Source organism: Salegentibacter haimaensis (assembly GCF_054121495.1).
This window is the reverse complement of record NZ_JBSYGH010000008.1, coordinates 116,543-158,471: the sequence shown is the minus strand read 5'-3', so window position 1 is coordinate 158,471 and position 41,929 is coordinate 116,543. Positions and strand designations below refer to the sequence as shown.

Annotated in this window: 39 protein-coding genes (1 of these 39 only partly in view); 25 read left to right on the top strand and 14 right to left on the bottom strand. The window is 41.2% G+C overall.

Features of this window, described 5'->3' with window-relative positions; translation table 11 throughout:
* Positions 1–142: 142 nt before the first annotated feature.
* Positions 143–445 (top strand): hypothetical protein, encoded by a 303-nt coding sequence (locus ACW6QP_RS09610; protein ID WP_457910658.1) that lies wholly within the window; start codon positions 143–145, stop codon positions 443–445.
* A gap of 280 nt (positions 446–725) precedes the next feature.
* Here the strand turns inward: ACW6QP_RS09610 and ACW6QP_RS09605 are convergent, their stop codons facing one another.
* Positions 726–1,271 carry a hypothetical protein gene (locus tag ACW6QP_RS09605; protein WP_457910657.1) on the bottom strand — a complete coding sequence of 182 codons (546 nt, stop codon included), beginning with the start codon at positions 1,269–1,271 and terminating at the stop codon, positions 726–728.
* A gap of 584 nt (positions 1,272–1,855) precedes the next feature.
* Here ACW6QP_RS09605 and ACW6QP_RS09600 point away from each other — a divergent pair.
* Positions 1,856–3,076 carry a hypothetical protein gene (locus ACW6QP_RS09600; protein WP_457910656.1) on the top strand — a complete coding sequence of 407 codons (1,221 nt, stop codon included), beginning with the start codon at positions 1,856–1,858 and terminating at the stop codon, positions 3,074–3,076.
* Positions 3,077–3,272: 196 nt separating this feature from the next.
* Here ACW6QP_RS09600 and ACW6QP_RS09595 read toward each other — a convergent pair whose 3' ends face one another.
* Positions 3,273–4,841 (bottom strand): AbgT family transporter, encoded by a 1,569-nt coding sequence (locus ACW6QP_RS09595; protein WP_457910655.1) that lies wholly within the window; start codon positions 4,839–4,841, stop codon positions 3,273–3,275.
* Between the two features lie 162 nt (positions 4,842–5,003).
* Positions 5,004–5,498 carry a DUF4494 domain-containing protein gene (locus ACW6QP_RS09590; RefSeq protein ID WP_457910654.1) on the bottom strand — a complete coding sequence of 165 codons (495 nt, stop codon included), beginning with the start codon at positions 5,496–5,498 and terminating at the stop codon, positions 5,004–5,006.
* Between the two features lie 267 nt (positions 5,499–5,765).
* Between ACW6QP_RS09590 and ACW6QP_RS09585 the strand changes: the two genes are divergently transcribed.
* On the top strand, positions 5,766–5,999 hold the full coding sequence (locus tag ACW6QP_RS09585) for a cation-transporting P-type ATPase (protein WP_457910653.1): 234 nt from the start codon (positions 5,766–5,768) through the stop codon (positions 5,997–5,999).
* 184 nt (positions 6,000–6,183) lie between these two features.
* Here the strand turns inward: ACW6QP_RS09585 and katG are convergent, their stop codons facing one another.
* Positions 6,184–8,433, bottom strand: a complete 2,250-nt coding sequence (katG, locus tag ACW6QP_RS09580) for a catalase/peroxidase HPI (RefSeq protein ID WP_457910652.1) — start codon at positions 8,431–8,433, stop codon at positions 6,184–6,186.
* Positions 8,434–8,737: 304 nt separating this feature from the next.
* Between katG and ACW6QP_RS09575 the strand changes: the two genes are divergently transcribed.
* The 4 genes from ACW6QP_RS09575 to ACW6QP_RS09560 all read left to right on the top strand — a co-directional run bounded on the left by ACW6QP_RS09575 (position 8,738) and on the right by ACW6QP_RS09560 (position 13,331).
* Entirely contained in the window at positions 8,738–9,184 is a 447-nt protein-coding gene (locus ACW6QP_RS09575) for an RDD family protein (RefSeq protein ID WP_457910651.1), read from the top strand.
* Positions 9,185–9,516: 332 nt separating this feature from the next.
* Complete coding sequence (locus tag ACW6QP_RS09570) at positions 9,517–11,367, top strand: flavohemoglobin expression-modulating QEGLA motif protein (protein WP_457910650.1); 1,851 nt, start codon at positions 9,517–9,519, stop codon at positions 11,365–11,367.
* Complete coding sequence (locus tag ACW6QP_RS09565) at positions 11,364–12,413, top strand: glutathione synthetase (RefSeq protein ID WP_457910649.1); 1,050 nt, start codon at positions 11,364–11,366, stop codon at positions 12,411–12,413. Before ACW6QP_RS09570 ends, ACW6QP_RS09565 begins: the two co-directional genes overlap by 4 nt.
* Before the next feature lie 3 nt (positions 12,414–12,416).
* Complete coding sequence (locus tag ACW6QP_RS09560; protein WP_457910648.1) at positions 12,417–13,331, top strand: succinylglutamate desuccinylase; 915 nt, start codon at positions 12,417–12,419, stop codon at positions 13,329–13,331.
* 11 nt (positions 13,332–13,342) lie between these two features.
* On the opposite strand, the gene ACW6QP_RS09555 is transcribed toward ACW6QP_RS09560, so the two are convergent.
* The 6 genes from ACW6QP_RS09555 to ACW6QP_RS09530 form a co-directional block, all read right to left on the bottom strand.
* A complete protein-coding gene (locus ACW6QP_RS09555) occupies positions 13,343–13,666 on the bottom strand; it encodes a hypothetical protein (RefSeq protein ID WP_457910647.1) in 324 nt (107 codons plus the stop codon).
* 70 nt (positions 13,667–13,736) lie between these two features.
* Positions 13,737–14,846, bottom strand: coding sequence for a lactonase family protein (locus tag ACW6QP_RS09550; RefSeq protein ID WP_457910646.1), 1,110 nt, complete (start codon positions 14,844–14,846; stop codon positions 13,737–13,739).
* Positions 14,837–15,919, bottom strand: a complete 1,083-nt coding sequence (corA, locus tag ACW6QP_RS09545) for a magnesium/cobalt transporter CorA (RefSeq protein WP_457910645.1) — start codon at positions 15,917–15,919, stop codon at positions 14,837–14,839. Before corA ends, ACW6QP_RS09550 begins: the two co-directional genes overlap by 10 nt.
* Positions 15,920–16,023: 104 nt before the next feature.
* Complete coding sequence (locus tag ACW6QP_RS09540) at positions 16,024–17,217, bottom strand: hypothetical protein (RefSeq protein WP_457910644.1); 1,194 nt, start codon at positions 17,215–17,217, stop codon at positions 16,024–16,026.
* Between the two features lie 56 nt (positions 17,218–17,273).
* A complete protein-coding gene (locus tag ACW6QP_RS09535) occupies positions 17,274–17,654 on the bottom strand; it encodes a VOC family protein (RefSeq protein WP_457910643.1) in 381 nt (126 codons plus the stop codon).
* A 67-nt stretch (positions 17,655–17,721) separates the two neighbouring features.
* On the bottom strand, positions 17,722–18,459 hold the full coding sequence (locus tag ACW6QP_RS09530) for a class I SAM-dependent methyltransferase (RefSeq protein ID WP_457910642.1): 738 nt from the start codon (positions 18,457–18,459) through the stop codon (positions 17,722–17,724).
* A gap of 175 nt (positions 18,460–18,634) precedes the next feature.
* Here ACW6QP_RS09530 and nhaA point away from each other — a divergent pair, with 175 nt between their 5' ends.
* From nhaA to ACW6QP_RS09480, 10 genes are read left to right on the top strand one after another with little or no spacing between them, the layout of a single operon-like run.
* Positions 18,635–20,032 carry a Na+/H+ antiporter NhaA gene (gene nhaA / locus ACW6QP_RS09525; protein ID WP_457910641.1) on the top strand — a complete coding sequence of 466 codons (1,398 nt, stop codon included), beginning with the start codon at positions 18,635–18,637 and terminating at the stop codon, positions 20,030–20,032.
* Positions 20,033–20,092: 60 nt separating this feature from the next.
* Positions 20,093–22,492, top strand: a complete 2,400-nt coding sequence (locus tag ACW6QP_RS09520; protein ID WP_457910640.1) for a heavy metal translocating P-type ATPase — start codon at positions 20,093–20,095, stop codon at positions 22,490–22,492.
* A gap of 55 nt (positions 22,493–22,547) precedes the next feature.
* Positions 22,548–22,739, top strand: a complete 192-nt coding sequence (ccoS, locus tag ACW6QP_RS09515; protein ID WP_457910639.1) for a cbb3-type cytochrome oxidase assembly protein CcoS — start codon at positions 22,548–22,550, stop codon at positions 22,737–22,739.
* Between the two features lie 2 nt (positions 22,740–22,741).
* Positions 22,742–24,940 (top strand): cytochrome-c oxidase, cbb3-type subunit I, encoded by a 2,199-nt coding sequence (gene ccoN / locus ACW6QP_RS09510; protein WP_457910638.1) that lies wholly within the window; start codon positions 22,742–22,744, stop codon positions 24,938–24,940.
* Positions 24,941–24,945: 5 nt separating this feature from the next.
* Positions 24,946–25,131 (top strand): CcoQ/FixQ family Cbb3-type cytochrome c oxidase assembly chaperone, encoded by a 186-nt coding sequence (locus ACW6QP_RS09505; RefSeq protein ID WP_457910637.1) that lies wholly within the window; start codon positions 24,946–24,948, stop codon positions 25,129–25,131.
* On the top strand, positions 25,128–26,003 hold the full coding sequence (locus ACW6QP_RS09500; protein ID WP_457910636.1) for a cbb3-type cytochrome c oxidase N-terminal domain-containing protein: 876 nt from the start codon (positions 25,128–25,130) through the stop codon (positions 26,001–26,003). Before ACW6QP_RS09505 ends, ACW6QP_RS09500 begins: the two co-directional genes overlap by 4 nt.
* 15 nt (positions 26,004–26,018) lie before the next feature.
* The gene (gene ccoG, locus ACW6QP_RS09495) at positions 26,019–27,431 is read left to right on the top strand and encodes a cytochrome c oxidase accessory protein CcoG (RefSeq protein WP_457910635.1); all 1,413 of its coding nucleotides are present in this window, start codon (positions 26,019–26,021) and stop codon (positions 27,429–27,431) included.
* Between the two features lie 6 nt (positions 27,432–27,437).
* Positions 27,438–27,890, top strand: coding sequence for a FixH family protein (locus ACW6QP_RS09490; RefSeq protein WP_457910634.1), 453 nt, complete (start codon positions 27,438–27,440; stop codon positions 27,888–27,890).
* Positions 27,890–28,591, top strand: coding sequence for a sulfite exporter TauE/SafE family protein (locus ACW6QP_RS09485; RefSeq protein WP_457910633.1), 702 nt, complete (start codon positions 27,890–27,892; stop codon positions 28,589–28,591). The genes ACW6QP_RS09490 and ACW6QP_RS09485 overlap by 1 nt, the downstream gene beginning before the upstream one ends.
* Positions 28,592–28,602: 11 nt before the next feature.
* Positions 28,603–28,734, top strand: coding sequence for a hypothetical protein (locus tag ACW6QP_RS09480; protein WP_457910632.1), 132 nt, complete (start codon positions 28,603–28,605; stop codon positions 28,732–28,734).
* A gap of 37 nt (positions 28,735–28,771) precedes the next feature.
* On the opposite strand, the gene hemN is transcribed toward ACW6QP_RS09480, so the two are convergent.
* Positions 28,772–30,127 (bottom strand): oxygen-independent coproporphyrinogen III oxidase, encoded by a 1,356-nt coding sequence (hemN, locus tag ACW6QP_RS09475; protein WP_457910631.1) that lies wholly within the window; start codon positions 30,125–30,127, stop codon positions 28,772–28,774.
* A gap of 252 nt (positions 30,128–30,379) precedes the next feature.
* On the opposite strand from hemN, the gene ACW6QP_RS09470 reads away from it, so the two are divergent.
* The 7 genes from ACW6QP_RS09470 to ACW6QP_RS09440 all read left to right on the top strand — a co-directional run bounded on the left by ACW6QP_RS09470 (position 30,380) and on the right by ACW6QP_RS09440 (position 35,913).
* Positions 30,380–30,802 (top strand): cupin domain-containing protein, encoded by a 423-nt coding sequence (locus ACW6QP_RS09470; RefSeq protein ID WP_457910630.1) that lies wholly within the window; start codon positions 30,380–30,382, stop codon positions 30,800–30,802.
* A gap of 119 nt (positions 30,803–30,921) precedes the next feature.
* On the top strand, positions 30,922–31,416 hold the full coding sequence (locus tag ACW6QP_RS09465; RefSeq protein WP_457910629.1) for a VOC family protein: 495 nt from the start codon (positions 30,922–30,924) through the stop codon (positions 31,414–31,416).
* Between the two features lie 66 nt (positions 31,417–31,482).
* Positions 31,483–32,532 (top strand): AI-2E family transporter, encoded by a 1,050-nt coding sequence (locus ACW6QP_RS09460; RefSeq protein WP_457910628.1) that lies wholly within the window; start codon positions 31,483–31,485, stop codon positions 32,530–32,532.
* Positions 32,533–32,638: 106 nt separating this feature from the next.
* Positions 32,639–33,850, top strand: coding sequence for a porin (locus tag ACW6QP_RS09455; protein ID WP_457910627.1), 1,212 nt, complete (start codon positions 32,639–32,641; stop codon positions 33,848–33,850).
* A gap of 66 nt (positions 33,851–33,916) precedes the next feature.
* Positions 33,917–34,750, top strand: coding sequence for a DUF1853 family protein (locus ACW6QP_RS09450; protein ID WP_457910626.1), 834 nt, complete (start codon positions 33,917–33,919; stop codon positions 34,748–34,750).
* A 236-nt stretch (positions 34,751–34,986) separates the two neighbouring features.
* On the top strand, positions 34,987–35,223 hold the full coding sequence (locus ACW6QP_RS09445; protein WP_457910625.1) for a heavy metal transporter: 237 nt from the start codon (positions 34,987–34,989) through the stop codon (positions 35,221–35,223).
* Positions 35,224–35,232: 9 nt separating this feature from the next.
* Positions 35,233–35,913, top strand: coding sequence for an aspartate/glutamate racemase family protein (locus ACW6QP_RS09440; RefSeq protein ID WP_457910624.1), 681 nt, complete (start codon positions 35,233–35,235; stop codon positions 35,911–35,913).
* A gap of 5 nt (positions 35,914–35,918) precedes the next feature.
* Here ACW6QP_RS09440 and ACW6QP_RS09435 read toward each other — a convergent pair whose 3' ends face one another.
* The 3 genes from ACW6QP_RS09435 to azu all read right to left on the bottom strand — a co-directional run bounded on the left by ACW6QP_RS09435 (position 35,919) and on the right by azu (position 39,918).
* Entirely contained in the window at positions 35,919–37,001 is a 1,083-nt protein-coding gene (locus ACW6QP_RS09435) for a hypothetical protein (protein WP_457910623.1), read from the bottom strand.
* A gap of 216 nt (positions 37,002–37,217) precedes the next feature.
* Positions 37,218–39,110 (bottom strand): phosphoglycerate dehydrogenase, encoded by a 1,893-nt coding sequence (gene serA, locus ACW6QP_RS09430; protein ID WP_457910622.1) that lies wholly within the window; start codon positions 39,108–39,110, stop codon positions 37,218–37,220.
* A 265-nt stretch (positions 39,111–39,375) separates the two neighbouring features.
* On the bottom strand, positions 39,376–39,918 hold the full coding sequence (gene azu / locus ACW6QP_RS09425) for an azurin (protein ID WP_457910621.1): 543 nt from the start codon (positions 39,916–39,918) through the stop codon (positions 39,376–39,378).
* A gap of 191 nt (positions 39,919–40,109) precedes the next feature.
* Here azu and ACW6QP_RS09420 point away from each other — a divergent pair, with 191 nt between their 5' ends.
* Positions 40,110–41,929: the 5' portion of a M3 family metallopeptidase gene (locus ACW6QP_RS09420; RefSeq protein WP_457910620.1), read on the top strand. The gene runs 322 nt beyond the window's last position; 1,820 of the gene's 2,142 nt are visible here — the first part of the coding sequence; its start codon is at positions 40,110–40,112; its stop codon lies beyond the right edge, outside the window.

Genomic DNA, 41,929 nt, shown 5'->3' with positions numbered 1-41,929 from the left:
AAAAACAATGCTATCTTAGTACCAAATCGAAAATCAATGCTCGCTTGTATCGCTGATTGTCCTGCGGACAATCACGCCCGCCCGCTAGCATAGTTTTTAAATGAGACGTTGTAAACAATGCATAAATTAATATTTTTAAATTATGAAAAAGTTTAGCCTTCTAATCCTTATCATTTTTGCTTTTGTGAGTTGTGAAAGTGATGATTCTGACGATCCGATAACCAAAAATGTTACAATTTCGATTGACCGATCCGAGGTTGATAATTGTTTATACACCATTAAAACTGAGAGTAATGAGTTTTTCACTACAGACAATTTACCAGGTGAATATTCAGAAAATACTCTTGAGGCGCGGATAACATATAAACTGACTGAAGAGAGAAGCAATTGCGGATTTGCAGGATCGCTAATTAAAATAGAAATATTGAAGCTTGTTGAGATATAATTTAATAGATTATTGATCTGAGGACAGCACAGTTTACAACAAAATATAAAAACAATGCTTAATCCAATCTTGAAATCAAACTTAATGCTTGCTAGCTCCACTAATTGTCCTGCGGACAATCACGCTCGCCAGCTCGCACTGTTTTATACGCTTGCCTCGACAATAGTCCTTTCACCTCCGCTAAAGCTTCGGTGAACAAAGACGGAGAATCACGATCATCTACTTGCACTGTCTTTATACATAACCGTTGGTCTTCATTATGGACAATGTAATGATTTAATCAATCATTTCTTTTTAAAACAGTTTCGATATAGTTATGCGTGGTTAAATATTCATTTTTCAGATTTCTGAGGTATTTAATTATTTTTTCTTGATTAACATAATTCGGGTTCAAACCGTCTTCCAATGCATCATCGGTAACAATTAAAACTAAATACCAATGACCAGTTCTGGATGTATGAGCCTCCTCAAGAATTGTGTTATTCCCTTTTGATTTAAGACCTGCATCAATAGCCATCGGAATCAAATTAATTGTTTCAGTAACCCTTTCTCTTTCGTAGAATGAAAGAAAATAGGTATTGTTTTCAATTTGTATTGGGACATTCGATTCGACATCAATAAACCCTAAATCATACTTTGCATTCATAAAATTATAAAACTCATCAGAGTCTTTCGGGTCTTCAAAAACAAACGCATACTTAGCTGGAAGGTCTCTTTTGAATCTTTTTGCTTTAACTAATTTATCTGTTTCAATTTTAGGGGCTATCTTTATGGGAATACAGGAAATTAGAAAAAAGGAAATAAATAGAAAGATTAGAGGACGCATTGTTTGTTTGTTATAATCTAATAACAAATATAGCATCTAATCAATCAAAGAAGTAACAACGACGTATAAAACCTATGCTTAACCTGTCTCAAAATCATCCCTATAGTTATCCAGAAATTTTATACAGAACGTTGTGAACTATTAACCCAAAAAGATAAATTTTACAATATGAATTTTAAAATCTCAAAATCAACCGTCACAAGTATTGTTGTTTCACTAATTGTCGCAATAATTACCTTTTACATTTTCAGGGAAATATTTTCTGATTGGGATCATTTCAAACAAGGTTTTTTAGGCCACTAAATTTCGGAGGTTGATTTAATCAATTACGGACGGAAAAACAGTTTGAGACTTATGTTGCGAATTTCGAACACATTCTGCCCTACCAATATAAACAGCAAAATCAGCATTTAGAAGACTCCTTTCGTTGGACAAGAAAGGTTCACAATACTATATAAAAACAATGCTATCTTAGTACAAAATCGATCCCGATAGTTATCGGGTCCCTGTACGTTCGCTGTTTTTAGACTGGTCGTTCGCCTTAAACTCCTGGATATGTACATCTAAAATTTGATGGTCTAAGTATGTATAAAAAAACTCTAGTAATTATTTTTTACTTTATTCTTAACCAGGGATATGCACAATTGCTTTACAGTGAAGTGGCGAACCAAAAAGGTAAATCTGAACAGAATCTTATGGTTGAAATGGTAGATAGTATAGGCTATAAATTTTACGGACTAACAAATAGCATTATGGATGAAAACTTAAAAAATCATTTTCATTCGAGTAAATTGAAATTGCTATTAATAGAAATGTTGAATATTTCCGAAAATCTAATTCAATCCAGTACACAAAATACTACCCCAACAAATCTAAATACAGAAAATACAACTTTTCACGAAATCCGTACAAGCACTTTATTAAATTTACAAGAGGCTAGTTCTAACTTAGTCAAAAATAAAGAGGTACTTCTTTTTTTAGATTTCAATACTTTTATTGAGTCTATAAATTCTGCTCACTCCTATTGTGATGAAATTATTTATTATAGACGAAATCTTGGGAACCCCTATACCCCAAGGAATCAATTTGTAAAAAAAGCAGGAAAAATATCTGAGACTTTTGACCGAAGTCGTGGTGCAGATGGTTTAACCAGCGAGCAATGGGTTAATATAATGAGGGCTGAAGGTGGTAGTAACGCTCCAGATTTAATAAGAATAACAAACCGCGAAAACCAAAATAGATACATTAAATTAAAGAAGAGGGAACGTGCAATTGTAAAAGTTGGTGAAATTCAAAAAATTGAAAAATTTTCTAATGCGGTAGATGGAGAAATTTACATATCTCCAGATTTTCCCCCTGAACAGATATCTTTTTTATATACCCCTGATGATAAATTAGTAAAAGGATTGGTTGAATGGTTGATTTTTATCAATTCTGGTAATTCTACTAAATTATCTGAAATGTTTAGAGTTGGTATAAATGAAGATTCTTCTAATGACAAAAGTCAATTGAGCAGGCAGTTTAAAAGAGATATAAAAGACAACAACCAAAACCAAATAAGGGTAGAGTTTTTGAAAAAAGATTTCTCCAATATTATAATCAACTTAGTAAAAATTAAAAATAAACAAATCATGTTTTTGGGTTATCCGGGTAATCGTTCGACCTCAAAAAATGAAATGGAACAAATATTTATAATTAAAAATGTGAACGGAGACTTATTAGAGAGAATAAAATTCAATGTCAATCAGATGAAGAAAGGTTTAAATGATTATGATGATTCAATAATGAATTTGAGTAAAAATTAAATCCGGCAAAATCCTGGAAAAACGGGCAACAATATAGGCAATGCTTAAGCCTGTCTCAAATCGATCCCGAGCTATCGGGACCCGGCTCGCTTACAATGCCTGATTTCCTCGCTAAAGAAACAGGAAATGATACAGGAAATTACGCCTACCAGCCTTTCCCGAACCCTTAACAACTAAATATACCGCTTTAACTTCACTAAGGAGCTGGGTACACATAATTCGCCTCAAAGCTCAACGGAATTCCCAACCACCAGTACACTAACAGGAAAATAGTCCAGGCCACTAAAAATATTACCGAATACGGCAACATCATAGAAATTAAAGTTCCAATTCCCATTCCTTTCACATACCGCTGACTAAACACCACAACCAGCGGAAAATAAGGCAATAATGGCGTGATAATATTTGATACTGAATCTCCAACCCTGTAAGCCGCCTGGGTTAAATCGGGAGATATACCCAGTTGCATGAGCATAGGCACAAAAATAGGTGCGATAAGCGCCCATTTTGCTGAAGCCGAGCCCACCATTAAATTCACAAACGAACTAAGAATCACGATCCCCACAATGGTTATTTGTCCCGGCAACTCCAGCGCCTGCAGGAAATTTGCGCCTTTAATGGCAATTAACAGCCCGATATTTGAACGGGAAAAAGCATCTATAAACAGCGCACAGAAAAAGGCCATCACTATATAATAGCCCATACTTTCCATAGATTTGGTCATACTCTTAATCAAATCTCCTGAAGATTTATATTTCCCGGAAACAAAACCAAAAACCAGTCCCGGAATTAGCAAAAGCACGAAAATAAGCGGGACTATAGCCTTCATTAAAGGAGCGTGGAAGGAAGTAAGGGACTGAATCTCGGAATCTACCATATCGGGTCCCCGTAAGGCAGAATCTTCGGGCATTGCCCATAGAAACAATCCTACAAGCCCCAGCAGCATAGCTCCAAGCCCCATCCAGAATGCCCTGCTTTCTTTAGAAGTCACGTTTTCCATTTTAGGCATTTGGTCTTCATCACCATCTACCGCAACTTTTCTAAGCCGGGGCTCAATAATTTTATCGGTGATCCACCAGCCTACAAGCACGATCAATAAGGTGGAAGCCGAAGTAAAATACCAGTTGTTTAAAGGGTTCAGGTTAATCGCCGGGTCAAGAATTCGGGCTGCTTCCAACGTAAAACTCATAATAAGCGGATCTATAGCCGAAGGCACAAAGTTCGCAGAAAAACCTCCCGAAACCCCTGCAAAGGCAGCAGCAATTCCGGCAAGAGGATGCCGTCCCGCGGCGTAAAAAATCACTCCACCCAAAGGAATTACCAGCACATAACCGGCATCGGCTGCGGTGTGACTTACAATCGCGATTAAAATAAGCATTGGGGTAAGCAGCTTTTTAGGCGTGAAATTCAGCAGCTTCTTTAAGCCGGCGTCTATCCAGCCCGAATGTTCGGCCACCCCTACCCCTAGCATTGCTACCAACACAATTCCCAAAGGAGCAAACAGCACAAAGGTATTTACCATACTGGCCAGGAATTCGGCCAGCTGAGTGCCGGTTAACAGGTTTTGAACGTTTAAACTGCTTCCCGTCATTGGGTGAACTTCTCCAAAATCGAAGGGAGATAGTAAAGCCGAGAGCACCCAAACGAAAATGAGTAAATAGAAAAACAAAATTGCGGGATCGGGCAATTTATTCCCAATTCTTTCCACCAAATCTAGAGCCCTGTTTAATATTCCTTTTTTGGGTGTTTCGACCGCTTGCTTCATAATGAACTAGCTAAATTGTTAATGAATTGCTAAAATAGGAATATTTCAAAAGAATTAACCCGATTTTTTTTGCCTGCCTGAATCTCTTAGATTTTCAATTCAGAAAACAAAAAAAGGCTGCCTAATTTCTTAAACAGCCTTTCAGAATATTGAATTTAGAGTTTATGCTTCAGCAGTAAGCGCTGCTGCTTCCTCTGTATTTTCAGTCTGCTCCACCTCTTCTTCGCCCGAAAAATAAGGGAAAACATCCAGGATAGGAGATTCGGTAATAGAAGGAATCGAATAATCGCCCATAGTATTTTCCATCGCTATAGTGGTATTCTCGAAAGCTTCCTTCACATCATTAGCCTGTACCAGTAAATAGGTATTGGTCTTTTTTTCTTTCCCGCTTTCTTCATCGAGAGCGATTAAAGAGACCTTGGATTTAAACCATCTATCTGAATTTTCAAAAGGATGCACCTCTGAAAAATTTGCGACTTTAATATTCATTATCCTGAAATCCTCGCTGGTATAAGCCTTCATTTCTTCGCTAATTCTGGCTTCAGCTTCAGTATAGGATACCGCATCCAGCAGGTAAGTATCGGTAGTCACTTTTTGCTCTCCCGTTTCGTGTGTTTTTCTGTATTTCACCTTACATTCATACCAGGTTGCACTCATATCTTATTTTTTAGGCTGCCAAAAATAGGATTAAAATCTGCCCACAAAATTATTTGACCCGGGAGATATTCACAATTTTAGTTCTCGATAGATTTCCAGTCAACACCTGGAATCCTTCTGTTGTTTTTAATCTTCTGAAGTTTAAGCCCTAGGCCGGTTGTAAGCCCAATTTTTCTACGGAAGAATTTCCTGTAAAATTCCCGGCTTTCAGGAAATATTAAATTTTATTTTTCCATTGTCGTATCTTTAAATAGCAAATTTTGAAGGATGAAAAAGCAGGTCTACCATCGATTAAATGTAGATGAAATTCTTGAAATTTTTGAAACTTCCATAGCAGGGCTTGGTTCTGCTGAAGCTTCAGAAAGAAGCTCAAAATATGGCAAAAACCTCCTGCCTTCCCGCAGGCGGCTTACGCTTTTTCGCATAATTTTAAACCAGTTTCTAAGTCCGTTAATATATATTCTACTGGCTGCCGTTTATGCAACAAATCTTATCTCTTGAACCCGTAAGCTGGACCATCTGGTTGAGGCTATTTTTTACGACCTCTATCATCATCCTGGTAATGGAAATTTTTAAGTACATAAACCGCAAAAAGAAAACTTCAGAAGAAAACAGGGCATAAAAAAAGCTATCTGCACCGGGGCGTTTCCCTTAGCAGACAGCTTTTAAATAGATTATAATTATCTTAATTCTTCAAATCAAATCTATCCAGGTTCATCACCTTGGCCCAGGCTGCAACGAAATCTTTCACAAATTTCTTTTCGGCATCCTGGCAGGCATAAACTTCGGCGATAGCTCTAAGCTCTGAATTCGATCCAAAAATGAGATCTACCCTGCTACCGGTCCATTTCAATTCGTTTGAATTGCGATCGCGGCCTTCAAAAATCTTTTGATCATCAGATTTTGCTTTCCAGGTCGTATCCATTTTAAGCAAATTCACGAAAAAGTCGTTGGTAAGCTGGCCGGGTCTTTTGGTGAAAACCCCGTGTTTGGAACCGTCAAAATTGGTTTCCAAAACACGCATTCCGGCCACTAAAACCGCCATTTCTGAAGCTTTCAGGTTAAGCAGCTGGGAGCGATCTATCAGCATTTCTTCTTCTGAAGTATTGATGCTTTCATGTTTTTTCCTGTAGTTTCTAAACCCATCGGCTGCAGGTTCTAAAACTTCAAAAGCTTCGGCATCGGTTTGGTCCTGCGATGCATCATTTCTTCCTGGGCTAAACGGAACCTTAACATCCTGCCCGGCAGCTTTTGCTGCTTTTTCTATGGCTGCACTACCCCCAAGAACAATAAGGTCGGCAATAGATATCTTGCGGTTTCCATTTTCGCTGTTGAATTCTTCCTGGATTTCTTCCAGTTTACGAATGATTTTTTGGAGTTTCGGCGGATTGTTCACCTCCCAGTGTCGCTGTGGCTCCAGGCGAATTCGGGCACCATTAGCCCCTCCCCTTTTATCTGAATTCCTAAAAGTGGAAGCTGAAGCCCAGGCAGTGCTAACCAGGTCTGAAACCGATAATCCCGAGTCCAGAATTTTAGATTTTAATAGCTCGATATCGGCCTCGTTTACCAGCTCATAATCTACCTTTGGAATAGGATCCTGCCAAATCAATTCTTCTGAAGGAACCTCTGGCCCCAAATATCTGGAAACCGGCCCCATATCCCGATGGGTAAGTTTATACCAGGCTTTTGAAAAAGCTTCAGCAAACTCATCTGGGTTTTCATAAAAATGACGGGAAATCTTTTCATAATCTGGATCCTGAATAAGAGCCAAATCGGTGGTTAGCATAAAGGGGGCGTGCTTCTTATTGGGGTCGTGTGCATCTGGCACAGTGCCTTCGCCGGCTCCTGCTTTGGGTTTCCACTGGTAAGCTCCACCGGGACCTTTATGGCATTCCCAATCGAAATTGAATAAGTTTTCAAAGAAATTATTGCTCCATTTGGTAGGAGTGGTCGTCCAGGCGCCTTCAATTCCACTGGTGATAGTATTTGCAGCATTTCCGGAATTAAAGCTGTTTTTCCAGCCCAATCCCTGCATTTCGATTCCTGCACCTGCAGGCTCTACATCTACATATTTTTCGGGATCGGCAGCCCCGTGAGTTTTCCCGAAGGTATGTCCGCCGGCGATAAGGGCAACGGTTTCATAGTCGTTCATCGCCATACGGCCAAAAGTTTCACGAATATCTTTGGCTGCAGCTACCGGGTCTGGGTTTCCATTAGGGCCTTCAGGATTCACATAGATGAGCCCCATATGCGTGGCTCCTAATGGGTTTTCAAGGGTATTCCCCTTCTCATATCGCTGTTTATTGGCGAGCCATTCTCCTTCAGAACCCCAGTAAATATCTTCTTCGGGTTCCCAAATATCTTCGCGACCACCGGCAAAACCAAAGGTTTTAAGCCCCATAGACTCCAGCGCACAGTTCCCGGCCAGGATCATAAGATCGGCCCAGGAGATTTTTCTACCGTATTTTTGTTTAATAGGCCAAAGTAAAAGTCGGGCCTTATCAAGGTTTGCATTATCGGGCCAGCTGTTGAGAGGTGCAAAACGCTGGGAACCCGAACTGGCTCCTCCTCTACCATCGGCGATTCGGTAAGTCCCGGCACTATGCCAGGCCATACGAATAAAAAGCGGACCATAATGGCCATAATCGGCCGGCCACCAGTCCTGGGAGTCGGTCATAAGTTTAAAGAGATCTTCTTTTACGGCATTAAGGTCGAGACTTTTAAATTCTTCAGCATAATCAAAATCCTCTTCCATAGGATTAGACAGTGAAGAATGCTGTCTTAGAATACTTAAATTTAACTGGTTAGGCCACCAGTCGCGGTTTGTAGTTCCGGTGCCGGCGGTAAACTCTGTAGCTCCTCCCATAAACGGGCATTTGCTGCTTTCATTTACTTCCCAAACTTTGTGGTTATCGGGATGCTTGTCTTTTTCCATAGGGGTTGGTTTTAATGATTAACAGTTTAAAAATATAATAATTTTTTCTTATTCAATTAAATTATTCATAACTAAAAACTATATAAATAAGATATAATTTATAGTCCCTTCCTAAATGCTTCATATACTGAAATATCATTTCTTCAAGCTGCAGGATTATAATAAGATTCTAATCGGGTTCATTTAATTTCCAAACTTTTACTTGCTATACTCATACAATACATAAAATGTTTATAAAATTTAAAGCCGAAGTATTTTCCTATTTATCTATGGGTTAATATTGACTTTTGAATTGAGCAATAAAATGAACAAAGAGCCAAACTTAAACCCACAGGATTTTCCAGAATTTATGGATGTGCATATCTGGGTAAGGGCGATCAATTTTATTATTGATTTTATTCTTTGGTTTTTCCTGGCGGTTTTTGCAGTGATTATGCTCGATTTTTATCTACCCGATCTAAGCCATTTCAGCATCAATTTTTTGGCTTATACTGCGATGATTCTGCTGTATGCCGGCTATTATTATTTTAGTGAATTGAACAGCCAGCGAACCCTGGGGAAATTTTTAACCGGAACTAAGGTAATTTCCAAATCTGGAAAAAGACCCGGAAGGAAACAAATCTTAATTCGAAGTCTGTGGCGCTTATTTCCTGTAGACTTTATATCCCTGATGTTTAGAAAGAATACGCTTCACGATAAATTTTCGGAAACCCGGGTGGTGAGACCCTTTAAACCGCTTAAGGAATTATAGAGAGCAGCCTGGAATTTGCGATACCCCTGCATTAATTACCTGGGAGGGTTTTCTATAGTTACCATGATTTTTAAAAAAGCCCGCAATTCTACGGCCAGGGTATTCCCTTGAGAATGAGCACAATCTTAAAAACTGTTAATGTTTTTGATGCTTTCTTTGGTCGATTTAACCGGGATTCGGGTGGCCATCTTAAATAAAACCCAAAGTCGCATTTTAAGGAAGAAAAGCCCATATTTCTTTCTAAATTTAAGTTGAATCTTCTCTAATATTTTCAGCTATTTATTGATTAGCAGAAGATTAAAACCTAATTAAAATTTCAAAGTCAAATAAAAATGCTGGAGATATCGGAATTATCTGAGAAATCGATTAAGCAAATTTTAACAAACCTTGAAACCGATAAAGAACTTAATGTGAGTTTGCCCGGTGACGGGTTATTACATATCGAAAAAGATCTCCCTTACCTTGTTATTTACCGGCGTCGGCAAAACGATGAAGGTACTATGCGGCTTTTGATGAGTGAAGCATCCTACCTGGTGATAGGCAATGAGAATTTTGAAGCTTATCGCGACCTGGTTTATAAAATCGCCGACCAGCTTTCTACTCATTTCAAATCCTATTTACTATTTGAAATTTATGCCGGGGAACCCGGTTCAAGGTGTTTCAGAATTAAAGGTCCCGCCCAAAGACTACCGGCCAGTCTGGAGGTTTTGGAAGACGAGTTTAATAAGATTAATAATCTTTACTCTGGCCTCTATTTACAGGCCGAAATTATAGATACCCCGAATAGACAGCGCGATGGAGATGAAGCTTTAATGACTATTGAAGAGGCGAAAAGCTCGGGTGCTGTTCTGGTAGGGCTTGAAATTCCGCCGGTGTACCGCAATGATGTAGGAAAACTTTATCCTGTATTTTTCAGGGAATTTAGAGATTATGTGGTGAAAGCCATTCATAAATCGATATTTCAGTTTATAAGGGTACAAACTTCCTGCGGGGTGAGCAGCTTTAATGCGCTGGGAAGAAAATACCTGAAAGATAAGGTCTTTGAGATCGATAAAAAGCTCTCAAAGATTGAAAGTTCCTTTCAGTTTCTATGGTTGGTCTCGCCGGCAAATATTCACGAAATCAAGGATAAATTTTTTGAAACCAATTACGAAAAAGTACTCGATTATCACTACCGCTTGTTACCAATAGATCCTGACGTTTTAAAGCGGGAGCTATATAATTTGCCCATTGAAGAAATCGATGATCCCGCGATGTCTTATCTCTTCAGAGAAAAAAGAGAAGAGCTCGATCAACAAATCACTATGCTAAGCGAACGCGGCACCAAGAATTTCTTCTACAACAGCATTAGATTATACAAGGGAATAGACCCCAAATTAAGCGAAGAAGCCGGAAGATTGCTGCGCGAAGTTCCTGAAACCGAACCCAATGCTGCCGAAGAACTTATAGACTCTAAAGGCTTTAGCAGCCTGGCCCGCCGGGAATTCGATTATTTCAAAGAACAGGATGAAAAATTCGACAGCCGGGTACATATTCGAAAAGATGTGAATATAATGATGGTATCCCGGGGTGAACTCTATATCCCTGCCGATTACAAAATGAATAAAACCGAGGCGATGGCCCTCATCCAGCACGAGGTGGGCACTCACGTACTCACTTTTTATAATGGAAGCATTCAACCCCTGGAGCTGCTTAAAAGTGGTTTGGCCGATTATGACCCCTTACAGGAAGGCCTGGCAGTTATGGCCGAGTACCTGGTTGGTGGCTTAACCGTAAACCGCCTACGAACCCTGGCCGGGAGAGTTATTGCCGGTTCTGCCCTGTTGGAAGGAGGCGATTTTAAGCAAATTTTCAGCCTGCTTTATAAAGACTACGGCTTTTCCCCCGAACGTGCCTTTAATATTACTTCCAGAATTATGCAGGGCGGCGGATTTCTAAAAGATATTATTTACCTGAAAGGTCTTGTGGAATTACGCGAACACCTGCAGCAGGGAGGAGAATTTGAGACCTTGCTGGCTGGGAAATTCGGATTAAAACACACGGGAATAATCAAAGAGTTAACCGAAAGAAACGTGCTGAAACCGGCAAAATTAATTCCCAGTTTTTTACTGAATAAAGACATCGAACAAAAATTAAACCTAATCAGAGAGGGCTTGCCCCTTTCACAAATGATAAACCAATGAGAATATGTTTTGTATTGAATGATATTGAAACCGAAAAATGTGGAACTTCGGTTTTATTAATGACTGCAGCACACCAGCGCGGTCACGAGGTTTACGCAATGGGCGTGGGAGATTTTAACTTTCACCACGACGGCCCCATTAGTATTCACGCCACCACCCTACCTGCCAACACCAAAACCAAATCGGCTACCAAATTTTTAGAGGCGCTGCAAAGCAAAAAGGCGAAAAAGAAACGCCTTACTTCAAAAGATTTAGATGTGCTCTTCATTAGAAACAATCCAACCGAAGAAGGTTCGGGCCGGGAATGGGCTGAACACGCCGGGGTAGCTTTTGGGAAAATGATGCAAATGCAGGGGGTACTGGTATTAAACGATGCCTACGCACTTTCTCACGCCTTTATAGATAAGTTATACTTTGAAGAATTACCCGAAGAGATAAAACCCGATTCCCTGATTACCCGAAGCAAGGACGATTTGCTGAAATTCTGGGAAAAGCACAATAAAAAGATGGTTTTAAAACCTTTGGAAGGCTCGGGCGGAAAAGATGTTTTTCTAATCGACGAGAATGAAAAGAACGTAAATCAAATCATAGAAACCATAAGCGAGCAGGGCTATGTGATCGCACAGGAATTTCTACCGGCGGTAAAAGATGGCGATGTTAGAATTCTTCTGCTAAATGGACGGGTAATGGAAAAAGATGGTGTACAAGCAATCATTCGCCGCTCGCCGGGTGAAGGAGAATTCAGAAGTAATTTCAGGCAGGGCGCTACGGCAAACAGCAGTGATCTTACCCCAGAGATGCAGCGTATCGTAGATCTTACCGCACCTCAACTTATTCGCGATGGGCTGTTTTTTGTAGGCCTCGATGTAGTGAAAGATAAACTTATAGAAATAAATGTTTTAAGCCCGGGAGGTATGGAACGCTTTAAAGATATTGGGCTACCCGATTTTACCCCAATGGTAATCGAAGCGATTGAAAGAAAAGTAGAATATAAAGAACTTTATAAGGGGCAGTTGACCAATAAAGTTCTGGCAACGATGGCATAAGTTATGGAATCTAAAACCAAAAAAATACCAAGAATTTTAGGCAAATATACCAGCGGACTTGAGGGTCCGCTGTTGTTTGTGACCGGTGGTGTTCACGGCAATGAACCCAGCGGTGTGCAGGCCCTGAAGAAAGTTTTTGCCGAACTGGAAAAAACAAAACCGGAAATCAGGGGGACTATTGTAGGAGTTTCCGGAAACCAAAAGGCTTTAAACGAAAATAAACGCTATCTGGACGAAGACCTTAACCGAACCTGGACCAAAGAAAATATTGAGTCGGGGAAAAAGGAGTCTCACGAACAAAAGGAAATGTGGGAAATTATTAGCGTTTTGGAAGATTATCCCGAAAAGGACTTTACCAAACGCTATTTTTTAGATTGTCATACCACCTCCTCACCCAGCCTTCCCTACATTTCTGTGCAGGAGGTGAACGACAATGATGCCTGGGCACATAGATTCCCAACTTATATCGTGCGCGGATTCAGCGATATGGTGTACGGCTGTATAGATCATTATTTGAGTCGCACCGGCCTTACCGGGTTTGTTTTGGAGGCCGGGCAGCATACCGATGAGAAATCGGTAGAGAACCACGAAGGAGTAATTTGGCTGGCCCTTAAAGAGGCCTGCGATTTAGACCTGGAAAAAATCTCAACTTACCCTGAATGTGTAAACAGGTTTGCCAAAAAGAATGCCCCCGATCAAAAAACTTTTGAACTGGTGCATCGCCACGGCCTGGAAGATGGGGATGAATTCAAAATGCAACCCGGCTACGAGAATTTTCAGAAGATCAAAAAAGGAGAAGTTCTCGCCATTCAAAACGGAAAAGAAGTTAAAAGCGAGTGGGATGCCCGCATCTTTATGCCCTTATATCAGGCACAGGGCAACGACGGATTTTTCGTGGTACAGGAAGTAAATAAATAAAAAATTGCCGGTTATCTTTTAACGATGCCGGCAACTTTTCCATCGGCGCAATACACGCGAAGCAGCTCCTTATTTTTTACACCATACTTTCCCGAAGGCACTTCATAATCGGCCACGCCGCGTTCAGCTCGCACAAATTTGATCTGGGTATTATCCCGGGGATCGATTAACGGGCTTTTGCAGGAGTTGGCGTCAAAACTTACCCCGGCTTCAGTCTGGAAGTTTTGTGGAACATTTTCGGCCTGCCTTATGATATCGTTTTGAAGTGGTGAAGTGGTGGCTGAACAACCAGCCAGCATTAAAATCAGCACTAGAGAAACAAGACTAATTTTCATAATTAAAGGATTGATTTTCAACCTAAATTAAGAATAAAATCAATCCCTTTTCCTAAAATACTCTGAATAATTAAGGTTTAAATTCCAGGCTCACCGGGCTTGGAACTTTTATTTCAGAAAGCTTTTTTAAAGCTCCGCTTTCTTCGATTTGAAAACTCACAATATTACCTGAGTCCTGGTTGGCAGCGTATAGAAATTTACCATCTTCAGAAATCACAAAATTCCTGGGAGTTGTTCCTCTGCTGGAATAATGATCTATAAGTTTTAGGTCTGCTCCTGAATTTTCAATTCGAAATGCCACTATGCTATTGTGCCCCCGGTTGGAGGCATATAAAAATTCTCCTGAAGGGTGCAAATGTATATCGGCTGTACTGTTTTTTTCTGAAAAATCACGGGGAAGCGTAATTACATTTTTGAGCTGTTTCAAGGCTCCATCTTCGGCTATACTGAAAATACTGATGCTGCTGTTTAATTCGTTGATGCTGTAAGCAAACTTTTCATCGGCCGAGAATGTAAAATGCCGCGGGCCGGCGCCTTCTTCAAGGCTAATATATTCCTGTGAATGTGGTACCAGTTTTCCCATTTCTGAGTCGAATTGAAATACCCAGATTCGGTCATTCCCCAAATCGGCGATATAGGCAGTTTTATTATCTCTAGAAATGCTTACCGAGTGCGGATGCGAATTTTCAGGATTTTCGAGTACGATTTTTTGAGTTTTTTCAAGCTTTCCCGCAGTATTCCTTTTATATAACATCACCACTCCGCCAACATAATTGGAGACAAAAATATAATTTCCGGTTTTATCGGTTTCAATATGGCAGGGAGCAAAAGCTTCAGTAGAAATTTTTCCCAATTCTGTTAGATCATTCCCTTCCACAGCAAAAGAATGAATAAAGCCAGATTCGGCATCGCCTCCACCCAGCTCACTTACGGCGTAAAGATTTTCGCCTTCCGCAGAAAACTTTATAAAACTGGGGTTGGTCATTTTAGCCACCACCCGGGCATTAGAAAGTTGTCCGGTGATATCGTTGACATCTACCACATAAATACCTTCTCCTTTGCCATCTACGTGGCCTTCCTTTTTGGTATAGGTACCTACGAACAATTGCTGGGCGTTTACACTAAAAAAGCTCATCATAAGGATGCCGATAATGCCGGTTTTAATTTTCTCTATAACCATTTCTTATTTTTAAAATAGGCCAGCGAGGCCACAAAAATCAATAACATTATCCCAAGTAAAACAAAATAGCTGTACTCCCATTCCAGCTCTGGCATAAACTCAAAATTCATCCCGTAGATCCCGGCAATAAAGGTTAGCGGAATAAAAATCGTGGCGATTATGGTAAGCACCTTCATCACTTCGTTCATTTTATTGCTAATGGTCGTCATATACATATCCATTAACCCCCAGGTCATTTCGCGATAAATATCAATATTTTCTGAAACCTGTAAGATGTGATCATAGAGGTCTCTTATATAATTCCTGGTGCGCTCATTTACTAAATCCCCGTCAAGCTTCTCCAGTCGACTCACCACCTCGCGTAGTGGAAATACCGCACGTCTTATTCTTAAAATCGTGCGCTTTAACTCCTGGATTTCAAAAGTGATCTCATCGCTTGGTTGTTTATCAAAAAGTTTCTCTTCCAGATGTTCAATCTTATCGGCGATGTTTTCTATCACAACAAAGTAATTGTCTACTATGGCATCCAGTAGGGCAAAGAGCAGGTAATCGGCAGAGTTGCTGCGAATTCGGCCGTGGCCATTGGTTAATCTTTCACGTACGTTATCGAATACGTCACCGCCGGCCTCCTGGAAACTCAGAATATAATCTTTACCCAGCACGAAACTTATATGCTCATTTTCTATATGTCCCTCCTCATTATGATATAGCATTTTGGCCACTACGAAAAGATAATCTTCGTATTCGTCGATTTTAGGACGCTGATTGGTATTTACAATATCTTCCACGATGAGAGGGTGCAAATCATAATATTTGCCCAGTTTCTCGATTTCTCCGGTGTTACTAAGGCCGTCTATATTGATCCAGGTGATACGATCGGCGGCCTCGAATTTAAAGGCATCTTCTACGGTTTTGGAAGAATGGGTTTCAAATTCATCTTTGTTATAATCATAGACCTCCAGCCGGGTTTCGGTTTGTTCTCTATGGCCAACGTAGGTTACAGTTCCCGGGGCCTGGTGCAGGGCTTTGGTGGTTTTTGGCCTTCTTAGGGAAAGCCGCTTTCGTTTGAGCATATATAAAACTTTGCTTAAAGTTAGCAAAAGCTATGAAAAAGCCTATAAAAAAAGTCCGGCAACAAAAATTGATACCGGACTTCTGTTTCAAAAATTATTACTTTCTACTCCACCACATACATCTCGTTTGATGCTTTGATATATTCCTGCGGATTAAAAGTAGATTCAAAGCTGTTGCGTACTAAATCTAGTTTTAGTTTTAGCTCTGCCATTCTATCTTTAAGGTATTTATCGTTCTTATACTTTTCGATAAGGGCTTCGTACTTATTAAGGTTTTCAAGTATTCTAAAGGTAATCGTCCCAAACCTGATTTTTAAATTTTGCACCGTGATCATTTGGTCGTGATAGGCCTGTTTCCAGTTTTCGGGGTTTTTGGCCTTTTCTTCTGCGATTTTATCTTCGGCGATTTTTGAAATATCAAGAATGTACTGGGTACGTTTTTTAGCATCGGTTTCGTTGGTGAAATTTTGCTCAAATTCCTTTAAGTTGATTCCCAGCATATTGGTAAGGTTCTTCTCCATTGCCTTATTTTGAAGTTCCTTTAGTTCATCAAGGCTTTTGTTTATAGATTCCCATTCGGTTTCAATAAGGTCTTTGTCGTGTGTGAATTGAGCTACAGTAGTGGTAAGCTTAAGCATCTCGGTACTTTTTGCCCGAAGCTCTCTATCGCGACGCCCCAGATTGTTGATGAAACTATTAATTCCGTCAAAAAGGCTTCCGGCGAGCATTCCTGTAAAAGGCGTTCCTTTACTAAGGTCTCCTGTCACATTTAAAATATGACTTAAAGCATCCAGGCGGGCGTCGTTTTTCTTCTCTTCCTCCATATATTGCCTAAAGGTGCCAAACCATTCCTGGTAGCCTTCATAGAACATTGGGTTGCTCACCTTATCTAAGGTGGCATAGAATTCACGGGAAGTATTAAAGAGGTTTAGCGGTTTGATCTCCCGCTCCATCGAAGCGAGGTTAAGTACCGCCGAGCTGTAGTTGTATTTATAAACGCCTATTGTGTTTTTATCGATCTCTTCCTGGCGTTCTTCGAGAAATTTTACCCGGGCAAGCAGTTTCTCAACTTTTTCGGCCGAGGAGTTTGAATTCTGAATGCTCTCATCCAGGTTGCTTATCTTGGAATCGATTTCCTTAATTCTAAAATCCAGATTCTGACTTAACAGGTTTCGTTCGCGATTAAGTTCCTTTAAAACCTGCTCGGTAACGCTTTTATTTTCGTCTAAATGCTGGGCGATTGAAGCGCCGGAAAACAAAATTCCCAGGACAAAAATTATAATAGGTAGTTTTCTCATAATCAATATGATTTGGGTCTTTAGTTTAGTTAATAACCTGGGATGATTAACATATTCTATGCCAGCTTTTCGGCCTCTACGATGTACCAGTGATTTTCAAAAGGATCCTCGAAGCCGGCAGTAAAACCGTAATCCTTCCGGGAGGGTTTCTCAAGACTTTTAGCCCCGTGATTTATAGCCAATCTGTATATTTTTTCCACATCTTCAACATATAAAAACATCGCCGAAGATTTAGGCCTCCATTCTCCCGCTGCAGTACCAAACATAATTATGGCCGGTCCTATTTTAAGCTCCCCGTGCATAATATCTCCATTTTCATCGGGAACTATGAGTTGGGTTTCGGCATTAAAAACATTTTTTGCAAACTGAAGAAATTCTTCTGAATTTTTCAAAATGAGGTAAGGCATCACAGGCAAATACTGCTCGGGTATTTTCATAAGACTGGAGGTTTATAATTTATTAGTCTAAAATAAACTAAAATATCAATATCCTGTTGCTGTTATTTTAGCCCGGCAACTTCAACCCCAGCCTGAAGATAATTGGAAATTTAACCTCGGCTTCTTCACCAAAAGCATCTTTTAATTTTTTGCTTATAAGCTTTACGGGATTTCTTTTATGTTCCTGTCGATAAGCATTTACCCCACTCCAGGTATTGAGGTAACCTATAATTTCATCGAAATCCCAATGATATTTTTTATATAGTTTGGGCGTATTTAATTCCTGAAACGGAAAAGGCACATTTCGATAATCTTCTTCTAAATGTATGCGCTCAGGATCCCAGTAAGGGCCAATGATTTCTTCATAAAATTCTTCTATAACTTCGTTGGTTTCAGTATTGCTTTGAAGCAGGGAATAACCCGCAAGTGCAATGAGTCCGCCTGGTTTTAAAACCCGGTTTACCTCAGCATTAAATTCGTCGAAGTTAAACCAATGTACTGCCTGGCCTACACAAACCAAATCAAAATGGTTGTCGGGAAAACTGGTTTGCTCGGCTGCTTGTTGTGAATAATGAATGTTGGGTTTTTGAATAGCCTGTTGCAATTGATTTTTGCTAATATCGGTGGCTTCAACTTCGTCCATCAATTCAGCAAGTTCACCGGCTTTTTGACCATTTCCTGTGGCACAATCCCAGGCCCGGGAAGTATGTCTTAAATGTTTTTTAATGAAGGCATAAAGTTCCCCGGGGTAAGAAGGGCGAAACCTTGCATAAGCTTTTGCGTGACCCGAGAAAAGATCTTTCATAATGAGTAATTTCCTATAAGGTACAAAGACTAAGCGGCATAAAAAAAGAATCGTGAAGTAGTTTAAATTTATGAACCAAAATGCAGGGTGATTTATCCAAACCTGACAATCATCATATAAGACCCCTTGCATTAAGCTTAATTTTAAGCTTGCAAACGGCAAAATTTCAACTACTATGAAAAAATCCCGCCTGGACCTCTACCTGCTCTTACCCGTTAAAAATTTTATTGAAAAACAAACCTCTGTAGGCCTATTACTAATGTTCTCGGCCGCACTGGCTATGATCGTGGCCAACTCCCCGATTCAGGAGGCCTATCACGCACTTTGGAAACAGTATATACACTTGGGAATTAACGATTTTGAGATTAGGAAAAACCTGCTGCATTGGATCAATGACGGTTTAATGTCTATGTTCTTTTTCCTGGTGGGGCTTGAACTGAAAAAAGAAATACTTCACGGCGAACTGGCCAGTCTTAAACAATCTATACTCCCCATCGGCGCCGCAATTGGCGGGATGATCGTGCCGGCACTAATTTATTTTTATTTTAACCCCTCCGGGGTATCGGCTTCGGGTTGGGGAATCCCAATGGCAACCGATATCGCTTTTGCCCTGGGAATTTTATACCTGCTGGGAGACCGCGTGCCTTTTTCCCTCAAAATCTTTCTCACCGCCATTGCCATAGTAGACGATTTGGGAGCGGTTCTGGTGATCGCATTTTTTTATACTTCTGAGATTTCTACCTACAGTCTTGGCATTGGAGCTTTCTTCCTGCTAATCTTAATCACCGCCAACATTATTGGAATTAGAAACACCCTGTTTTATGCGGTAATGGGAATCGGCGGATTATGGCTGGCTATTCTCCTCTCTGGAGTACACGCCACTATAGCCGCGGTTTTGGCTGCTTTTGCCATTCCTACAGCCAGAAAAATAAATACGCCTCTGTTTTTGCGCAAAGCCAGGTTATTGAGCTATGAGATCAAAGAACTTTATAAAAACCGCAAAAAAGGCGGCAAAGAAGCCGATGAACACATCACCGGGACTATAGAGAAGTTCTCTTCCCTAACCGAAGATGCTACTCCCCCGCTTCAACGCCTGGAACACGCCCTGCACCCATTCGTGAGTTTTGTGGTCTTACCCATCTTCGCTTTTGCCAATGCCGGAGTTAGTTTAGATGCGAACGCTTTCACCAATTTAATAAGCCCTGTGGCCCTGGGGGTAATGCTGGGACTGCTGATTGGAAAATTCTTCGGAATTGTTCTTTTTACCAAACTCCTGGTTTGGCTTAGGCTGGCGAGCCTTCCCCGTGCCATCACCTGGAAACACGTTTATGGCCTCGCCTTTTTAGCCGCCGTTGGCTTTACGATGTCACTATTTATCACAGAGCTTGCCTTTGTGGAAGAAACCTATTTAATACAGGCGAAAATGGGCATTATTTCGGCCTCCATTATCGCCGGGCTAATCGGCTTTTTCTACCTTAGATTCTTCTGCCCGCTACCTCAAAAACAGAAAGTTAAATCTGAGAAAACCAAAAGTTCAACACAGCTCGAAAATCAATTAAACCTGAAAACCTGAGCCTGCTCATATTTCTAGCTTGAGAATTCTATCAAATTTGTCCAAAAATTTACCCGAGATATGGCAAGTTGTTTTCACTGTGGTGAAGATTGTATAGATTCAAAAATTGAATTTCAGGATAAGGAGTTCTGCTGCACCGGCTGTAAAACCGTGTATGAAATTTTAAGCGACTCCAATTTATCTTACTACTATGACCTGGAAAATAAACCGGGAATTTCCCCCGTACTTTCCGAAGGAAAGTTTGATTTCCTGGAGAACGAGGCCATTGTAGAGAAGCTGCTGGATTTTAATGAGAACAATATTCAAATTGTTTCCCTTTTAATCCCATCTATGCATTGCAGCAGCTGTATTTGGGTGCTGGAAAATTTAAAAAAGCTCAATCCCGGGGTAAACGCCTCACAGGTAGATTTTCCGAAGAAAAGTCTGCGAATCACTTATAATACTGAAAAAACCAACCTAAAAGACCTGGCCAATCTCCTGGCCAAAATTGGTTACGAGCCCTATATTTCATTAAAGGATTACGAAGAAAAAAAGTCGAACATAAACCGCAGCCTTATCTACAAATTAGGTGTGGCGGGCTTTGCCTTTGGAAATGTGATGTTCCTTTCCTTTCCCGAATATTTTGAAGTGGAAGAATTTTGGCTGGAGCAGTTTAAAAACACTTTTCGCTGGTTAATGTTTTTATTCTCCTTACCGGTGGTTTTTTATTCGGGAGCGGGTTATTTTACCTCGGCTTACAAGGGTCTAAAAGCAAAAATGCTCAATATCGATGTGCCCATCGCCCTGGGGATTGCCGTGCTTTTTCTTAGAAGTACCGCCGAAATCGCCCTGGACCTTGGCACCGGATTTTTCGACAGCCTAACCGGTTTGGTCTTCTTTCTTCTCCTCGGAAGATTTTTTCAGCAGAAAACCTACTCATATTTGTCTTTTGAACGCGACTATAAATCCTATTTCCCTATTGCTGTCACCCGAATAAATTCTGATTCAGCTGAAACGAAAAAAGAAGAGCAGGTGCAGGTTTACGAAATTAAGCCCGGGGACAGGCTTTTAATTCGAAATGGCGAACTCATCGCCGTAGATGCGGTGTTGATGCAGGGCGAGGCTTTAATAGATTACAGTTTTGTAACCGGAGAAGCCGAACCTGTAAAGAAATATTTGGGGGAAACTTTGTATGCCGGTGGCCGCCAGCAGGGAGGTGCTTTGGAAGTTGAAGCCATTAAAGCCATAGACCAGAGTTATCTCACCAAATTATGGAGCAACGAGGTGTTTAACAAAGATCGAAAATCTGGATTTCAAAGCCTTATTGACCAAATTAGCAAGCGTTTCACTGCAGCGGTTTTAAGCATTGCATTTCTTTCAACATTTTTTTGGCTTTTCTACGACCCCTCCAGGGCACTAAATGTTTTCACCGCCGTGCTCATCATTGCCTGCCCCTGCGCCATTGCACTAGCCACCCCATTTACGCTGGGAAATTTGCTGCGCATTTTCGGAAGGAATCGATTTTACCTGAAGGAAGCCAGTGTGCTGGAGCAAATGGCCAAAATAGACTGCCTGGTTTTTGATAAAACCGGGACGATTACTTCAGGAAAAAAATCTGAAATCTTTTATGAGGGCATTAAGCTCGAACCCGAAGAAGAACAGATTTTACAAAGCAGTTTACGCGCTTCCTCGCATCCGCTTAGCCGGCAGCTTTATGAGATTCTAAAATCGAATAATATTGAAAGCCTCGACGATTTCACCGAATATACCGGAAAAGGTATTGAAAGTAAGAAGGGAGCCAATCATATGAAAATAGGCTCGGCTGCCTTTGTCAATGATTCTAAAGAAGCCAGGACTTTAAATCAGACTTCGGTGTATATAAGCAATAATGAAGAGTTTAAGGGCAAATTCGTCTTCAGAACTTCTTACCGCGAGGGTATATCTGCATTGTTTAAAAATCTTTCAGAAGAAAAAGAGATCTACATTCTTTCGGGCGATAATGACGGGGAACGCCAACGCCTGGAGCAGATGCTTCCGGTACACACCCAATGTTTTTTTGATCAAAAACCAGAAGACAAGCTCAATTTCATAAAAAAGCTTCAGCAGGAAGGGAAAAAGGTGATGATGATAGGCGACGGTTTAAACGACGCCGGGGCTTTGGCGCAAAGCGATGTGGGGGTAGCTGTTTCAGAAAATATCAACGTGTTTTCCCCGGCCTGCGATGCGATTTTAGATGCCGGCCGATTACATTTCCTGGACCGGTTTTTAAGAATTTCAGAAAAAGGAATGCGCATTATAAAATTGGCATTTTTGCTGAGTTTGCTTTACAATCTGGTAGGCTTATCATTTGCGGTAACCGGAAACCTAATGCCTGTAATAGCGGCTATTTTAATGCCTTTAAGCTCTATAAGCATTGTGGCATTTACCACCCTGGCAACAAATTTAAGCGGAAGGGATCTCAACCTCAACAAACCTGATTGAGGTCATATTTTTCAAATCCCGGTAGTAATAAGTTTGCTTCAGAAAATTTCCAGGAATGACAATTATATACCTTTTACTGGCCCTGAGTATACTCGTAGCCTTAATTTTTTTCTTCGCTTTCGTGTTCTCGGTAAAAAAAGGCCAGTATGACGATATGTACACACCTTCGGTACGTATGCTTTTTGACGACGAATTAGTTAAACCAAATCCCGATAAAAAATCCACCAATTCAAAGAAACCAGACTAATTATGCAAACCGAACAGTTTTATTACGATAACAAGATCGTAAAGAAGTTTACTATCGCCACTATATTATGGGGAATAGTAGGTATGAGCGTGGGCCTGCTGCTGGCCTTTATGTTTTTATTTCCTAACCTTACCGATGGGATTTCCTGGCTAAGTTTTGGCCGTTTAAGGCCTCTGCATACCAATGCGGTGATCTTTGCCTTTGTTGGAAATGCCATTTTTGCCGGGGTGTATTACTCTACCCAACGCCTGCTTAAAGCGAGAATGTGGAGCGATGCCCTAAGCAATATCAATTTTTGGGGCTGGCAGGCCATTATCGTTGCTGCCGCCATTACCCTGCCTATGGGCTTTACCAGTTCCAAGGAATATGCTGAACTCGAATGGCCAATAGATATCGCTATTACTCTGGTTTGGGTGGCTTTTGGCGCCAACCTTATAGGAACAATCCTCAAACGAAGACAACGCCACCTCTATGTAGCGATCTGGTTTTACCTGGCCACCTTTGTTACAGTTGCTGTCTTGCATATTGTAAACAACCTGGAAATTCCGGTTTCGGCTTTTAAGAGTTATTCGATTTTTGCCGGGGTGCAGGATGCCTTGGTACAATGGTGGTATGGGCATAATGCGGTGGCATTCTTCCTAACCACTCCGTTTTTAGGTTTAATGTATTATTTTGTACCCAAGGCTGCCAATCGCCCTGTTTATTCCTATCGCCTATCGATTATTCACTTTTGGTCCCTGATATTTATTTACATCTGGGCGGGGCCGCACCACCTGCTCTATTCTGCACTGCCAGACTGGGCTCAGAATCTAGGAGTGGCTTTTTCTGTAATGCTATTGTTCCCATCCTGGGGAGGGATGATAAACGGCTTGCTTACCCTTCGTGGTGCCTGGGATAAGGTGCGTACAGATCCTGTGCTTAAATTTATGGTAGTAGCCATAACCGGTTACGGAATGGCAACATTTGAAGGCCCAATGCTTTCCCTTAAAAACGTAAATGCTATAGCGCATTTTAGCGACTGGATCATTGCTCACGTTCACGTGGGAGCCCTGGCCTGGAACGGATTCCTCACCTTCGGAATCGTGTACTGGATGGTACCAAGACTTTTTAAAACCAAACTCTACTCCATAAAACTGGCCAATGCGCACTTTTGGATTGGAACCCTGGGCATCATCATCTATGCTTTACCCATGTACGTAGCCGGTTTTGTACAGGCTTCTATGTGGAAACAGTTTAATCCCGATGGTAGCCTTACCTACGGAAACTTCCTGGAAACCGTAACCTCCATCATCCCGATGTACTGGATGCGGGCCATAGGTGGAAGTCTTTATATCATAGGGGCATTTATTCTGCTTTACAACATTGTGAAAACCGTACGCCAGGGAAGCGCTGTAGAAGATGAACTGGCAGAGGCTGCCCCGCTTCAGAAGCTAACCACCAAACGTGTTGCCGGCGAAGGCTACCACAGCTGGCTGGAAAGACGCCCAGTAAAACTAACTATCTACGCTACTATCGCCATACTTATTGGCGGAATTGTACAAATCGTACCCTCATTAATGGTAGATAAATATGTACCAGTAATTAGCAGTGTAAAGCCTTATACCCCATTAGAGCTTGAGGGAAGAGATATTTATATACGCGAGGGCTGTGTTGGCTGTCACTCCCAAATGGTAAGACCTTTTAGGAGTGAGGTAGAACGTTATGGAGAATATTCAAAATCGGGAGAATATGTATATGACTACCCGTTTTTATGGGGAAGCAAGCGAACCGGCCCCGACCTTATGCGGGTGGGAGGTAAATATTCAGACAACTGGCATTTAAACCATATGTATGATCCTCAAAGTACCTCGGCAGGCTCTATTATGCCTGGCTATAAATGGCTGATTACCGACGAGCTGGACAAATCTGATACCGAAAAGAAAATGCAGGCGCTTCAGAAACTTGGCGTACCCTATACCCTGGAAGATATAGAAAACGCCCAGAAATGGATGCTGGAACAGGGAGAACAAATAGAGAAAAATCTCTACATCGACCCCGATTTTGAACGCAACTACGAAGCCGAAAAGCAATATGCAGCCGAAAACGGTTACGATTTCGTAGAAATGCGAAACCGGGAAATTGTAGCGCTAATCGCCTACCTGCAAAGGCTGGGAACCGATATTAAAGTTCAGGATTTTCAGGAAGTTTCAATTAATAACTAATCATCATGCTAAAATTTATAAAAGGAAATTTAGAGCAAATTGATGGGGTAAGCATTTACCCCATCATCTCCCTGCTCATTTTTTTCATCTTTTTCGTAGCGCTTTTCTGGTGGGTTTTTACTGCCAAAAAGCAGCATATCGCCGAACTAAGTGAATTGCCATTAGATAACGAAGAAAACCGGGAATTATGAAAAATATAGCTGCTTTACTAAGAATCTCCGGCTTCCTGCTTTTGGCTTACTTATTAATACAAATAACCAGTACCGGAGCAAGTGATAATTTTGAAGGTTCCTCTATTTTTTGGTTGATAATGGGAATCGCATTATTGCTCGCCCTGGCTGTAGAGGCATTTTTTGCAGCCTTCCATAATATTATAGAACGTAGTCTTTCTGCTGAAGCCAAACAACGCTTTTCGCAAATTCAGCAGCGGGATAAGGCTAAACGTTTTGGTTGGTTAAAAAGATGGTATGCAAAAATGCTGAACCAAAAACCCCTCGAACAGGAAGATGAAATTGTTTTGGACCATAATTATGACGGAATCAGAGAACTCGATAACGACCTGCCATCCTGGTGGTTATATGGGTTTTACGCCACTATAATCTTTGCGGTAATCTATATGGCCCGTTTTCACGTTTTCAATGACTATACCCAGGAAGAAGAGTACCTGGCCGAGCTGGCCAAAGCTCAGGAAGAGGTGGAAGCCTGGAAACTGGCAAATCCCGGGGCCATTGATGCTTCGAATGTTGAATTGCTTACCGACGCCGCTTCGCTTGAGAAAGGTGAAGGCCTGTATATGACCAATTGCATGGCCTGTCACCGTGCCGATGGTGGCGGCGGAATTGGCCCAAACCTCACCGACGAACACTGGATTCTGGGTGGAGGCATCAGCAATATTTTCAATACAGTTTCTGAAGGAGGTAGAGACGGGAAAGGAATGGTTGCCTGGAAATCCAGTTTAACACCCGAAGAAATCGCACAGGTATCCAGTTATGTGATTAGTCTTCAGGGTACCAATCCCGAAGATGCCAAAGCTCCTGAAGGAGATATCTGGACCCAAGAATAAAAAATTAGCCCCAAAGTGAACGATCAAAGCTTTAGAGATAAAATTGCCACCGCTGGGCAAAAGGGAGAACGGGAATGGGTGTACCCCAAAAAACCTGCAGGTCGGTATTATGAGTATCGCAAATACGTGAGCTACCTGCTACTTGTTTTTCTCTTCGCGGCACCTTTTATAAAGCTTAACGGGAACCAGTTCCTTATGTTCAATGTGCTGGAAAGGCGATTTAATATTTTCGGATTTCCATTCTGGCCACAGGATTTTTACCTGTTCGTTCTAATGATGGTGATTGGAGTGGTAATGATCCTATTGTTCACCGTTGCCTTCGGAAGAATTTTTTGCGGCTGGTTATGCCCCCAAACCATATTTATGGAAATGCTTTTTCGCCGCATCGAATATTGGATAGAAGGCGATCGCGGCAAACAGATGCGTTTGGATAAACAGCCCTGGAATTCAGAAAAAATAAGAAAGAAAGGCTTTAAATGGTTTCTGTTTTTCATCATTTCGTTTTTGATCGCAAATGTATTCCTGGCCTACCTCATTGGGAGCGACAGGCTTTTGCAATACATAACCGATGGCCCTGTGAATCATCTTAGCACTTTTGTTTCGCTGCTCATCTTCACCGGGGTTTTCTATTTTGTTTTCGCCTGGTTTAGAGAACAGGTTTGTGTTTTGGCCTGCCCCTACGGAAGATTACAGGGGGTCTTACTCGACACAAAATCTATAGTCGTGGCTTATGACCATAAACGCGGCGAAAAGGAAAAAGGACGGGCGAAATTCAAAAAAAATGAAGACAGAGCTGCCAGCGGAAAAGGGGATTGTATAGACTGTTTTCAATGTGTACAGGTATGCCCTACCGGTATTGATATTCGAAACGGCACCCAATTAGAATGTATTAATTGTACGGCCTGCATAGATGCCTGTGATGCTATGATGGATGCGGTAGACCTTCCCCGGGGTCTCATTCGCTACGCCAGTGAAGAAAATATCGAGAAGAAAGCGCCCTTTAGATTTACGCCCAGGCTTCAGGGCTATTCTATTGTGCTGGGTATACTTACGGCAGTACTGGTGGGAATGCTTTTTATTCGCAGCGAGGTGGAGGCAAAGATTTTAAGGCTTCCGGGGCAGTTATATGAAAGAAAGGAAAAGAACATTATTAGCAATGTTTTTACCTATAAACTGGTCAATAAAACCACCAGGGATTTTGAAGATGTGGAATTCCGCTTAATGTCACATAACGGAAGTATAAAACCTGTAAAAACCAGTGAAATTATAGTTCCCGGGCAGGATCTTCACGAAGGTACTTTGTTTATAGAAATCCACGCGATGGAATTAAAAAACGACCGGGAAAAACTCGAAATCGGAATATTTAGCGGGGATCAACTTTTGGAAACCACGAAAACAAATTTCCTGGGACCCAGAAAATTTAATTAGATAATTATGAAAATAAGAATTCATTGGGGAGTGGGGCTGGTAATAGGAATGAGTCTTTTTATAGGCTTTATTCTCTTTTTGGTATATCATATGCTTACCAACCCAAAGTTTGATCACGACCTGGTAACCGAGGAATATTATAAAAAAGAATTGGTATATCAGCAGGAAATCGATGCAGAGACCAGGGCTCTAAAACTTCCTTTAAATTTAAAAGAAAACCGAAGTTCAAACGGCTGGACTATCGAATTTCCTGAAAATTTGAGACCTGAAAGCATTAGCGGCAACCTGGTAATGTACAGGCCCTCGAATGCCAAACTGGATTTTGAAATTCCGCTGAAGCTGGAAAACCATCGCCTTGAAATTCCGAAGGAAAAACTGGTAGCCGGGCGCTGGAATATTTATGTACACTGGAATTATGAAGGTGAGTCTTATCTATATAAAAAGGAAATAACTTACTAATGCTGCTCTCTGCCCTCATATTTGGTCTTTTAGGCAGTTTTCACTGTGTGGGAATGTGTGGCCCTATCGCATTTCTGTTACCGGTAGACCGTCAAAATTCGTTTCGCAAAGCCGGCCAGGTAAGCCTATACCATTTGGGAAGAATTCTGGCTTACGCGATCATCGGGTTGATTTTTGGTTTATTGGGCAAAAGTTTTGAACTCTTCGGGCTTCAGCAACAGTTATCGATTCTGGTTGGAGTCTTAATGATAGCCTTGATTCTTCTTCCGTATAAAAAAATTCGGAATGTGAATATTTCAGGTTTTTTCTATAAAGCAGTGTCAAAAATTAAATCTCTGCTGGGGCATAGTCTAAAGAAGAAAACCTACGACACTTTTTTCACCGCAGGATTTTTGAACGGTTTCCTTCCCTGTGGATTGGTTTATATGGCAATTTTTGGCGCTTTTGCCGGCGGCAGCGCCCTAAGCGGAAGTTTATATATGATGCTATTCGGGCTGGGAACTGTGCCCTTAATGAGCGCAGCGGTGTATTTAGGCAATTTTGTTAGCGCTGCGATTCGCAGTAAAATCAGAAAGACCGTACCAGTGTTTGTAGTACTTATAGGATTACTTTTTATAATCAGAGGCCTGGGGCTTGGGATCCCATATTTGTCTCCTGTTGAAATGTCCCCAAATGTAACGGCAGTGCAAGCCTGCCATTAATTTTTTTCCGAATGGAATTTATTAGCAATCCCGCTTTGGTAAACTGGGAAATGGGCACCTACATCATCGCCTTCTTTTTTGTGGTATGTGCAGGACTGGTGCTTATCGTATTTAATATGATGAATGAGAAAAAGGATGAATAGAAGAAGGCCGCTTTTCTGGTTGAAAGGCGGCCTGTTTTTAAATCGTCATTGAAAAGATTTTGGTATCTGGCTGATGCCTGTTTAGTCTACGGTCAAAAGCCATACAAACATTCCTCACATATGGCCTACCTTTTTCGGTGATTTTAATTCCTGTTGAAATTATTTCCAAAAGCCCATCTTCATGCATTTCCAGCAAATTAGAGAGGACTTCGGGTAGTTCAGGAAACTGGAGATTTTCATCTTCCCAACTGCTTTCCAGCCTGCACATTAGATTTAAAATATGCTTCCGAATAATAAGATCTTCAGTATCCAGAATATGACCACGGAAAACAGGCAAAATCCCCTGCTCTATTCGCGCCTGGTAGTCTTCAAGTTTTTTCTCATTTTGTGCAAAGGCAAACCAGCTATCGCTAATGGCCGAAACCCCCAGCCCTATCATTAAATTGGTTTTAGAAGTGGTATAGCCCATAAAATTACGATGCAACTCTCCTTTTTCTACTGCCTTATATAATGAATCGGTTTTAAGCGCAAAATGGTCCATTCCAATTTCAATATAACCAGCCATTTCCAGCAATTCTTTCCCGGTTTCATACATCTCTCGCTTTTCATCGGCCGAAGGTAAATCGCTGTCTTTGAATCCGCGCTGGCCGTTTCCTTTTATCCAGGGAACGTGCGCATAACTGTAAAATGCGATACGATCGGGCATTAGCTCCCTTGTTTTTTGGATCGTATGAATGATATGTTCTTTGGTTTGAAACGGAAGCCCAAAGATAATATCATGGCCTACCGATTCCATCCCCAGCTTGCGGGCATTTTCTGTAGCCTGTTTCACGTTTTCAAAAGGCTGAATTCGGTTAATGGCAAATTGAACTTTGGGATTATAATCCTGCACCCCATAACTCACGCGGGTAAACCCAAGTTTAGATAAGGCACAGAGATGCTCGATAGTGGTATTATTGGGGTGGCCTTCAAAACTCAAATCGGCATCAGGATGCAAGTCTGCTTTCCTAAAAATCATAGATAAAAGCAGTTCGAGATTTTCAGGAGAAAAAAAGGTTGGCGTGCCTCCTCCCAGGTGTAATTCCTTAATTACAGTTTTTTGGCCAAGCACATCCAGGTATAAATCCCACTCTCTCAACACCGATTCTATATAAGGAATCTCAACCGAATGTTGTTTGGTGATTCGTTTATTGCAACCACAAAAAGTACACAGGCTTTCACAAAAAGGCAGATGAATATACAGGCTTATTTCTTCACTTTCCTGAAAAGATCTATTCAAAGATTCTTTCCAGGCCTGGCTTGAAAAATTGGCTGCGTCCCAGTAAGGTACTGTCGGATAGCTGGTATAACGTGGTCCCGGGATATTGTATTTAGAAACGAGATTGGAGGCCATAATGCTTTGTTTACCACAAAGAAACGGCCCTTAAAAAGCAAAAAATATGAGCAGGGTCAGCAATGAGATATTCTGTAAATTAATAGGGAAAACCCGCAGTTAGAGAGGCCTTATTTTAATGTAACTTTAATAGTTTTCTGGAAACCAGATTTTGAGGTTTCCTGCTGCCTTTGGAAAGAAGGATATGTTGATGTTTTATCTGAATGATGTGTGATGAAAAGGCCAATGAAAGTTTACTCAAAAGCAACTCTAGTGTTTCTGTTAATCTTATTTTTCCAAATAGATGTACAGGCGCAGGATAATGCCACTAAAGTAGTGGCGGGAGATGACCCGGGGCTCCAGTGGGGTCCCTGTCCCGATTTTTTCCCTGAAAACTGCCAAATTGCAGTTCTTCATGGGGACCCAACAAAGAAAAATGCCGATATTTTCTTCAAAGTGCCCGGCAATACCAAAATTCCGAACCACTATCATAATTCTGCTGAAAGAATGATTTTGGTTTCAGGCGAAATGGAGGTAGCTTATGAGGGGGAAGCCCCACAGATTCTCTCGGCGGGGTCCTATGCCTATGGCCCGGCTAAAAAACCACATACCGCCGAATGCCTTGAGGGGCCCTGCCTGCTCTTTATTGCGTTTGAAGAACCGGTAGATGCGGTGGCTGTGGAAAATAAAAACTAAGTCTGTGAAAATTTTAAATTTTCCCGGCCCACATTGGGTTGGGATTTTTTATTTTACTGCAAACTCACTTCCTTAGTACAAAATTTCCTACTTTAATGCTTAGATAACTCCATCTTTAAATGAATGATTATAAAATTCCCTCGAATACCCAAATTGGCCACGTACATCTAAAAGTTTCAAATTTGCAAAGATCACTCGACTTCTACTGCAATTTGCTTGGCTTTGAGCTTACCCAAAAACTTGGGGAAGAGGCCGCGTTTATTTCGGCAGGTGGCTATCATCATCATATAGGACTCAATGTGTGGCATAGCAAAAATCAGCCCCCGGCTCCTGTAAAAGCTCCCGGCCTTTATCATACTGCTATAGTCTATCCCAATCGAAGCGATTTAGCTGAAATTTATAAGCGTTTGCTTCAGGAGAGTTATCCCCTTACCGGCGCTGCCGACCACGGAGTTTCAGAAGCAATTTACCTAAACGACCCCGACCAAAACGGGGTGGAACTTTACTGGGATAAACCCAAAAAAGACTGGCCCTTAAAGGCAGATGGCAGTTTGAATATGTATACCAAACAGCTGAATTTAAATAATTTGCTTAATTCGTTAAAGGCAGGCTAAAATCACGGGCTTGCGTTCGGGTTTGGATTCTTATTGTTAATTTCATAGCTCCTAACCAACCTAAACATGACTCAAAAAAAACTGCTCTATTCTTTTGTCGCTCTGGTAATAGGTGCCTACTTTCTTTTTAATGGGCTAGTGGAAGCCAAAGAATTTCTGGCTCCCATAGTTACCGCCATTATTCTGGCGCTGCTAATGATTCCCTTAAGCAATAAAATGGAAGCAAAAGGAATGAAGCGTATGCTGGCATCCTTTATTAACACTATAATTCTGTTTATTCTTTCTCTGGTGATGTTTGCTGTTTTATCGCTTCAGGTTAAGACCTTTATAGATGACTGGGATAAAATCACAGAAACGGTACAACCAAAAATCGAGCAATTAGAATCTTATATTTTTGAACATACCCCGCTCACCAAACAGGAGATGGAACAATACAAGGAAGAGCGGCAATTACAGGACCTCACCGGTGAAAACAGCGGTGCAAAAGCTTTTGGTTTCCTGCAAAAAAGTTTCAGCTTTATGGGGGATTATATACTTACATTTATTTACATATTCTTTCTCCTGCAATACCGGCATATGTTTAAGAAGTTTATTCTGAAGTTATTTTCAGAAGAAAAACAAGACGAGGTGAAGGATATCATCGAGGAGACCGCCGGGGTCGCCCAGGGTTATCTCAAAGGAAAATTATTGCTTATTATTTTCCTCTCGGTTACCTACATTATTGGCCTGGGAATTTCGGGGGTAAATAATTTCATCATTATAAGTTTAATCGCAGCTTTTTTAAGTTTGATTCCGTTTATTGGGAATATGGTCGGCCTGGCTCTGGCCTTTAGTTTTGGCTATTTGATGCAGGGTGACACTTCGGTGCTAATAGGAATCATCATCACTTTTACCATCGTTCAGTTTTTAGAAAGTTATGTACTCGAACCTTACATAGTTGGCGATCAGGTAGATTTACACCCGTTTTTTGTGATTTTAGCGATTATTTTAGGCAATATGGTATGGGGAGTAATGGGAATGATATTGGCTATCCCGGTTTTGGGAATTCTCAACGTGATTTTTTGCAGGGTTAAGGCTTTAAATGCCTTCGGATATTTGATTGGCAACGATAATTGAATTTTAAGGCAATGTTAAGTAAACTTAAACTTTTGATTTTTATAGTGTTTCCTACTTGAAATTAGCATTATTTTGCGGCCGATTTTAATAACTTAATTTTATTTTAATGTTATCTAAACTATCCGTAAAATTTTGTCTGTTCCTGTTTTTTGCGAGTTTAAGTTACACTTCGTCAGCTCAAACCGACACCCTTCCTTATCCGCCCAGAGCCCAGGCCTGGTTTGACACTTTTACTATCGGGGGTTACGTGCAGGCCAGGTATAACCGACTGTTCGAAACCAACCCAGATTTAGAGTGCGCCCAGTGTGATTATAGCTGGGGCCGCGGAAATGGCTTTTCCCTGCGCCGGGTTCGTTTAAAGTTTTCCGGGAATTTAGGCGATAATGTATATTTCTATATTCAACCCGATTTTGCCAGCGGTGGAAATGGGATTCACTACGGCCAGATTCGCGATGCTTATTTTGATGTGAGTATCGACAAAAAAAGAGAATACAGGTTTAGAATTGGGCAGAGTAAAGTGCCCTTCGGATTCGAAAATATGCAGTCCAGCCAGAACCGTTTGCCTTTAGATCGTAACGACGCTTTAAACTCTTCGATTAAAAACGAACGGGAATTAGGGGTTTTCTTTTATTGGGCTCCAGAAAAAGTGCGAAAAAGATTCTCTATGCTTACCCGTGAAGGCCTTAAAGGTTCAGGCGATTATGGAGTGCTAGGTTTCGGGCTTTTTAACGGGCAAACCGGAAACGCTGCCGAGTTAAACGATGAATTGCACGTGGTGGCGCGCGCCTCCTACCCTTTCGTAATTGGCAACCAAATCATTGAACCGGGAATACAGGGTTACACCGGTCAATATCAAATCCCGGCCGGGAATATTACTCCCGGTACTATCGTAGATCCAGATTTAAATTATCTCGACCAGCGGGCTGCCGCCAGTTTTGTGCTTTACCCGCAACCCTTTGGAATACAGGCCGAATATAACGTGGGTCGCGGCCCCCGTTATAATCCCGAAAATAATACTATAGAAGACAGTCCCTTACACGGGGGATATGCCACTCTTACCTATAAAACCGAAATTGGAGGTCACCTGCTCTATCCTTTTACCCGTTATCACTATTATGATGGAGGTAAGAAATTTGAACGTGATGCCAGAAGTTACGAGGTAAGCGAATTGGAATTAGGTATAGAATGGCGCCCATTCAGAGCCTTTGAACTGGTAGCGATGTATGTGATTTCTTCTAGAAGATTTGAAGATGCCTTACGACCAAGCAACCTTCAGGAGGGAAATTTACTCAGGATTCAGGCCCAGGTAAACTTTTAGAAAAAATAAATATCTATAAGAAAGGGAGGATTTTATCCTCCTTTTTTTATTTTCATCAACTGCAAAATGGAAATCCCGAACCTGGAACAATTACTCGCATTTTATAACACCCCGCCGCTATGGCACGGCGAGTTTAGTGAGGTGCAACAATTTGAATTTCCGGCGATCCCATCTCGATCTTTAATTACTGAAGTGCCCTCACCCAAAACCCGGGTCCTGGGCAAACGTATGGAGCATTTTTGTGAATTTCTACTCAGAAATTCTGAAACCTATGAAGTGCTTCTGGCCAATAAACAGATTAGCAGAAATAAAATAACCCTGGGCGAGATCGATTATCTGCTCAAAAACCGACAAACCGGGGAAATAATTCATCTGGAACTGGTGTATAAATTTTACGTTTATGATACTGCTTTTTCTTCGGAAGTAGATCGATGGATTGGTCCCAACCGAAAGGATACTCTGGTAAAAAAACTTCAGAAATTAAAAACACAACAATTCCCACTGCTAGAAGAACCTGAAAGTATTGAGCTTTTAGAAAGTCTTAAAATCGATAAAGCCAGAATAAAACAGCTTAGTTGTTTTAAGGCCTGGCTGTTTCCGCCAAAAAAAGCTACTCCAACCAACTTGCCTATTATAAATTCAGATTGCATAAGCGGTTACTGGATTTCCTATAATGAGTTTTCAGAAGAAGAATACGCCGGAAATCGGTTTTATTTACCTCCAAAACCGCAATGGCCTTTAAAACCCAATACCGGCGAAAACTGGATGAATTTTGAAGAAACCCGCTTAAAAATAGAGCAATTTCACGAGAAGGAAAAGTCGCCCCTGGTGTGGATGAAAACCAGAGACAGAGGCTATGAACGCTTTTTCGTAGTCTGGTGGCCTTACAAAAAGCTTTAACGAATTAAGCAGAATTGTGAAAAAAATTATCCCGGTTTTGGGCTCGGGTGAAAGTTTGTAAACGCTTTTCATTACAGGTTATTTATTTCTGGAACTGTTACGGCTTATACGCTTTATTTTTAGATGGTAATTCACAATTTCCAAAAACTGATTTTCCTCATAATGCGTTGCGTAAAAAAACTTCATCTTTGGATTGAAACCTGAAACTTAGTTTTTGAAATTCAATCCTGCTAAAAATGAAAGCTAACATCTTTGTAAAAAATCTCAATGAAAATTCTGCAGTAAAGCGTATTTTAGAAAAACTCGCAGAAATAAAGGATCTCACCGAGGTGACCGTAGACAGGGAATTGTCTAGAATTTCCTTTATTTATCACAGCGATGAGGCTGCTATAAGGGTAATTAGAATGCTCGATTTACTGGGCTATCCCGGCACCCTGCCCTATTCGGGAAAATTGAAGAGACAAAATACTTAAACGCTAATTATGCAATTAATGGGAATGATTGGAGGCACTTCGTGGCACTCCACTATTGAATATTACCGATTATTAAACGACCTGGCTTCAGAGAAAATTGGCCCTAAGCAGAATCCGCCTTTGTTGTTATATAGCCTTAACGTGCAGATAATGCGGGATGGGGATCAGGATGCCATTAAAAAGGAATATCTTAGAATTGCTAAGAAACTTGAGAATGCGGGAGCCACTGCCATTATAATTTGCGCCAATACCCCACACCTGGTATATGATTTTGTACAGCCTAAGATAAATATTCCCATTCTTCATATAGCCGATGCCACAGGAAATGAAGCCAAAAGCAAGGCTTATAAGAGTCTTGGGCTTTTGGGAACCAGGCCTACAATGACCCAGACTTTCCTTAAAAACCGGTTAGAGGAAAAATTTGAGGTGGAGGTTTTAATTCCTCAGGGCGAGGATCTGGAAGAAACCCATAATTATATTTCCCAGGAACTCACCCAGGGAAAATTTACTGAACAAGCCCGAAATTTTTACAGGGAACAAATCGAAAAATTAAAATCCAGGGGTGCCGATGCCATCATCCTGGGATGTACCGAGCTGCCTATGCTTTTGAAGCAGGAAGACAGCCCATTACCTCTTTTAGATACCACGCGTTTACACGCTCAAATGGCCGTGGATTTTATTCTGGAATAATTAGTTTATTCTTCTCCCATTCCAAAAAAATCGGGAGAATCTATATTGCTACAACCGGCCCTGAAATGATAGGGATCCAGGGAACCCGGCCCATCAAATAAAGAACGTACATCATCATCGCTTATCACCCCGGCTCTTATAAGTTCGGTTTCAGAATTTCCGAAGCCGGGAAGCAAGGTTATTTCAACATAATATTGATCTGAGCCCGGCCCGTCGGGTAATTGTAAACAAAGCGTGGTGGCACCTTCAGTAGAAATACCATTTTCAAAATCATCTTCTATCCAAATGGCATTTTCGAGCCCGGGGTAAAGCACACTGCCCTTTGGGCTGTCGGGATTTCCGCTGTATCTCCAAATATCCACGGCAAAATATGCAGAATAATGCCGGCCATTTTCATCACAATAATTTCCGAAGATGCAAAACTGAAGTAATTCAAGTCCATATATATCGAAGAATATATAACCATACCGGTTTACAATTCTATCGTCATAACAAATTACATCTAAAGGCACATAGGGCTTGGTATGTGCGGCTAAATTTATACTCAAGGGCAGCGGATTATCTACCAGGTTCGCCAGGTTTCCGGGGGTATCGCCCATTCTGGGAGCCAACCATACAATTTCTTCATCGGCATTTAATACCGTGGCATACTCCAATTGGTAATTCCCGGGCGGAAGTTGCAAAGCCGGGGATTCCTGTGTAAAATATACGGGTTGGCCATTTCCATTGCCGTTGGGGTCACTAAAAGGTGTTTGATGAATGGGAATTCGAACCGGGGCATCCATATCGCCAAGCATCATATTGCCATCGCGAGAAAGTACAATATCAAGAAAGGCCGGGATGGCACTTACACAGGTTTGCATAAACTCCTGTTGTTCTTCAAAGTTATTATCCTGCTGTGGATTATCGTTATTCTGGGTTTGCTGGTTAGGGGCCATAAATTGCAGCTCTGTAAGCATCGGGCCAAATTGGAGGCTTACAAGCTCTTCGGCTATCACCGGCTCTTCCATGATCTCAGCTTCAGTTGAACAGGAATTGATCAAAAATAAGGACAGCGAAAGAATGGCTAAAAAATATAATTTTTTCATATCACTGAATTGGTTAGTTAGAAAGCTTGGCCAAAACCGGTAAGTAAGTGGAAGATCGGGGGTGATCTGAAAATCTAAGACTTAAAATTAGGAGAAATCTCAGGAAAGAAATATGGGGGATTTCCTGTAAGAATAGCTAAAATAGCCGCTAATAAAAATTCCCGGAACCTTTTTTATCAAAAACAGGCCCGGGATACAAAAACAGAAATCAAATTTTTAGTATAAAACCCTGAAGCGAATAGTACCCTTAAGTTTTTTAAGATCGCTGATTACCGCCTTATCGTAGGCCTTATCGATATCGGTGATCACGTATCCAATGGTTTCATTGGTTTTTAGATATTGTCCTACAATATTAATATCGTGATTTGCCAAAATTCTGTTGATCTCGGCTATCACGCCGGGCATATTCTGGTGAATATGAATTAGACGATGCGCATTTTTTAGTACCGGTAACTGCAGGTTCGGGAAATTAACCGAGTTGGTTGTGCTTCCGGTATTGATGTATTCAATAATTTTCCCCGGAACGAAATTTCCAATATTTTCCTGGGCCTCCAGGGTGCTACCGCCAATATGTGGCGTGAGAATAACATTGGGCAGACCTCTTAATTCAGACTGAAATTCTTCATTATTGGTTTTTGGTTCTGTTGGAAATACATCTATTCCCGCTCCAATCACCCTGCCCGATTCGATATTTGCTTTTAAGGCAGGAATATCGACCACATGACCCCTGCTTAAATTGAGGAAAATAACCCCTTCTTTCATCATTTCAAACTCCTTCTCCCCAATAAGATCCTGATTTTCCTTACGGCCATCAACGTGCAGACTTATTATATCTACCTTTTGAAGCAGTTCCTGCAAAGAGCCGCATTTGGTAACATTTCCCAGCGGTAACTTTTCTTCTATATCATAATAATAAACATCAAAGCCAATAGCTTCAGCAGCTACCGAAAGCTGGGCGCCGATATTTCCGTAGCCAATGATTCCCAGTTTTTTTCCGCGGGTTTCGAAGCTGTTATTGGCCGATTTTTCCCATTTCCCCTGGTGCATCAGGCGAATTTTATCGGGTAAATTCCGCATTAAAAGAATAATCTCCCCAATGGCCAATTCTACCACCGAACGGGTATTGCTGTAAGGCGCATTAAATACGGCTACACCTTTTTTAAGACATTCTTCCAGGTCGATTTGATTTGTGCCTATACAAAAAGCCCCTACCCCAATAAGCCGGTTGGCATTTTCCAAAACTTTTTTGGTAATATGGGTTTTTGAACGAATCCCGATAATCGAAACATCTTTAATGCGTTCGCAAAGCTCCTCCTCGTCCATCGCTCCGGGATGAGTGCTTACATTATAGCCTTCTTCTTTCATTATGGCTACGGCATCGGGGTGCACGTTTTCTAAAAGAAGTACGTTGATTCGGTTTTTGGGATAAGAAATCGCTTTGTTCATATTATGTACAAATAAAAATTCATCAAGACTGGGAGTGATATGATCGGCTTTTGCCAGTACTTTCTCGCGTTCCACGTTTTCGGTAAAGGCATAAAACTTATTGGCCAGGCCTGAGGCCCTAATCTCATAATCATTATAGCCATCTCCAATCACATACACATCGCCTTTTAAATTAAGTTTTTTTAAAAGTTCAACCTTTCCATTGCTTGAAGATAGTACATTATCACGATCAAAACCTATGATGTGCCCTTCTTCATTATATTCAAAGGTATTGGCGTAAACGTTTTGTTCTTTCACGCCATATTCCTCTACAATGGGAACTATAAATTCCTTGAATCCGTTAGAGACGATATAAATATGCTCGTGATACTCGGTGAAAAATTCGCGGTTTCGCACAAAAGAGGAAGAAACCCTCTCCTTTAAATTTTCTATGAGCGGCTCCAGGTGTTTTTTATGCGCTTTTAAAAGCTCCAGGCGTCTTTCAAGAGAAACTCTAAAAGAGATTTCTCCTTTCATTCCTAAATCGGTTAGTTCTTCTACCTCTTTGAGGTTTTTCTCTTTTTCTTCATCGCGTTCAAGAGAAATTTCCCCAAGAACGTCGAGGGCTTCTACCTGGGTAAAAGTACTGTCGAAATCTATTACAAAATGCCGTTTAGTTTCCATTGTTGGTTTGCAAATTTCAAAGGCTAAAGCTAAGGTTTTTATATATTCCTGAGACTTCAATCTTCGCCAAAAAATGCCTGTTATACACTGGTTTTTAACATTAATATATATTTCTCAATTGTCGGGTAAATGAACACTTCAATTTTAATGAAAGCTTAAAAAAGAGCTTAAAAATTAAAAAATCCACTTTTTTAAAATTCAATTTTTCCATAAAAAAACCTGTCTCTGAAAACTCAAAGACAGGTTTTTTTAAATTTTAAAAAATTTACTCTACAATAAATTTCCCTTTCATTAGAGAATAATGCCCGGGAAAGCTGCAAATAAAATCATATTCACCGGCCTCTGGAGCTTCAAATTCTACGGTGGTGGTCTGGCCGCCTCCAATCATCTCGGTATGCGCGATAACGGCATCGGTGCCTTGCGGGATATAATCATTGTCTTTGGCGTTAACAGCGGCATTTCCGAATTCATTAATAGAAGTCCCCTGCTTAAGCAACACCCAGTTATGACCCATTACGTTTACATCCATCTGTCCCGTATGTTTAAGAGTAAGTCTCACCTTTTGCCCGGCTTTTACTTTTAACTGGGTTTTGTTGAAACGCATTTGATCGTTCCCTTCAATGCTGAGTTCTACTACATCATCATCTTCAGAAAATTTTGAATCGGAAGTAGACTTTTCAGTAGCTCGGGTTTCTTTTTTAGAATCTCCAATGGTGTAATCATCATCGGCCTCTTTTTCCTTTTTTTCACCGCAGGCTACCAATAATAAAGTAGCAAATACTAAACTTAAGTTTCTTAAAAATTTCATTGTTAGTTAAATTAATTGAATGTTTATTCCTTTATAAGTGTACCAAAGATAACCGATTTTAAACTCAATTGTAAACCCGGTCGGGCCTTTTTTAAGCTGAAATTCAAAAATCGATGAATTCTGAAGGCGTGAAATTTGATCTCGATTTATGTAAAACTTCGTATCTTCAGGCAGCAGAAAAAACTTTAAAAATGAAGACAAAATTACTCAAAAATCTGGGGGCTTTGGCGTTCACCACCATCCTGGCCAGCCCTTTAACAGCACAAAATTCTCAACAAGACATGCAGAATATTCTCTTAGCCGAATGGACCGGGCCCTATGCCGGGGTGCCTGCATTCGATAAAATGGAAGTCTCTTTGGTAAAACCTGCCCTAGAAAAAGCGATGGCAATGCATTTGCAGGAAATAGAAGAAATCGCAAATAATTCTCAACCCGCTACCTTCGAAAATACCATAGTGCCTATGGAGAAATCGGGCAAAGACCTAAGAAGGGCTTTTACCTACTACGGAATTTTCAGCAGCAATATTTCTTCTCCTGAATTTAGGGAGGTTCAGCGCAAGTTATCGCCAAAAATTTCAGAATACAGCTCCAAAATTTCCCAAAATGAGAAGTTGTTTCAACGCATCAAAACAGTATGGGAAAACTCTCAAAAAAATGAACTGGGAGCCCAGGAACAGCGGGTAATCGACCTTATTTACGAAGAATTCGCTATGGAAGGGGCCAACCTCGATGAGAAGGCCAAAAAGCGCTACGCCGAAATCAATAAGGAACTTTCTGAACTCTATACCAAATTCTCCAACAATGTCCTGGCCGATGAAGAGAATTATGTGGTTTATCTAAACGAAGATCAACTGGGCGGTCTACCGGAATCTTACGTGAAATCGGCCGCCAGTACCGCTGAAGAGTTGGGCCAGCCGGGTAAATATGCGGTAACCAACACCCGCTCTTCGATGGACCCGTTTTTGACCTATAGCGATGAGCGGGAATTGAGAGAAAAGGTTTGGACCAATTATTACTCCCGAGGTGATAATCGTGATGAGTTTGACAATAACGACATCATCGCCAAAATCCTAAAGCTAAGACACGAGCGCGTACAATTAATGGGTTACGACAATTATGCTCAATGGCGCCTTCAGAACAGGATGGCCAAAAACCCCGAAAACGCGATGGAACTTATGGAAGCCGTTTGGCCTGCTGCCCTGGCAAGGGTTAAAGAAGAAGTCGCCGATATGCAGGCGGTTGCCGATAGCGAAGGTGCTAACATTAGCATCGAGCCCTGGGATTACCGCTATTACGCAGAAAAAGTGAGAAAAGAAAAATACGACCTGGATAGCGAAGAAGTAAAACAATACCTGGAGTTAGGCAATCTTACCCAGGCCTTATTCTATACTGCAGGCGAAATTTTTAATTTTGAATTCAGCCCCGTAGAAGAAGGCAGCGTGCCGGTATTTCACCCCGATGTAAAAGTTTGGGAAGTAACCGATAAAGACTCTGGTGATTTAGTTGGACTATGGTATTTAGATCCATACGCCCGGCAGGGTAAACGCTCTGGCGCCTGGGCCACCACCTACCGCAGCTATTCAGAACTGGAAGGAGCGCTGCCGGTGCTTTCTTCAAACAATTCAAATTTTATGAAGCCTGCCCCGGGTGAAGCTGTACTGGTTTCCTGGGATGATGCCACCACATTTTTCCACGAATTTGGTCACGCGCTTCATTTTTTAGCAGCCGATGTTAAATATCCTACCCTTAATGGCGGCGTGAGAGACTACACCGAATTCCAATCTCAGCTTTTAGAGAGATGGCTTTCTACCGATGAGGTGATTAACCGCTACCTTAGACATCACGAGACCGATGAGGTGATTCCGCAGGAATTGGTTGAAAAAATCAAAAAAGCTTCTACCTTCAACCAGGGCTTCGCCACTACCGAATTTTTAGCCTCTGCCCTAATGGATATGAAATATCACACCACCGATCCCGAAGGGATAAACCCAAGAGAATTTGAAAAGCAAAC

Coding starts and splice junctions, on each gene's coding strand:
- ACW6QP_RS09610 (WP_457910658.1), top strand. CDS start 143: ATGAAAAAGTTTAGCCTTCTAATCCTTATCATTTTTGCTTTTGTGAGT.
- ACW6QP_RS09605 (WP_457910657.1), bottom strand. CDS start 1,271: ATGCGTCCTCTAATCTTTCTATTTATTTCCTTTTTTCTAATTTCCTGT.
- ACW6QP_RS09600 (WP_457910656.1), top strand. CDS start 1,856: ATGTATAAAAAAACTCTAGTAATTATTTTTTACTTTATTCTTAACCAG.
- ACW6QP_RS09595 (WP_457910655.1), bottom strand. CDS start 4,841: ATGAAGCAAGCGGTCGAAACACCCAAAAAAGGAATATTAAACAGGGCT.
- ACW6QP_RS09590 (WP_457910654.1), bottom strand. CDS start 5,498: ATGAGTGCAACCTGGTATGAATGTAAGGTGAAATACAGAAAAACACAC.
- ACW6QP_RS09585 (WP_457910653.1), top strand. CDS start 5,766: ATGAAAAAGCAGGTCTACCATCGATTAAATGTAGATGAAATTCTTGAA.
- katG (WP_457910652.1), bottom strand. CDS start 8,433: ATGGAAAAAGACAAGCATCCCGATAACCACAAAGTTTGGGAAGTAAAT.
- ACW6QP_RS09575 (WP_457910651.1), top strand. CDS start 8,738: ATGAACAAAGAGCCAAACTTAAACCCACAGGATTTTCCAGAATTTATG.
- ACW6QP_RS09570 (WP_457910650.1), top strand. CDS start 9,517: ATGCTGGAGATATCGGAATTATCTGAGAAATCGATTAAGCAAATTTTA.
- ACW6QP_RS09565 (WP_457910649.1), top strand. CDS start 11,364: ATGAGAATATGTTTTGTATTGAATGATATTGAAACCGAAAAATGTGGA.
- ACW6QP_RS09560 (WP_457910648.1), top strand. CDS start 12,417: ATGGAATCTAAAACCAAAAAAATACCAAGAATTTTAGGCAAATATACC.
- ACW6QP_RS09555 (WP_457910647.1), bottom strand. CDS start 13,666: ATGAAAATTAGTCTTGTTTCTCTAGTGCTGATTTTAATGCTGGCTGGT.
- ACW6QP_RS09550 (WP_457910646.1), bottom strand. CDS start 14,846: ATGGTTATAGAGAAAATTAAAACCGGCATTATCGGCATCCTTATGATG.
- corA (WP_457910645.1), bottom strand. CDS start 15,919: ATGCTCAAACGAAAGCGGCTTTCCCTAAGAAGGCCAAAAACCACCAAA.
- ACW6QP_RS09540 (WP_457910644.1), bottom strand. CDS start 17,217: ATGAGAAAACTACCTATTATAATTTTTGTCCTGGGAATTTTGTTTTCC.
- ACW6QP_RS09535 (WP_457910643.1), bottom strand. CDS start 17,654: ATGAAAATACCCGAGCAGTATTTGCCTGTGATGCCTTACCTCATTTTG.
- ACW6QP_RS09530 (WP_457910642.1), bottom strand. CDS start 18,459: ATGAAAGATCTTTTCTCGGGTCACGCAAAAGCTTATGCAAGGTTTCGC.
- nhaA (WP_457910641.1), top strand. CDS start 18,635: ATGAAAAAATCCCGCCTGGACCTCTACCTGCTCTTACCCGTTAAAAAT.
- ACW6QP_RS09520 (WP_457910640.1), top strand. CDS start 20,093: ATGGCAAGTTGTTTTCACTGTGGTGAAGATTGTATAGATTCAAAAATT.
- ccoS (WP_457910639.1), top strand. CDS start 22,548: ATGACAATTATATACCTTTTACTGGCCCTGAGTATACTCGTAGCCTTA.
- ccoN (WP_457910638.1), top strand. CDS start 22,742: ATGCAAACCGAACAGTTTTATTACGATAACAAGATCGTAAAGAAGTTT.
- ACW6QP_RS09505 (WP_457910637.1), top strand. CDS start 24,946: ATGCTAAAATTTATAAAAGGAAATTTAGAGCAAATTGATGGGGTAAGC.
- ACW6QP_RS09500 (WP_457910636.1), top strand. CDS start 25,128: ATGAAAAATATAGCTGCTTTACTAAGAATCTCCGGCTTCCTGCTTTTG.
- ACW6QP_RS09490 (WP_457910634.1), top strand. CDS start 27,438: ATGAAAATAAGAATTCATTGGGGAGTGGGGCTGGTAATAGGAATGAGT.
- ACW6QP_RS09485 (WP_457910633.1), top strand. CDS start 27,890: ATGCTGCTCTCTGCCCTCATATTTGGTCTTTTAGGCAGTTTTCACTGT.
- ACW6QP_RS09480 (WP_457910632.1), top strand. CDS start 28,603: ATGGAATTTATTAGCAATCCCGCTTTGGTAAACTGGGAAATGGGCACC.
- hemN (WP_457910631.1), bottom strand. CDS start 30,127: ATGGCCTCCAATCTCGTTTCTAAATACAATATCCCGGGACCACGTTAT.
- ACW6QP_RS09465 (WP_457910629.1), top strand. CDS start 30,922: ATGAATGATTATAAAATTCCCTCGAATACCCAAATTGGCCACGTACAT.
- ACW6QP_RS09460 (WP_457910628.1), top strand. CDS start 31,483: ATGACTCAAAAAAAACTGCTCTATTCTTTTGTCGCTCTGGTAATAGGT.
- ACW6QP_RS09455 (WP_457910627.1), top strand. CDS start 32,639: ATGTTATCTAAACTATCCGTAAAATTTTGTCTGTTCCTGTTTTTTGCG.
- ACW6QP_RS09450 (WP_457910626.1), top strand. CDS start 33,917: ATGGAAATCCCGAACCTGGAACAATTACTCGCATTTTATAACACCCCG.
- ACW6QP_RS09445 (WP_457910625.1), top strand. CDS start 34,987: ATGAAAGCTAACATCTTTGTAAAAAATCTCAATGAAAATTCTGCAGTA.
- ACW6QP_RS09440 (WP_457910624.1), top strand. CDS start 35,233: ATGCAATTAATGGGAATGATTGGAGGCACTTCGTGGCACTCCACTATT.
- ACW6QP_RS09435 (WP_457910623.1), bottom strand. CDS start 37,001: ATGAAAAAATTATATTTTTTAGCCATTCTTTCGCTGTCCTTATTTTTG.
- serA (WP_457910622.1), bottom strand. CDS start 39,110: ATGGAAACTAAACGGCATTTTGTAATAGATTTCGACAGTACTTTTACC.
- azu (WP_457910621.1), bottom strand. CDS start 39,918: ATGAAATTTTTAAGAAACTTAAGTTTAGTATTTGCTACTTTATTATTG.